This window comes from [Clostridium] saccharolyticum WM1 (genome assembly GCF_000144625.1).
Taxonomy (GTDB): Bacteria; Bacillota; Clostridia; order Lachnospirales; family Lachnospiraceae; genus Lacrimispora; species Lacrimispora saccharolytica.
Genome location: NC_014376.1, coordinates 1,383,806 through 1,441,476, shown reverse-complemented (window position 1 = coordinate 1,441,476; position 57,671 = coordinate 1,383,806). Strand labels below are relative to the sequence as shown.

General features: G+C 46.8%; 55 protein-coding genes and 3 tRNA genes (2 of these 58 running past the window's edge). 7 read left to right on the top strand and 51 right to left on the bottom strand.

All coding sequences use genetic code 11. The annotated features are described in order from the left end of the window. The 16 genes from radA to CLOSA_RS06740 form a co-directional block, all read right to left on the bottom strand. Positions 1-248, bottom strand: partial view of a DNA repair protein RadA gene (radA, locus tag CLOSA_RS06815; protein ID WP_013272034.1) — the 5' portion only. The gene continues 1,147 nt to the left of window position 1, outside the view; 248 of the gene's 1,395 nt are visible here — the first part of the coding sequence; it begins with the start codon at positions 246-248; the stop codon falls past the left edge of the window. 161 nt (positions 249-409) lie between these two features. Beyond that, on the bottom strand, positions 410-823 hold the full coding sequence (locus CLOSA_RS06810) for a hypothetical protein (protein WP_013272033.1): 414 nt from the start codon (positions 821-823) through the stop codon (positions 410-412). Positions 824-921: 98 nt separating this feature from the next. Beyond that, positions 922-3,372 carry an ATP-dependent Clp protease ATP-binding subunit gene (locus tag CLOSA_RS06805; protein WP_013272032.1) on the bottom strand — a complete coding sequence of 817 codons (2,451 nt, stop codon included), beginning with the start codon at positions 3,370-3,372 and terminating at the stop codon, positions 922-924. A 113-nt stretch (positions 3,373-3,485) separates the two neighbouring features. After that, entirely contained in the window at positions 3,486-4,517 is a 1,032-nt protein-coding gene (locus tag CLOSA_RS06800; RefSeq protein WP_013272031.1) for an ATP--guanido phosphotransferase, read from the bottom strand. After that, the gene (locus CLOSA_RS06795) at positions 4,510-5,115 is read right to left on the bottom strand and encodes a UvrB/UvrC motif-containing protein (protein WP_013272030.1); all 606 of its coding nucleotides are present in this window, start codon (positions 5,113-5,115) and stop codon (positions 4,510-4,512) included. Before CLOSA_RS06795 ends, CLOSA_RS06800 begins: the two co-directional genes overlap by 8 nt. 22 nt (positions 5,116-5,137) lie before the next feature. Beyond that, complete coding sequence (locus CLOSA_RS06790; RefSeq protein ID WP_041708964.1) at positions 5,138-5,524, bottom strand: GntR family transcriptional regulator; 387 nt, start codon at positions 5,522-5,524, stop codon at positions 5,138-5,140. Between the two features lie 384 nt (positions 5,525-5,908). Beyond that, positions 5,909-7,771 (bottom strand): cadherin-like beta sandwich domain-containing protein, encoded by a 1,863-nt coding sequence (locus tag CLOSA_RS06785; RefSeq protein ID WP_013272028.1) that lies wholly within the window; start codon positions 7,769-7,771, stop codon positions 5,909-5,911. A gap of 121 nt (positions 7,772-7,892) precedes the next feature. Further along, positions 7,893-10,235 (bottom strand): dockerin type I domain-containing protein, encoded by a 2,343-nt coding sequence (locus CLOSA_RS06780; protein WP_013272027.1) that lies wholly within the window; start codon positions 10,233-10,235, stop codon positions 7,893-7,895. Between the two features lie 360 nt (positions 10,236-10,595). Next, positions 10,596-12,008 carry an oxaloacetate decarboxylase subunit alpha gene (locus tag CLOSA_RS06775; RefSeq protein ID WP_013272026.1) on the bottom strand — a complete coding sequence of 471 codons (1,413 nt, stop codon included), beginning with the start codon at positions 12,006-12,008 and terminating at the stop codon, positions 10,596-10,598. A gap of 142 nt (positions 12,009-12,150) precedes the next feature. Further along, positions 12,151-13,299, bottom strand: coding sequence for a sodium ion-translocating decarboxylase subunit beta (locus CLOSA_RS06770; protein ID WP_013272025.1), 1,149 nt, complete (start codon positions 13,297-13,299; stop codon positions 12,151-12,153). A 55-nt stretch (positions 13,300-13,354) separates the two neighbouring features. After that, positions 13,355-13,750, bottom strand: coding sequence for a biotin/lipoyl-containing protein (locus CLOSA_RS06765; RefSeq protein ID WP_013272024.1), 396 nt, complete (start codon positions 13,748-13,750; stop codon positions 13,355-13,357). A gap of 21 nt (positions 13,751-13,771) precedes the next feature. After that, positions 13,772-14,542, bottom strand: coding sequence for an OadG family transporter subunit (locus CLOSA_RS06760; RefSeq protein ID WP_013272023.1), 771 nt, complete (start codon positions 14,540-14,542; stop codon positions 13,772-13,774). A 17-nt stretch (positions 14,543-14,559) separates the two neighbouring features. Beyond that, on the bottom strand, positions 14,560-16,014 hold the full coding sequence (locus CLOSA_RS06755) for an acyl-CoA carboxylase subunit beta (RefSeq protein WP_013272022.1): 1,455 nt from the start codon (positions 16,012-16,014) through the stop codon (positions 14,560-14,562). A 266-nt stretch (positions 16,015-16,280) separates the two neighbouring features. Further along, positions 16,281-16,859: a hypothetical protein gene (locus CLOSA_RS06750; RefSeq protein ID WP_013272021.1), complete on the bottom strand. Its 579-nt coding sequence runs from the start codon at positions 16,857-16,859 to the stop codon at positions 16,281-16,283. Positions 16,860-16,994: 135 nt separating this feature from the next. Then, positions 16,995-17,840, bottom strand: a complete 846-nt coding sequence (locus tag CLOSA_RS06745; RefSeq protein ID WP_013272020.1) for a YitT family protein — start codon at positions 17,838-17,840, stop codon at positions 16,995-16,997. A 223-nt stretch (positions 17,841-18,063) separates the two neighbouring features. Then, positions 18,064-19,383, bottom strand: a complete 1,320-nt coding sequence (locus tag CLOSA_RS06740; protein ID WP_013272019.1) for a D-alanyl-D-alanine carboxypeptidase family protein — start codon at positions 19,381-19,383, stop codon at positions 18,064-18,066. 127 nt (positions 19,384-19,510) lie between these two features. Between CLOSA_RS06740 and CLOSA_RS06735 the strand changes: the two genes are divergently transcribed. Further along, positions 19,511-20,755, top strand: a complete 1,245-nt coding sequence (locus tag CLOSA_RS06735; RefSeq protein ID WP_013272018.1) for a DNA polymerase Y family protein — start codon at positions 19,511-19,513, stop codon at positions 20,753-20,755. Between the two features lie 45 nt (positions 20,756-20,800). On the opposite strand, the gene CLOSA_RS06730 is transcribed toward CLOSA_RS06735, so the two are convergent. Together CLOSA_RS06730 and CLOSA_RS06725 are read right to left on the bottom strand one after the other, a co-directional pair. Continuing rightward, on the bottom strand, positions 20,801-21,679 hold the full coding sequence (locus CLOSA_RS06730) for a YitT family protein (RefSeq protein ID WP_013272017.1): 879 nt from the start codon (positions 21,677-21,679) through the stop codon (positions 20,801-20,803). 38 nt (positions 21,680-21,717) lie between these two features. Next, on the bottom strand, positions 21,718-21,987 hold the full coding sequence (locus CLOSA_RS06725) for a hypothetical protein (RefSeq protein WP_013272016.1): 270 nt from the start codon (positions 21,985-21,987) through the stop codon (positions 21,718-21,720). 88 nt (positions 21,988-22,075) lie between these two features. On the opposite strand from CLOSA_RS06725, the gene CLOSA_RS06720 reads away from it, so the two are divergent. Next, positions 22,076-22,999, top strand: a complete 924-nt coding sequence (locus CLOSA_RS06720; protein WP_013272015.1) for an RluA family pseudouridine synthase — start codon at positions 22,076-22,078, stop codon at positions 22,997-22,999. Here CLOSA_RS06720 and CLOSA_RS06715 read toward each other — a convergent pair. Beyond that, complete coding sequence (locus CLOSA_RS06715) at positions 22,962-24,362, bottom strand: RsmB/NOP family class I SAM-dependent RNA methyltransferase (protein WP_013272014.1); 1,401 nt, start codon at positions 24,360-24,362, stop codon at positions 22,962-22,964. The genes CLOSA_RS06720 and CLOSA_RS06715 overlap by 38 nt on opposite strands. Before the next feature lie 106 nt (positions 24,363-24,468). Between CLOSA_RS06715 and CLOSA_RS06710 the strand changes: the two genes are divergently transcribed. Continuing rightward, positions 24,469-25,032 carry a hypothetical protein gene (locus CLOSA_RS06710; RefSeq protein ID WP_013272013.1) on the top strand — a complete coding sequence of 188 codons (564 nt, stop codon included), beginning with the start codon at positions 24,469-24,471 and terminating at the stop codon, positions 25,030-25,032. A gap of 217 nt (positions 25,033-25,249) precedes the next feature. On the opposite strand, the gene yedF is transcribed toward CLOSA_RS06710, so the two are convergent. The 30 genes from yedF to CLOSA_RS06560 all read right to left on the bottom strand — a co-directional run bounded on the left by yedF (position 25,250) and on the right by CLOSA_RS06560 (position 53,029). Beyond that, complete coding sequence (gene yedF / locus CLOSA_RS06705; protein WP_013272012.1) at positions 25,250-25,864, bottom strand: sulfurtransferase-like selenium metabolism protein YedF; 615 nt, start codon at positions 25,862-25,864, stop codon at positions 25,250-25,252. Further along, complete coding sequence (locus CLOSA_RS21685) at positions 25,848-26,234, bottom strand: helix-turn-helix domain-containing protein (protein WP_013272011.1); 387 nt, start codon at positions 26,232-26,234, stop codon at positions 25,848-25,850. Before CLOSA_RS21685 ends, yedF begins: the two co-directional genes overlap by 17 nt. Positions 26,235-26,519: 285 nt before the next feature. Continuing rightward, positions 26,520-26,864: a DUF1292 domain-containing protein gene (locus CLOSA_RS06695; RefSeq protein WP_013272010.1), complete on the bottom strand. Its 345-nt coding sequence runs from the start codon at positions 26,862-26,864 to the stop codon at positions 26,520-26,522. A 101-nt stretch (positions 26,865-26,965) separates the two neighbouring features. After that, positions 26,966-27,490: a cob(I)yrinic acid a,c-diamide adenosyltransferase gene (locus CLOSA_RS06690; protein WP_013272009.1), complete on the bottom strand. Its 525-nt coding sequence runs from the start codon at positions 27,488-27,490 to the stop codon at positions 26,966-26,968. Between the two features lie 88 nt (positions 27,491-27,578). Then, entirely contained in the window at positions 27,579-29,423 is a 1,845-nt protein-coding gene (locus CLOSA_RS06685; protein ID WP_013272008.1) for an ATP-dependent helicase, read from the bottom strand. A 488-nt stretch (positions 29,424-29,911) separates the two neighbouring features. Continuing rightward, entirely contained in the window at positions 29,912-31,372 is a 1,461-nt protein-coding gene (gene gltX / locus CLOSA_RS06680; protein ID WP_013272007.1) for a glutamate--tRNA ligase, read from the bottom strand. A gap of 126 nt (positions 31,373-31,498) precedes the next feature. Continuing rightward, a complete protein-coding gene (gene mgtE, locus CLOSA_RS06675) occupies positions 31,499-32,848 on the bottom strand; it encodes a magnesium transporter (RefSeq protein ID WP_013272006.1) in 1,350 nt (449 codons plus the stop codon). A gap of 346 nt (positions 32,849-33,194) precedes the next feature. Then, entirely contained in the window at positions 33,195-35,747 is a 2,553-nt protein-coding gene (locus tag CLOSA_RS06670) for a transglycosylase domain-containing protein (protein WP_013272005.1), read from the bottom strand. A gap of 165 nt (positions 35,748-35,912) precedes the next feature. Beyond that, positions 35,913-35,985: transfer RNA gene (locus CLOSA_RS06665), tRNA-Thr, on the bottom strand. 204 nt (positions 35,986-36,189) lie between these two features. Next, positions 36,190-37,137: an L-lactate dehydrogenase gene (locus tag CLOSA_RS06660; protein ID WP_013272004.1), complete on the bottom strand. Its 948-nt coding sequence runs from the start codon at positions 37,135-37,137 to the stop codon at positions 36,190-36,192. 65 nt (positions 37,138-37,202) lie between these two features. Next, entirely contained in the window at positions 37,203-38,270 is a 1,068-nt protein-coding gene (locus CLOSA_RS06655; protein WP_013272003.1) for a type IV pilus twitching motility protein PilT, read from the bottom strand. Next, on the bottom strand, positions 38,267-38,761 hold the full coding sequence (locus CLOSA_RS06650; RefSeq protein WP_013272002.1) for a hypothetical protein: 495 nt from the start codon (positions 38,759-38,761) through the stop codon (positions 38,267-38,269). The genes CLOSA_RS06655 and CLOSA_RS06650 overlap by 4 nt, the downstream gene beginning before the upstream one ends. A 4-nt stretch (positions 38,762-38,765) precedes the next feature. Further along, complete coding sequence (locus CLOSA_RS06645) at positions 38,766-39,188, bottom strand: hypothetical protein (protein WP_330362189.1); 423 nt, start codon at positions 39,186-39,188, stop codon at positions 38,766-38,768. Then, positions 39,178-39,669: a DUF4860 domain-containing protein gene (locus tag CLOSA_RS06640; RefSeq protein ID WP_013272000.1), complete on the bottom strand. Its 492-nt coding sequence runs from the start codon at positions 39,667-39,669 to the stop codon at positions 39,178-39,180. Before CLOSA_RS06640 ends, CLOSA_RS06645 begins: the two co-directional genes overlap by 11 nt. A 15-nt stretch (positions 39,670-39,684) precedes the next feature. After that, on the bottom strand, positions 39,685-40,008 hold the full coding sequence (locus CLOSA_RS06635; RefSeq protein ID WP_013271999.1) for a hypothetical protein: 324 nt from the start codon (positions 40,006-40,008) through the stop codon (positions 39,685-39,687). Between the two features lie 12 nt (positions 40,009-40,020). After that, positions 40,021-41,073, bottom strand: coding sequence for a type II secretion system F family protein (locus CLOSA_RS06630; RefSeq protein ID WP_013271998.1), 1,053 nt, complete (start codon positions 41,071-41,073; stop codon positions 40,021-40,023). A gap of 28 nt (positions 41,074-41,101) precedes the next feature. Further along, positions 41,102-42,085 carry a transglutaminase-like domain-containing protein gene (locus CLOSA_RS06625; RefSeq protein WP_013271997.1) on the bottom strand — a complete coding sequence of 328 codons (984 nt, stop codon included), beginning with the start codon at positions 42,083-42,085 and terminating at the stop codon, positions 41,102-41,104. A 13-nt stretch (positions 42,086-42,098) separates the two neighbouring features. After that, entirely contained in the window at positions 42,099-42,839 is a 741-nt protein-coding gene (rlmB, locus tag CLOSA_RS06620) for a 23S rRNA (guanosine(2251)-2'-O)-methyltransferase RlmB (RefSeq protein WP_013271996.1), read from the bottom strand. Further along, the gene (locus CLOSA_RS06615) at positions 42,836-43,294 is read right to left on the bottom strand and encodes a Mini-ribonuclease 3 (protein ID WP_013271995.1); all 459 of its coding nucleotides are present in this window, start codon (positions 43,292-43,294) and stop codon (positions 42,836-42,838) included. The genes rlmB and CLOSA_RS06615 overlap by 4 nt, the downstream gene beginning before the upstream one ends. Continuing rightward, a complete protein-coding gene (gene cysS / locus CLOSA_RS06610; protein WP_013271994.1) occupies positions 43,279-44,682 on the bottom strand; it encodes a cysteine--tRNA ligase in 1,404 nt (467 codons plus the stop codon). Before cysS ends, CLOSA_RS06615 begins: the two co-directional genes overlap by 16 nt. A gap of 123 nt (positions 44,683-44,805) precedes the next feature. Then, on the bottom strand, positions 44,806-45,348 hold the full coding sequence (ispF, locus tag CLOSA_RS06605) for a 2-C-methyl-D-erythritol 2,4-cyclodiphosphate synthase (RefSeq protein ID WP_013271993.1): 543 nt from the start codon (positions 45,346-45,348) through the stop codon (positions 44,806-44,808). 186 nt (positions 45,349-45,534) lie between these two features. Beyond that, entirely contained in the window at positions 45,535-46,461 is a 927-nt protein-coding gene (locus tag CLOSA_RS06600; RefSeq protein ID WP_013271992.1) for a diacylglycerol/lipid kinase family protein, read from the bottom strand. A 179-nt stretch (positions 46,462-46,640) separates the two neighbouring features. Continuing rightward, positions 46,641-47,273 carry a GntR family transcriptional regulator gene (locus CLOSA_RS06595; RefSeq protein WP_013271991.1) on the bottom strand — a complete coding sequence of 211 codons (633 nt, stop codon included), beginning with the start codon at positions 47,271-47,273 and terminating at the stop codon, positions 46,641-46,643. Positions 47,274-47,299: 26 nt separating this feature from the next. Beyond that, positions 47,300-48,139 carry a carbohydrate ABC transporter permease gene (locus tag CLOSA_RS06590; protein WP_013271990.1) on the bottom strand — a complete coding sequence of 280 codons (840 nt, stop codon included), beginning with the start codon at positions 48,137-48,139 and terminating at the stop codon, positions 47,300-47,302. A 10-nt stretch (positions 48,140-48,149) separates the two neighbouring features. Beyond that, positions 48,150-49,019, bottom strand: coding sequence for a carbohydrate ABC transporter permease (locus CLOSA_RS06585; RefSeq protein ID WP_013271989.1), 870 nt, complete (start codon positions 49,017-49,019; stop codon positions 48,150-48,152). Between the two features lie 26 nt (positions 49,020-49,045). Next, a complete protein-coding gene (locus tag CLOSA_RS06580; RefSeq protein ID WP_013271988.1) occupies positions 49,046-50,464 on the bottom strand; it encodes an ABC transporter substrate-binding protein in 1,419 nt (472 codons plus the stop codon). Positions 50,465-50,478: 14 nt separating this feature from the next. Further along, positions 50,479-51,438 (bottom strand): uroporphyrinogen decarboxylase family protein, encoded by a 960-nt coding sequence (locus tag CLOSA_RS06575; protein WP_013271987.1) that lies wholly within the window; start codon positions 51,436-51,438, stop codon positions 50,479-50,481. 325 nt (positions 51,439-51,763) lie between these two features. Then, positions 51,764-51,837 (bottom strand) — tRNA-Met (locus CLOSA_RS06570). Between the two features lie 37 nt (positions 51,838-51,874). After that, positions 51,875-51,947: transfer RNA gene (locus CLOSA_RS06565), tRNA-Val, on the bottom strand. A 200-nt stretch (positions 51,948-52,147) separates the two neighbouring features. Further along, positions 52,148-53,029 carry a LysR substrate-binding domain-containing protein gene (locus tag CLOSA_RS06560; protein ID WP_013271986.1) on the bottom strand — a complete coding sequence of 294 codons (882 nt, stop codon included), beginning with the start codon at positions 53,027-53,029 and terminating at the stop codon, positions 52,148-52,150. Positions 53,030-53,148: 119 nt separating this feature from the next. Between CLOSA_RS06560 and CLOSA_RS06555 the strand changes: the two genes are divergently transcribed. Next, the gene (locus tag CLOSA_RS06555; RefSeq protein WP_085952046.1) at positions 53,149-54,156 is read left to right on the top strand and encodes a YeiH family protein; all 1,008 of its coding nucleotides are present in this window, start codon (positions 53,149-53,151) and stop codon (positions 54,154-54,156) included. 79 nt (positions 54,157-54,235) lie between these two features. Here the strand turns inward: CLOSA_RS06555 and CLOSA_RS06550 are convergent, their stop codons facing one another. Beyond that, entirely contained in the window at positions 54,236-55,159 is a 924-nt protein-coding gene (locus CLOSA_RS06550) for an NYN domain-containing protein (RefSeq protein ID WP_041708529.1), read from the bottom strand. A gap of 243 nt (positions 55,160-55,402) precedes the next feature. Here CLOSA_RS06550 and CLOSA_RS06545 point away from each other — a divergent pair, with 243 nt between their 5' ends. From CLOSA_RS06545 to CLOSA_RS06535, 3 genes are read left to right on the top strand one after another with little or no spacing between them, the layout of a single operon-like run. After that, positions 55,403-55,585 carry a spore coat associated protein CotJA gene (locus CLOSA_RS06545; protein ID WP_013271983.1) on the top strand — a complete coding sequence of 61 codons (183 nt, stop codon included), beginning with the start codon at positions 55,403-55,405 and terminating at the stop codon, positions 55,583-55,585. Continuing rightward, a complete protein-coding gene (locus CLOSA_RS06540; protein ID WP_013271982.1) occupies positions 55,585-55,881 on the top strand; it encodes a spore coat protein CotJB in 297 nt (98 codons plus the stop codon). The genes CLOSA_RS06545 and CLOSA_RS06540 overlap by 1 nt, the downstream gene beginning before the upstream one ends. Further along, positions 55,881-56,501 carry a manganese catalase family protein gene (locus CLOSA_RS06535; RefSeq protein WP_013271981.1) on the top strand — a complete coding sequence of 207 codons (621 nt, stop codon included), beginning with the start codon at positions 55,881-55,883 and terminating at the stop codon, positions 56,499-56,501. The genes CLOSA_RS06540 and CLOSA_RS06535 overlap by 1 nt, the downstream gene beginning before the upstream one ends. 53 nt (positions 56,502-56,554) lie before the next feature. On the opposite strand, the gene carB is transcribed toward CLOSA_RS06535, so the two are convergent. Further along, positions 56,555-57,671, bottom strand: the 3' portion of a protein-coding gene (carB, locus tag CLOSA_RS06530) for a carbamoyl-phosphate synthase large subunit (protein ID WP_013271980.1). 2,084 nt of this gene lie beyond the right edge of the window; 1,117 of the gene's 3,201 nt are visible here — the last part of the coding sequence; the start codon falls outside the window, past its right edge; it ends in the stop codon at positions 56,555-56,557.

Genomic DNA, 57,671 nt, shown 5'->3' with positions numbered 1-57,671 from the left:
CCGGTTTTCATCCGGTCCTGCTCGTCTAAATGGATATCGGACAGCCGGGAGGGCTTGGCATTCATGAGAATTCCTGCGGACCTCTCCCCATTTCCTCCGATCCCCCGCTTGGGCCCGGACTCCCTTTTTCCGGAAGGCTCTTCCACAAACGTATTCCATTCCTTGCAGGCAGGGCACTGCCCCAGCCACTTTGCTGATTCATATCCGCATTCCTTACAGAAGAATGCAGTCGTTTTTCCTTTTGCCATGAGAGTTCCTCCTAACTGAAAACAAACACGCTTTGGGAGATTCATTTGGATGCCGAAGCACTCCCCGTATGAATCCCCAGGCATGTGTGTCCGGTTCGTTGCCTGCGAAAAAAACAGGGTCCGGCTCTTCATAAAAGAGCCGGACCCAGCTTCTTATCCTGTTATCTGCGTTTGATCCTGACTGCTACAGGTGTACCTTCATTCAGTTCCACGCTGACGTAGAGCTTTCCGCTCATGTTGGTCCTCATGCCGCCTACGGCAGCATGATCCACGTATACCTCATATTCGGTATCCTCTGCCAGTTGAATCGTCAGTTGGGCATCCTTGTCACCTTCTACGGAAAATTCCACTCCATCATCTGATACGGTGAAATTCATGGCAGTCGTTCCCGGCACGGATTCATATACAAACATACCGTTGCGTTCCAGCTTGGTTATCTCATAAAAGGTTTTTACTTTATATAAATCACCATCGTGCTCAAAATCCTGCAGCTTTGACTTTGTCTTTAATTTGTGATTCCCAAAACTGATGGTCCCGTCTTGCTCTGTGCGGATTAATTCTTCAATTACCGGCATTGGTTTGCCCTCCTAGTATTTTGTTTACTTATCCCTATTGGCGATGAACAGATGACTCGCTTGTAGCTATTATACACGAATTGATTTAAAATGGCTAGCTATTTTACCAGCTCCCTGACAGAAAATTTTAATCCCTCCGCACCTGCGGTCACAGCAACTTCATCTCCTGTTTTTACCGTTCCATTTAAGATCTCTTCCGCCAGTTTATCCTCCAGGCAGTTCTGAATGGTACGCCTTAAGGGCCTTGCGCCGTATTTCTCATCGTAGCCCTTGTTAATCAGGTATTCCTTGGCATCCTCTCCAATTTCCAGGGTGATGCTCATCTGTTCCCGGGTCCGTTTCATGATATCCTTCATCATAATCGTCACAATATCCTTCATGTGGGTCTTATTCAACGGATGGAATACGATGATCTCATCAATTCTGTTAATGAATTCCGGCTTGAACAGGCGTTTTACTTCCTCCATTACCCGGTCCTTCATAATCTTATAATCAGCCTTTTCATCCGCAACTGCGCCAAAACCCAGACGCTTGGGAGATATGATGTTTTCCGCTCCGGCATTGGAGGTCATGATAATGACGGTGTTTTTAAAATCAATTTTCCGTCCCTGGGCATCGGTGATATGACCGTCATCCAGCACCTGAAGCAGGATATTGAACACATCGGGATGGGCTTTTTCAATCTCATCAAACAAAATTACGGAATATGGATTCCTGCGGACCTTCTCGCTGAGCTGCCCGCCTTCGTCATATCCTATATATCCGGGGGGGGACCCTATCATCTTGGAAACGCTGTGCTTTTCCATATATTCCGACATATCTACACGGATCAAAGCATGTTCCGTTCCAAACATTGCCTCGGAAAGCGCCTTTGAAAGCTCAGTTTTCCCCACACCGGTAGGGCCTAAGAACAGGAAGGAACCAATGGGGCGCTTGGGGTCCTTAAGGCCCACTCTTCCCCGCCGTATGGCCTTTGACACAGCGGTGACCGCTTCTTCCTGTCCAATCACCCGCTCATGAAGGATGGTCTCAAGATTGCGGAGACGTTCGCTCTCCCCTTCTTCCAGCTTTCTTACGGGGATCTTGGTCCAGCTTGATACTACATCAGCGATCTCTCCCTCATCTACAATGAGGTTCTTTGAAGTTTTTTCCTTCTGCCACCGCTCCCGGATCTTTTCCACCTTTTCCCGTTTCTTTTCCTGCTTTTTCTTAATAGCTCCCGCTTTTTCATAGGCTTCCGCCTTAATGGCAGCTTCCTTTTGATCCTCCAGCAATTCGATCTCAGCTTCCAGCTCCTTAATCTCAGCCGGCTCTACATATGTGGTCAGACGCACCTTGGATGAAGCCTCGTCAATGACATCAATGGCCTTATCCGGAAGAAAACGGTCATTGATATACCGGGAAGACAGCTTCACCGCCGCTTGTAATGCATCATCCGTAATGGTAACCCTATGATGATCCTCATACCGTCCCTTAAGGCCTCTTAATATTCCGATGGCTGCCTCTTCGGAAGGTTCCTCTACGGTAACCGGCTGGAAACGCCTTTCCAGAGCAGAATCCTTTTCAATGTATTTCCGGTACTCTTCAATGGTGGTTGCACCGATCAGCTGCAGTTCTCCCCTTGCAAGGGAGGGCTTTAAAATGTTGGAGGCGTCAATGGCTCCTTCCGCTCCTCCCGCTCCGATAATCGTATGAATCTCGTCAATGAAAAGAAGCACTTCCCCATCATCGATCACTTCGGCGATCACCTTTTTAATTCTTTCCTCAAATTCTCCCCTGTATTTGGAACCGGCAACCATACCGGATAAATCCAGGGTCAGAAGTCTTTTTCCGGCAATGGTTTCAGGCACATCTCCTCCAGCTATCATCTGTGCCAGGCCCTCCACAACTGCTGTCTTTCCCACTCCAGGCTCTCCGATCAGGCATGGATTATTCTTGGTTCTCCGGCTGAGGATCTGGATCAGGCGTTTGATTTCAGACTCCCTTCCAATAACAGGGTCAAGCTTCCCCTGTGCCGCAAGCTCCGTCAGATCCCTGCTGTAGCTGTCAAGGGTTGGAGTGCTTCCTTTTGCCTTTGGCGATTTCATCAGCTCCTCTTTATTTGCAGGAGCGTCTTCGCCCATGGCTGACAGCACGTCGATATAAAGCTTCTGGATGCTGATCCCTATGGTATTTAAAAGCCTGGAGGCAACACAGTCGTTGTCCCGGATAATGGATATAAGCAAATGCTCTGTCCCGATTAAGTTTGCCTTAAACCGTACGGCTTCCCGGTAACTGTTTTCCAAAACCCTTCTTGCACCGGGAGTGTATCCTCCATCCTCTTTTAAACGAAGCGCCTGGTCCGGGGCAATTAATTGGCTAATAAGGTTTAAAACTTTATCTTCCTTTACTCCATTCTCTTCCAGAACCCTGGCGGCAACTCCGCCGCCCTCTTCTAAAAGCCCGATTAACAGGTGTTCTGTTCCCACGTATCCGTGGCCGAGACGCTCCGCCGCCTGTACGGCCAGATTAATGGCCGTCCTGGCCTTTGTCGTAAATCTGTCTATCATAAATGCAATCCTCCTGTCATTTTCATTTACGCGGGCAATGAACCGGGAAAACATGCAGGCATGCTCTTTCGGCCACTGTCGCGGTCGCTATAAGAAACTCGAAAGGCAATTTCTCATAGTTCCGGCAATTCCCTCCGGATAAATTCCGCCCTGGCTCCATCCAGCTCCTCCTTGCTTAAGGGACGGTCGGAAATCTTCTGCAGATTCGCCGGCTGGATACCAAGCATCAGACGGTAGACGGAAAAGTCCTCCTCTGTATGAATCAGGCCGTCTGCCAGCCCCGCCATGATCTGTGACAAGAAAATCATGGCATCCCTGGAAGTCAGCCTTCTGGCATATTTTAATACCCCGTAGGATTTATAGACTTCATCCTCTCTCTCTTCCCGGTGCCTCTGCATAGAAAGCTTCCTCACCTGAAGCTCCTGATTGGTCAGCTGTATGGCCGCTTTTGAAACCGTATCTATGATTTCCCGCTCTGTCTGTCCCAGTGTTTTCTGGTTTGATATCTCATAAAGGGAACCGAAATTCTCATCCCTTTCCCCATGAACGCCACGGACAGATGCTCCGAAGCGGCCCATATCGCTGATAAGGCCCTGGAATTTCCTTCCCTGGGAAAGCATGGGGAGGTGCACCACCACCGAAGCCCTTAAGCCGGTCCCCACATTAGTGGGGAAGGAGGTAAGATACCCATAACGGTCATCAAAGGCATAGGCAAACCGTTCGTTGATGTAATCATCGATCTTGTTGGCTCTTTCCCAAAGCTCTTCCAGATGAAGCCCCATCTGGAGAAGCTGGATCCTGATGTGGTCATCGCAGTTAAACACGATGCCGGTGTCTTCATTTTCGGAGACCAGGAGGCCAGCAGGTTTTTTATTGGAAACGGCTGCTGAATTCAAAATACGCCGCTCCCTAAGGGCCGCCCGGTCCAGCTCTTCCAGCTCTCCAAGCATGGAAAATTCATAAATCCTGCCTTCATCCTTACCCAAATCCTTTAAGCCAAATTCCAGCTTGCGGACCATTTCCCCGCTTTCCTTATCATCCAGGGCTGCGGGAAACCGGTAATCCTGCCAGTTTCTGACCAGGCGGATCCGGCTGCTTATTACTCCAGGCCGACCAGTATCCTTCTGTTCAAACCATCTAAGCATTTGTCTCATATCCTTTCTTCAGCTCTCTGATCTTGTCTCGGCATACGGCTGCCGTTTCATAATCCTCGAAACGTAAGGCTTCTTTCAGCCGGGCATCCCACTGAAAGATTTCCTCACGTCCGCCTATGTTATTGGGATTTGATGATATTCCGCCGGGGCCATCCTTCTCCTGACTGGAGTTTTCCCCGGTTCCCAGACTTAAAGGCATATAATCCGGCTTCTGATATACCGGCGTTTTTCCTGTATGAACCAGATTTCCATGAAGCTGCTTTAAACTGTCCTCCATGAGAGGGCCAAAAATACCGTAGCAGTCGGCGCAGCCAAATCTGCTGTCCCTGACAAACTCCTCATAGCTGGTCCCGCAGGCAGGACATGTGATCTGATGGAGTTTATCCGGTCCCTGATCCTTATCCTCAATCCCCAAAAGACCGGAAAGCAGCTTACCTAAAGGAAACTCCCCATCAAAAATAGCTGCATACACACCAAAATCCATCTCTTTTGCACACTGGGCGCAAAAATGATGCTCCTTCTTTATTCCATTTACAACTTCTGTATATTGTATATTAGCTTCGCGAATCTTACATTTTTCACATAACATAATGAACCTCCAATCCAGTGAATCACTCTTCCATCTGACTCTTTAAAAATGACTGGAAAATTTCGTCAACCAACTGGTGAACCTCTTCACACGTCACATTTTTACAGACTCCTCTGGCCAGCACAACGCCTAAATCTCTACGCATTTCGTCAAGGACCTGGATTTTATCCACGTCCAGAGATACAACGGCCCCTTTGCGGCGGTCCAGCTTGACAAACCCTTCCTGTTTCAGCACAGAATACGCCTTATTTACCGTATGCATATTAATACCTATGTTGTCGGCCATCTGGCGTACGGAAGGCAGGGGGTCTCCTTCTCTTATATTTGACCTGGCGATTCCTATGATGATCTGGTTCCGAAGCTGAATATAAATCGCTTCATCACTATTAAAATCAATTTGCAAGAACATATTTTCACCATCTTTCGTTATATCTGTTATACACATGATAGCACAAACCGCCGCTTTTTTCAACATAAAATATGGTTTGGTATAATTCCCCTTTTTAATGTTATCTGGGTGCTGTCCTGGTGGACATTATATGGTTAAATTCTGAAAAATATCAATTTATTTTTTCAGTACCCAGACAGCTATTCTGGTATCCCGTATTCCGTTTCAATTAAACCGTAACATCACTTTTGTCATGAAAGCCTCTCTTTCAACTAACAAAAACTTATAACGAAAGCACCTTCATTCAGGTGCTTTCGTTACTTTCTTTTCCGTTATTTGTGAGATAATTATTTAAAATTCCGTTCAAATAATCCAACCATATAGAATCCGGTTATTTACATTTTCTTAATCATCCAGATCCAAGAACTCAAAGTCGTCCTCATCTTCCCCAGATTCCTCCACTTCCTGAAAGCGTCCCCGCTCCTTTCCCAACGGTCTTTGGCCGCTCTTTCCGTTGGTCCTAACAGGATGTCTTTCTTGAGATAGCGCCAGATTCCGTTCCAGGTCTTCCAGACTGGACTCCAGGATAAAATCATCCTCTTCCGGGTTTTCCTGTTCTCCTTCAGCCATATCAACAGGCATGTCCATGGATTCTTCCTGGTATTCCGGGCTGATTGGGGAGGCAGGGCCATCGGCTCTGAAACCTTCTGACTTGGAATTCTCTCTGTCAAACTCTTCCCTGGTGTATCTTTTGATCTTGCTTGCAGGGATTTCTTCCTCAGTTTCCGCCCACATCCTGCCATCAGCTGCTTTCTCTGTCTTCCCTTTTCCCATACTGTCCCTGCCGGACCTGCCGGGATCGGATCTGCCTCCTTTTCTCACAAGAATGATGACAGCTACCAGCAAGCCAAGAGCCATGACACTTACTGCAATGAGAATATAGAACTGGATGCGGTAATCCTTGGTTAGCTGGTTGTATGTGTTGACCATTTTCACATATTCCTCATTGGATACTCCGGAAGCATAGTATCTTTGAATGGTCTTTTCCGTAAGATCGTAGCGGTAGAAATGCTTTTCTCCATTCCAGTTCATTGCATAGAAAAGACAATACTGAGGCTCAGCTTCTGAGTTTTCCACCCAGCCGGTCACACGTACGCCATCTATATCGGCCTGGCGTTCACGGAAGCCATCCGGTAATGCAGCATCTCCATCAAGAGGGAGAATCACAATGGCCTTTGCAATAGTTTCCACCTGTACGAACTGGGACCAGGAATCTGAGCCTTCGTTATAAATATAGAACCCGCCGTTTCCTCCTGAGTCCTTTAAATAAAGCAGTAGAAGGTCTTTTTCCAGTCCTTTTCCGGACATGACTTCTGTTCCCTTATAGGAATAAGTCCCGGCTTCAAAGCCCTCCGGAAGCGATGCTTCATCAAAGGAGGTCGCAATGCTGTATTCGGTTCCGTTCATGGTCACCGTTGCAGCTCCGAATTCGGCTTCAGACGGTTCCGTGCTGCCTCCCGTGGCAGGGACTGTTTCTCCCCCCTCTGCTTTCTTTACCTGAATGGTATAATTCTTTATTGTCTGCCCATCTTCAGCAGTTACCTTTACAACCACCTGGTTTGTTCCGGCCTTTAAGCCCTTCTCGCCCTGAAGGCTTACGTGGGCTCCCGCATTGGCTGCCACTGCATTTACCACCAGATCTGTTGTATTTGCGTCAACCTCAGCCCCATAGCTGTCAACCGTAGGGGAAAAACCTGGAGTCAGGGTTCCCGGAGAAATCTTTAACGATTTCAGCGTTGCATCCTTGGAATATGTGGCTGGCGATGTAACCTTTACCGACGAGCTTCCCTGCTTGCTTAAAGAAAGAGCCTGGGAATCCACATCATAAATTTCCTGGGAAGTTACGCTGATCTGAGTATTACCAGCCTGGAGAGCCTTAAATTTCAGGGTAAAGCTAAAGGCTTTCTGATTGGCTGAATCCATGGTTCCCAAGACCTTAATCGCTCCTGCACCGCCATTTGCATTGGTTCCGCTGACGAACTCCAAAACATTGGGATCGTAAGCCAGCATGATTTCCGCTGTGCCAAGCGGGCTGTCACTGGTCACTTTCATGCTTACCGTCACTTCGTTCCCCACCATAACCGATGGATCGGAAAATGCGATCTTGGCATCCGCAGCCCAGGATACCAGCCGGCCGGCCGGGCCGGCTATGGCAATCACACAGGCCAGCATCAAACCGGCCGTCAGTTTTTTTAGTTTCCTATTCATATTATCTCCTATTTTAGTTGGACAACTAAGAAAAGACACACTTAGCGGGTTTTCCTTAGTTGCCGCGGGATTCGCCCAATGAAAATGCAGGCACAGTCATTGGACTCCTTGCTCGCGCAAATTAAAGTCCTAGGATTTTTTTCTGCAAAAGCAGAAGATCCTGTGAATTCACTTTGCCGTCTCCATTAAAGTCGGCTGAAAGCATGCCTTTCTCCGGAATGGTTTCCAGACCCAGAAGATAACGCTGAAGCTTCAGGGTATCCAGACTGTTTATTTTTCCATCCCCATTGATATCACCTTTTGCATAGGCAGATGACTGGCCTGCGGCAGCAGAAGCCTGTGTCTGCTGCGGACTCCCTAACGCTGCTTCCGTCACCTTGATGTCTGTGCCCGGTCCCTGGGAAATAACTCCCGTAGAGGTCTGTACGGAAATGTTCGCGGAGCCATTAGGCGCTATGGTTACATTGCTTCCTCCCGGTGTGCCTGCATTGTCAGTGCCGGAAGGCTTGGATACTCCCGGTCCGCTGCTGCTGCCTGGCCCGGAAGAGGGGTTGCCTCCCGAACTGCTGCTGCCCTGTCCGGAAGAGGCGTTGCCCCCAGGACTGGCTCCTACTCCTGAGGAATAAGTCGGGCCGTTGCTCTGACGCACGACATGGAGGACATATTCCCTTACGCTGCCGTTTTGGGCGGTAACCGCCACCTTTATATCATTATTGCCGTTTGAAAGTGTGATCGTCCCGGTTCCGTTGACGGAGGCCAGAGAACTGAGGGGTGTTGCATACAGGTTGATGCTTGACACACCGGGATCCACAATCAGGTTGTATTCCAGCGTATCACGGCTAAAGGTAGGAGTCATTGCAAAGCCCTCCACGCTTAAGCCTGACAGTTTATTATTGGGGTTGCCGTCACCTGTTGGCTGGCTGCATGGATTATCAGGCATGTTGTTATAAACAGGGATTTTAAATTCAAGCTCTGTCTGTTTCATGTCACTGTTATAGGCTTTTGAATAAACAGCCCCCTCTGATGCAGCTCCCTGCACATTGGTCATATACTGGTGTTTATATAAATTAGACCCCTGTACGTTAAATTTCTTCAGATAAAAAGTATCCTGCCCAACTTTTACATAGTTATTACCATAATAGAAAGCTCCGCCTAAAATTGATTTTTCAGGTGAATTCCAGGGCCGTTCATAATTGCCGGATTGAGATGCCCACCATAAGCCTCTTTGCACCGCAGTCATGGAACCGGACTGATACGCTTCTATATTAAAAAAATTATAATATCCTTCGTAACCAGGCTCTTTACCTGAAATACTTTTGCCTGCTCCTGAAGATCCCTGCTCCTGAATGATCATAGCCGCAAGGACGTAAGGATTTACTCCTGACTGGGCTGCCGCATTCATGATCATGTTCACATAGGCGCTGCTGCCTGTAACGGTTCCTGACGAATTGGAAGAGGACGGTCCCGAAAGGCTGGCTCCAGGTCCGTATTCCATAAGGACCGGAAGGTTTTTCGGCGTTATGGACGCCTGGGGTCCCTCCAGGCTGGCCTTTCCTGAGCCGGAATCCTGGGCTGCCCCTGTGGATGGGCTGACGGATGCCCCCGGCCCTATGGCTGCCCCTGGCCCTATGACGGTGCCGCCTCCGGATGAGTCTGTATTTCCCGGTGTACTGCCGTTGCCGCCGCTTCCTCCGGAAGATTCGCCGGATAGAAAGGTTCCCTTTACCATGGTCTTTAATCCATCTGCCGTATGTTTGCTGCTGTCATATGTATGGGTCATAAACTGGAACACATTGGTTTCATCAAGAAAGTTTCTGGGATCCATATAATATTTCACAATATCTGCAGAAGCAGTGACCCAGGAGCTTCCGTCATATCCGATCCATGTGCTGGTGTCCCAGTTGTAAGCGCCGTCTATGGTAGACTTCCAGGAAGACAGACTGTTGGTGTGAACCAGAGTCTTTCCAGCCAGGCTTTCTTCCTTAACGGCTGTGTTCCAGTCAAGATTTGTATGCTGGGCGCGGAACACCCACTTGGGGTACTGGGCATGAAGGGCACGCAGCCTCACCTTATAGCTTTCAGGAAAGCCTTCTGCCGTTAGCCGGGACTCAAAATCCGCATCATTCGTATAGGATGCCGGAAACCGGAGAAAGCTTTTGGAAACATATCCGGTAACCTTCTGGCCTCCTGAACCGGACACACGGATCTGATACCAAAGCGCTCCATCCGAAGCATTTTTTTCATCAATCACAGTTACAGATGCCCCATTCGTCAGCTTTGTAACAACAGAATAGGTCGTGCCAGGCCCGCTTCTTACATTCAGCGAGGTAGCATTTACGGTTGCTGCCTTTTCCGTATAGGCATAGGTATTTATGTATGGCGAAATAACTCCCGTATAAGAGTCCATCACCAGGACACTGGCCAGGATAATGGCCATCTTACGAGCTTTTCTATACTTTTTCATGTGTTTCTCCCAATATGTCCTCTTGTATTTTTAAATTTCCAGTTATATGTAAATAATACATTTATTTATTATAATGACAAATGATACCATGTGTCAACCGAATCAGCTAAAGTTCAGACAAATGGAAATATTTGTAAGAAAATCTTTAAAGTTGGAACAAGGCAGATCATAAACCGGCATCATAAGAGAATAAAAACCCAGCAAACAAATCAACCATGGAAAAGGAGCATTTTTGCAGTAGTTGCAAAGGAACACCTCAAACGTCAGAAGGTTTCATAAAAGCTTCCATAGAAAAAAGCTTATTCAGGCATCCATAACGGACACCTGAATAAGCTTAATAAAATCAAACATATTATATAATTATACCGGATAAACCTTATTTTCCTTATCAGCCATAGAAGAATCCACGCCGGTCTGCTGGGCGGCCCGATACTCAAAGAACTCTTTTGCAACGCCTGGGAACAGGGCATAGGATAAAACATCCTCATCCTGCTGCTTCCACTGGGCACATTCCTTCTCAAACTGAGGGAGCTGGGGAGCGATTAAATCTGCCGGACGGCAGGTAATAGGCGTCTCATCACCGATGATCTTTTTCTGTACCTCTGCATCAAAGGGCTTAACCGTCTGTCCAAACTCACCTAAAAATATCTTCTTAGTCTCTTTTGTTACAATCTTATATCGTTCCCCGCTTATGACATTCAATACCGCCTGAGTGCCAACGATCTGGGAAGACGGAGTAACAAGAGGCGGCTCTCCGAATTCTTTTCTTACTCTTGGAATCTCCTGAAGAACATCCATGTAACGGTCTTCCTGACCTGCTTCCTTAAGCTGGCTGACTAGGTTGGACAGCATGCCCCCGGGTACCTGATACTGAAGGGTCTTGATATCCACGCCTAATACCTTGGGATTTAAGCGTCCGCTCTTTAAAGCTTCCTCCCGGATCGGCTGGAAATATGCGCAGATTTCTGCCAGAAGATTCTGGTCAAAGCCTGTATCATATGGGGTTCCCCGGAAGGTCTCCACCATGACCTCCGTTGCCGGCTGGCTGGTTCCCAGAGCAAGGGGTGACATTGCAGTATCAATAATATCACAGCCTGCTTCCACTCCCTTTAAATAGGTCATGGATGCAACACCGGAGGTGTAATGAGTGTGCATGTCAATAGGAAGGGTTGTAGACTCTTTTAAAGCGCGCACCAGCTCGTCAGCCTTATAAGGCGTTAAAAGCCCTGCCATGTCCTTGATTCCGATAGAATCCGCTCCCATATCCTCGATCCTTTTGGCAATGTCCTTCCAGTAGTCCAGGGTATAGGCCTCTCCCAGAGTGTAGCACAAAGCCACCTGTGCATGGCCCTTTTCCCTGTTGCAGGCAGTCACTGCGGTCTGTAAGTTGCGGAGATCGTTAAAGCAGTCAAAGATGCGGATAATATCAACGCCGTTAGCCAGGGATTTCTGCACAAAATACTCTACCACATCATCTGCATAATGGTTATAGCCCAGAATATTCTGTCCTCTGAACAGCATCTGCAGCTTTGTATTTTTAAAGCCATCTCTCAGCTTTCTAAGCCTTATCCAAGGATCTTCCTTCAGAAAGCGAAGGCATGCGTCAAAAGTTGCACCGCCCCAGCATTCCACCGCATGATAACCAACCCGATCCATCTTCTCCACAACGGGAAGCATCTGTTCGGTAGTCATTCTTGTAGCAAGCAAAGACTGGTGAGCGTCACGAAGGACTGTCTCCACAATCTTAACCGGCTTTTTTTCTATTTCTGCCATTGTCTTACCTCCTGGTTATTGTTCATTTATCTGATTGACAGAAAGGCATAAAGCCCTTCCAAGTGCCGCTATAGTTCAGCCATGCCATTGATCATTTGGCCATAGAACATATTCCCGAAAGACCTGTGGGTATGACGCCAAATCATCTTACTCCAAATATTGCCATAAACGTACCGGCAGCTACCGCCGTACCGATAACGCCTGCCACATTTGGTCCCATGGCATGCATCAGCAGGAAATTGCTGGGGTCTGCCTCAGCGCCCACTTTCTGGGATACACGGGCAGACATAGGGACAGCAGATACTCCTGCGGAACCAATGAGAGGATTCACCTTGCCACCGGTTACCTTGCACATCAGTTTGCCAAAAAGAACGCCGGCTGCCGTTCCTATGGAAAATGCCACCAGTCCAAGAACCACGATCTTAATGGTGTTTAAATTCAGGAATGCTTCCGCGCTTGTGGTGGCACCTACGGAAGTTCCCAGCAGGATTACTACGATATACATCATGGCATTGCCTGCAGTCTCCGTTAACTGCTTCACTACACCGGACTCCTTAAATAAGTTGCCCAACATCAGCATGCCCACCAGGGGGGCCGTTGTAGGAAGAATCATACATACTACCGTTGTTACAATAATAGGGAATAAAATTCTCTCAAGCCTTGATACGGGACGAAGCTGTTCCATCTTGATCTTTCTTTCTTTCTCCGTTGTCAGAAGCTTCATGATCGGCGGCTGGATAATTGGCACCAGCGCCATATAAGAATAAGCCGCAACCGCAATGGGTCCCATGAGAGCAGTCATTCCCAGCTTCCCTGCAAGGAATATGGAAGTCGGCCCGTCAGCTCCTCCGATGATGGAGATGGCCGCAGCAGCCTTATCGTTAAAGCCCATAAATATCGCTAGAAAATAAGCGGAATAAATTCCGAACTGGGCAGCAGCACCCAGAAGAAAGCTCTTTGGGTTGGCGATCAGAGGGCCGAAATCCGTCATGGCTCCCACGCCCATGAAAATCAGGGGAGGCAGGATGCCCCATTCATCCAGTTTAAAGAAATACTGCAGCAGTCCGCCTCCGGAACCATCTGCTCCAGTCTCCTTCATAATATCCGGATAGATATTGACTAACAGCATACCAAAGGAAATCGGCACCAGAAGCAGTGGCTCAAACCCTTTCCTGATAGCCAGGTATAAAAACACAAAGGCTACCAGGATCATGATCATATTTCCTGCGGTCAGGTTAAAGAACGCGGTCTGCTGAAGAAGATTGTTAAATGTATTACCAATATAATCCATGTTAATCCCTCCATATGGAATCCGCTCTATTGAGTGTTCAGCGGATCCTTCCGTACTAGTTTAATGTAGCCAAGGTTGCTCCTGCTTCTACTGAATCGCCCACCGCTACATTAACGCCGGCAACTGTTCCATCGGAAGGTGCCACGATTTCATTTTCCATTTTCATAGCCTCAAGCACAACAAGCACATCGCCTTTCTTTACGGCCTGGCCTGCGCTGGTCTTTACGCCAAGGATCTTGCCCGGCATGGGAGCTGCCACCTTGACAGAGCCTTCCGTACCTGCACTGGCTGCTTTCATGGGAGCCGCTGCCGGAGCTGCCGCCGGGGCCGGAGCTGCCGCTGGTACAGGAGCCGATGGTTTCTTACCCGCTGCGGGTGCACTTAATGATGAGCCTTCTTCCACGGTTACTTCATATACATTTCCGTTTACTGTAATTGTATAATTCTTCATGATGATCATCCTCCTGATTGATTAAGCTTTTTTCCATTTACTGACCGGTGCTCGTTTGATGGAACGGACCACCAGACCCTGGGGAGAACCTCCTGTAGATGCTGCGATTGCTGCGGTGATCACTGCCACCAGCTCTAAGTCATCCACAAGTTCTTCTGCCTCTTCTGCAACAGGGACAGGAGCTGCAGGAATTGGCTGTAAAGCAGGCTCCTGCGCCTTGCCCTTCATCTTCGATTCAAATTTACCGATATACTGAAAGCCCCCGATCAGCAGGCTGATAAAAATCAGTACAAGGAATACGGTACCCATGCCCATCAGGGTATTGAACACAGCCTTTTCCATCCGTTCGCCCAACGTATATTCCGGTACAAACGCCACACCGGTGATCTTTGTAAGCTTTAAATCCGTTGTAATAGAAAACTCCAGATTTCTCTTTTCAAATGCCGCATCAACCGTGGCGCTGTATCCATGATCAATGGCCTCTACCTTTACTGTATCGCCAATGGATACCAAAGCCCCAAGATCATCTTTTACATTTTCCCAGGAATCCACTCCCTCTGCCAAAGCAGCATACTGATCCTGGGATAGCATGTTCTTCTTAAATTCAGCCACCTGGCTGTCTTCAAGACCGGCATACAGTTCCAGGAAAGAACCGGGAAGCTTCTCCATCTGCGTCTGGACACCGGCATCGATTTCCTGTGATCCGGTATCGGCTTTGCTGCATGCAGATAATGAAAAGAGGCAGACTGCCATAATTAGTCCCAATGCTACTCGTTTCATATTCAGTTTCATATACCTGTCACCTCATTCTATATCGTGCCATGTTTTTTCGCGGGACGATCCTCTCTCTTTGTGAACAGCATCTCAAATGCCGCAATGACACGGGCTCTTGTTTCACCGGCATCAATGATATCGTCAACATATCCTCTCTTTGCCGCAGAAAGGGCACTGGACTGAAGGCTTCGGTAGCTTTCTGCCTTATCGTTAATAAGGGCCTTTCCATCCTCTGCTTTCGATATCTCATCGGCATACATGATCTTGACCGCTTCGGACGGTTCCATCATGCCAATGGTCGCAGACGGCCAGGCATAAACCACATCGGCTCCAATGGACTTGCTGTTCATAGTCAGATATGCCGTTCCAAGGGCCTGACCGAGAATAACCGTTACTTTGGGCACAGTGGCGTTGGCAAAGGCATAGGTAAGCCCTGCGGCAGCCCTTGCAATCCTTTTCTCGGAACATGGAGTCGCCTCATATCCTTTTACATTTACTAAGGTAAGTACAGGAATGCTGAACGCATCACAGAAATTAATGAATCTTGCAGCTTTTTCACAGCCCTGCCCGCTTAATAAGGCATCGTATTCTGCTGTTTTAAGGCCGCTTTCATTATAAGACTCCGTTCTGTTTGCAACACAGCCCACTGTCATGCCGTTTAAACGGATAAAGCCGGTTACCATGGAAGCCGCATATTCCTTCCTGGTCTCCATAAAGAACTGATTATCGGAAATCTGTGCCAATGCGACCGCCGTATCTCCCACATAATTTTCCAGATCGGAGCAAACACGGTTTAAATCATCACTGCACTCATCATAAGACATGTCATCCTCACTATTGGAAGGAAGTATGGAAATAAGAGTCCTGATTTTATTTAAAATGTCATCCTCATCTCCCGTGAAATCCACCAGGCCGGTTTCCCTGCTTTGATAGTCCGCGGAAGCAGTATTGCATTTTCCTGTATAATTTCCCTCAATGGCATTGGGGGAATTCACAAATAGTTTGCCGCCCCTGGTTTCCATTAAGGTGAAGTCTGCCATTGCTGCGGAAACAGCCATGCCGCCGCCACAGGTTCCAAATATTGCTGTTATCTGAGGAATTACTCCGGATGCCAGGGTCTGGCTCATATAGATTTCACCAAATCCGTTAAGAGAGTCGGTTGCTTCCTGAAGCCTCAGACCTGCACAATCAACCAGGCCGATGACTGGTGCACCAGTCTTCATCGCCATGGCATAGAGTTTCGTGATCTTCCTTGCATGCATTTCTCCTACAGAGCCGCCAAGAACTGATGCATCCTGGCTATACACATAAACAAGGCATCCTTCAACGGTACCATAGCCTGTAACAACGCCGTCAGCAGGAGTTTCCTTTGCCGTCATGTTGAAGTCTGTGCTCCTTGCGGTAACATAGCCGCCAACTTCAACAAAACTGTTCTCATCAAGCAAAGCATGAATCCGATCACTTGCCGATGTTTCTGTTGAATTACTCATTTTGCAATCCTCCATTTTGTAATTTTTTTATATTTCTTTGTTAAGTTATTAACAAAGAAATATAGAATAACACCAATTTATGCCAATTATAATTGTATAACTAATTTAGGCAAATTTCAAGTACTTTCCACATAAAAAAGGGCAGGAAATTATGAATTTCTTACAATCCATCATTTCCTGCCCTTTTTTTATGTTAGCATTTTATCACAATCATTGTTTCTGGGTGGTTCGCCTTGGTTTTTTTTTATCAACAGGCTTTTTTCTGCCTATTCCCTGATTTCTGTTATCCCATAGCTGCCGTCTGATCGTTCCTGAAAGGTGATCCTGGAATCTCCTTCTCCCATGACCACGCCTTGGTCTGTCTTTTTCAATGAAACAGTATCCACATTGGCCACTGCGATCATCAAATCATCTCCAAATACCATATCCGGGTTCTGCTTCAGTAAGTCCTCCCGGCTTTTTAGAGTGATGGTTTCCTCATCCCCTGTTAGAAGAACACAGGGATAAAACAGCAGATCGCCAAATGCCTGCAGATCCCGGTCTCCAACCGCTTCCTGGATCTTTTCAGCAAAGGCTTCCACCTTTTTTCCAGGCCCGGTACTTTCCACTTCCTCCGTGGCCTCTGTTCCCGGCCCTGACTGGTCCATATCCTCTTTTACTGCAGCCTCATCATCAGCCTCTTCTTCTATCCTGGCTTTCTCCATCCTGACGGCCGCAGTCTCTGATTGTGCCGCTTCCGGAAGTGAGCCGCCCAAATCTCCGGCTTCCTTCCTGGCGCATCCGGCTGCCAGTGCTACAACAAATACAGCAGCAAAACAAAACAAACCGATTTTCTTTCTCAGCATTTTCCTGGTTCCTCCCTGCGTCCATTTTCTAGTTCGGCCACAGTATAGCACCAGTCAGGAATATAAGTCAATAGAGTTTCAAAAACCGTAAACCTTAGTCATTTTTCTGTAAGATTCTCGCCGGTCCTTTGTATACTATTTGTATTCTTTATGAAGGGTAAATCCTCTCCCCCGCACCTCATTGACCTGGTTAATGATCATGAATGCATTCGGATCTATTCCCATAACCAGCTCATTGAGCCTGGAAACCTGTCTCCCTGATATTACCGTAAGGACGGTAAAGGAAGCCGTTCTTAAATATCCCCCCTCGCTGGCAAGCAGCGTGGTTCCCCTGTCCATTCTGGTCTGGATGGCCTGGTTGATCTCCTCATATTTTTCGCTTATGATTTTCACCTGCATCTGGTTACGTCCGATCAAAAGCACCTTATCAAGAACCATGGAATAGGTAAGCACCAGCAGGATGCCGTAAAGGATCTGCTCTTTATTGGAAAATATCATCTGTGACAGCAGGATCAGGCAGTCAAAGACCGACATGGTCATGGATACGGAAAGATTCCATTTTTTGTTCAGGATCAGAGGGGGAATATCCATTCCTCCGGTGGAAGCGCCGGCCCTTATCACCATGCCGATTCCCACGCCGATGAAAAGCCCGGAAAAAACGGTGGCAAGCATACGATCCCCGGTCATAGCCGCCTGGCCGAAGAGATTTTCAAATACTCCCAGTATAAACGGATAGTAAAAGGTACTTATCATGGTGGTAAAAGCAAACTGCTTTCCCAAAACCATGGCTCCTGCCGCAAACATTAAAAGATTAAAGCCCCCAACAAAGACGGATACAGGGATGCCGAGCTGGTGATAGGCCACCAGGGCAAGTCCGGTGGTTCCGCCTGTAATCAGCCCCCCCGGCAGAATGAACAGGGATACGGCAAGGGCATAAATGGTATTGCCTGCAAGAACTGTGGCAATTTTTCTCATATTCATACTTTTGTGACTTCCTTTCCTTGGATAACAAACACCTTTACTATATCACAAGAAGGAATCCAAAACCAGTGCATGAAACATCAATTTGAAAAGATGTTTTCCACGGAACGCAATCCCCCATCTCATTGAAACCGTTCATGCCCGGATTTCCTGACAATGAAAAACAGGAATCACGGAAAGACAAGGATTTCCCACCCTTTCCTATAATTCCTGCCTGTTTTTCTTAAAAACCGGAGAGAATTCCCTTAACTCCGGGCATGGAAATGTATTTAGAAACAATGTTTTTTATACACCAGGCCCTTGTCAGACGGTCCGCCCCCTGGTTTAAACATACCGTATAGCTTTTTATGACCTCTCCGTTTAAACGGTAAATGACATTTCCCACTGCCTGACCCTTACGCACCGGAGCAATTAATTCCTTTGGGATTTCTGTCTGTACTGTGACCTCCTCCTCATCTGCCAGAAGAAGGGTTAAGTCTTTCTCTTCCTCTCCTCCTATGATGCAGGATACGGTGACCGGTTCATCCAAACGGCCGGAAGCCGGGATTCCCTCCTTTACCGGTATATCCGGAAGGCTTAAGTCTTTGTATACGTTCCTGTAATGAAAACGCTCCATTCCGTATTGAAACAGCTTTCTTGCATCTGACCATTTATAGGCTTTATGAGGCGGCCAGCCGCATCCTAAAAGCGCAATGGTATAGATTCTACCATTATCCTGGGCAGCTCCAACATAGGAATATCCGGCTCCTCCCGTAAATCCTGTTTTTCCTGAAAAGGCTCCGTTCATCATGGCAAGAAGGGTATTGTGATTGTTGCAGGAATAGGAACGCTTTCCTTCCAGATCGGTAAAAGAATAGCTTTTCGTTCCCGTAATCTCAAGGAATTCCTTTTTTTTCGGAGACTGTCCGATGCAGTAATTCATAATCCTGGCCAGGTCAGCTGCCGTAGTGGAGTGCTCCTTCACCTGTCCATCTTTTTCTTCCCTGGCATCAAGGCCATTGGGTGTAATAAAGTATGTATCCGTGCAGCCTAAATCCCTTGCTTTCTGGTTCATCAGTCCGGCAAACCCCTCCTGACTCCCACCTATGTGCTCCGCGATCATCATTGCAGCATCATTGTGGGATTCCAGCATCAGGCTGTAAAGAAGGTCCTTCAGCAGAAACGTCTCTCCCTTATAAACCCCTAAATGTACCTTGGGCTGGGAAGATGCATTCTGGCTGGCAGTCACTGTGTCAGAAAGATTCCCATACTCCAGGGCAAGGATGCAAGTCATGATCTTCGTGGTACTGGCCATGGGACGGGCGATATCCTCGTTCTTCCCATATAAGATGCGGCCGGTAGAGGCATCCATCAAAACTGCTGACTGGGCATAAAGATTTAATTCATCCTTTGTCTGAACCGACCCACTCTTTTCTCCTTTCTCCTCTGTCACTGTTGTCTTCTCATTGACGGCCTCTTTTCCTGCCAGCCTGATCCCAGCAGTTCCTGTCACTAAAAGAAGGACAAATACCGCTGTCAGTAACATTCCTATGGCATGCCTCATGAAAGAGCCTCCCCCATGAATTTATTTTATCCTATTCCGCATTTTTTTTAATTATTCCCTTTACTTTCCGAACGTATTTTCGGTATAATAAATGAAAAGGAGATTTTACATCAAAGGAGGAGGAACTATGGCAACGGAACCCTTAATTTTTCATATAGACGTTAATTCCGCATATTTAAGCTGGGAATCCGTCCGACGTCTGGAGGAAGATTCAAGTGCCCTGGATCTGCGCACCATTCCGTCGGCAGTGGGCGGCGACGCCTCTCTCAGGCATGGGATCGTATTGGCAAAATCTACCCCTGCCAAAGCATTTGGTATCTCCACCGGGGAATCCATCAGCCAGGCCCTGAGAAAATGCCCGTCACTGACTGTTGTTCCTGCCCGGTTTGATGTGTATCTTAAGAAATCCGAACAGCTTATGGAAATTTTGTCCGATTACACGCCTGACATGGAAAAATTCAGTATTGACGAAGCCTTTCTGGACATGTCCTCCACCATCCACCTCTTCGGCCCCCCTTTAGTGGCGGCAAACCGGATACGGGAAAGAATATGGCGGGAACTTGGCTTTACAGTGAATATCGGCGTGGCTCCAAATAAACTCCTGGCAAAGATGGCATCGGACTTTAAAAAACCCAATCTCTGCCATACCTTATTTACCCATGAAATTTCCTCTAAAATGTGGCCCCTGCCCATAGGGGATCTGTTTTTTGTGGGCCATTCTGCCCGGAAAAAGCTGGAAGGCATCGGCATACACACCATCGGAGAGCTGGCCTCCTGCAGTATAAGCCATTTAAAACCTCTTTTGGGAGAAAAATACGCGCTTTTAATCCATGATTATGCCTGGGGCATTGATTCCTCCCCGGTGGCAGAGCGGGAGTCTTTCAATAAGGGTTACGGAAACAGCACCACCCTTTCCCATGATATCGACGATTTTGATGTGGCCTGCCAGGTCCTGTTATCCTTAAGTGAGACCGTAGGTGCCCGTCTCCGGACGGACCATGTCATGTCCGACTGCATCTGTGTGGAGATCAAGGACTGGAATTTTCAGACCAGGTCTCATCAGATAACTTTAAACAATCCGACAGACTCCACCGCAGTCATTTATGAGAATGCCTGCAAATTGCTTAAGGAGCTTTGGGACCGTACTCCCCTGCGCTTAATCGGTGTACGGACCACCAAGATTTCTGAAGAAGGCTATTTCCAGCTTAATCTTTTTGAATCAGAGCATACCCGAAAGATGAAGGAAATGGAAAAGGCTGTGGATCGCATCCGCAGCAAATTCGGGACCGACAGCGTGAAAAGAGCCAGCTTTTTAAAAAAGGATGCCATTGTGGATCATACGGCGGGGAGAGGAAAATCAGGCATAAAATAAGGGGGCACCGGAAAACTCTATGAGTTTTCCGGCACCCCCCTTCTGCTAAAGCTGTCCTCCGATGGCTTTAAACCCCTCGCCATAAACTTCGTTGGAATCCGTGATAATAATAAAAGCCTCTTTGTCAATCTCATGGATGGCACGCCGGATGGGCACCACCTGGCTGTTGTTGCAGGCACACATGACCACCTTCTTCTCATCTAAGGAATAAGAGCCCTGGCCCTTAAGGAAGGTACAGCCTCTCCCGGTATTTTCTTCAATCCTCTGAGCCACCTCTGACTCGCGGGAAGTAACAACAAAGACCAGCTTTCCGGCTCCCAGTCCATACATAATCTTATCAATTACCATGGTGGTCACTATGGAGGAGACTAAACCCAGAATAACTGCATCCAGGTTGCGGAATACAAATCCACCGGCAATGATTACAATGGCATCTACCACAAGTGATATTTGACCGATGGTCCGGTGAGGAAGCAGCTTACGGATAGCCATGACCAGGAAGTCGGTTCCTCCTGTGGAGCAGTTTCTTAAATATACGATGGTCAGTCCCAGACCGGAGAAAATCCCGGTGCAGGCGGAAGCATACAGTGGATTTCCCTGGTAAACCGGCAGATAAGGCACCACATAATCCAGCACAAGAGCAAAGATGATCATACTTTTCATGGAACGGAGTAAAAAACGCCTGCCCAAAAGCCTGTAGCTCACCAGTACGATAGGAATGTTTAAGACCATGCTGGTGATTCCCATGGGTAAGCCGAACAGATATCGCAGAATCAGTGCAATGCCGGAGACTCCCACTGGTGCAAACTCTGCGTTTACTGCAAAATTATAGATTCCAATATTAAATAAAAATGCTCCCGCCAGATCGCACAGGAGATCCACCCCCAGCTCCTTCGGCGAATATTCCTGTCTGATTGTCATCATAAGTGTGCTGCCTCCATTTCTTCCGCCCTGCTTTCCTCTTAAAGAAAATAATCGTCAATTTCAAATTCCCTTTTACCGATCCGCAGACGTTTGATGAGGACATTTACATCTCCCTCTTCTTCGGAGCAGATCCCTGACACCTGAATTGGTATCTTTCCATAGGATTCCGTTAAAACCAGTTCTTTATCCATCAAACCCTTATCTGCAAGGGCTTCCGCAAAATCCAGCAGAACCTCCTCCACATCCTCCAAGATATGGTTTTTCTCAAATTCCATTTCCAGCGCTTCATAAGTATCCTGATCAAACATGATTAACTCCCTCTTTTATTTTCTACCAGCTAATTATAACCCATAGATTCTCCTTGTCAATCACTCCCCTCCATGGTAGAATCGGTTTATGAAACTGACTATGAATTATACCATAACCCAAACCCATGAAGCAATGACCGTAAAACAGTATCTCTTAGACCTAGGATACTCCCAGAGCCTTATCCGGCAGCTGCGCAGCAGATCCAACGGAATTGTGGTGGGAGGAGAACCTGTATCCTCCACCCGGATTCTGAAACCGGGGGACCATTTATCCGTCTTTATTTGTGAAGATGAAAGCTCTGAAAACATCGTCCCAACTCCAATGCCCCTTCAAATTGAGTACGAGGATGAGCATATCCTGGTAGTCAATAAGGAGGCAGGCGTTCCCATCCATCCGTCTCAGGGCAATTTTGACCATACCCTGGCCAACGGCATGGCATATTATTTTATGAAGAGGGGGGAGTCCTTTGTCTACCGGGCCATCAACCGTCTGGACCGGGACACCACCGGACTTCTGGTGCTGGCAAAAAATCCTCTAAGCGCCTGCATCCTATCGGATATGGTGCAAAAAAGAGAGATCCGCCGCCGATATCTTGCTATTACCTGCGGAAAGCCTCCCCTGGAAGGAACCATTGACGCTCCCATTGCCCGGGTGGATGGTTCCACCATTGAACGGTGTGTGGACTTCATCCGGGGAGAAAAGGCCCGTACCCATTATAAACGGCTTTATTATGATCCTGTAACCGGACAATCCCTTGTTGGTCTTTGCCTGGAAACCGGCCGGACACATCAGATCCGGGTCCATTTAAAATCCATTGGGTACCCCTTGCCGGGAGATTTTCTTTATCATCCGGATTACCGTTACATCAGTCGTCAGGCACTCCACTCCTTCCGGCTGGATTTCCTTCACCCAATCAAAAAGGAGCCTCTGTCCTTTGAGGCGCCTCTGCCGAAGGACATGCAGTACATTGGAGTCACATCCACCGAAGGCCTTTGGGATAATGATTTTTAAGGATTCCCCCGGCCAGCTTGGAAAACCCGATAGAGTATCCTCCGGTGTTTACCAGTATCCAGCCTTTCTTATTGTCCCGGGAAAAAGCAGCATCCTGGGGCAGGGTCTCTCCCTTTAAATATCTGACAATCTCCTCTCCGTCCGGCGGCAGGTCGATCCAGCATTTTACCTCTTCTTTTTTAAGGGAAAGGGCAAACCCATGGGAAGGCTCAAACCGGTTCTTTTTCACGGTTCCAATGTGCAGTCCCGGACGGATGATTTTCATGCCCTTAAAATCAATCATTTCCGGGGGGAGCAGATAAAGCTGATCCCCAAAAAGAATAAATTCCTTCCGTGACATCAGGGGAGCAGGGTCTACCAGAAAATCCTTCAGAAACCCAGCCAATTCCGTTAACACAGTCTTGTCCCTGGTATACTCCGGCATCGTTTTCTTTTTTTCAGACATGTGCTCCCCAGATTTTTTTAATACAGCAAGAAAATGTCCTTCTCCTTCTGACCGGTCAGGCCAGATGCGGAAGGTCTTTTTTAAGTCTCCCAGACCGGTTCTGCTCCATTCCGGCCGTCCGGGGGACAGCCCGGGCCGTTTTCCTTCGTCCTTAATGGAAAAATCAGGATGAGAAAATAGAAAGGCTTCTATGACCTGTTCATTTTCTTCAGGGGAAAAGGTGCAGGTGGAATAAACCATGGTTCCTCCAGGCTTTAACATTACAGCAGCATTGGAAAGAATCTCCTCCTGACGGGCGGCACAAACCGTAACGTGACCTGGCGTCCATTCCTGCCTGGCCGTCTCATCCTTTCGGAACATGCCCTCCCCGGAGCAGGGCGCATCCACCACAATACGGTCAAAAAAACTAGGGAAGCGCCGGGACAGGCTTTGGGAATCCTCATTAGACACCACACAATTTCCGATCCCCAGACGTTCTACGTTCTGGGAAAGGATCCTGGCTCTGGCGGGATGGATCTCATTGCTTAAAAGAAATCCGTTTCCCTTAAGCCGACCTGCAATATGGGTGGTTTTCCCTCCCGGCGCAGCACATAAATCAAGGATCCGCTCTCCGGGCCTGGGATCGAGGAGCTCCACAACAGCCATGGCGCTCGGCTCCTGGATATAATAAAGTCCTGCTTCATGGTATGGATGCTTTCCCGGCCTTTCATCAGCCGGATAATAATACCCTTCTTCTGCCCATGGGATCTTCTTAAGCTGAAAGGGACATATCTCCATAAAATTTTCCCGGGAAATCTTTAAAGGATTTATCCTCAGCCCCTGAACCCGCTCCTTATGATAGCTTTCCATAAAGGAATCATATTCCTCCTCTAAAAGCCCTTTCATTTTTTCCCTGAACCCATCCGGTAATTGAATCATTATTTTTCCTCTGAATTTTAAATTTTATATAAAAATAACGCAGTTTCCTTATTAATTTCCGAATTAAATGCCAAAATAGGAAGAGACAAATCTCCGGAGGTGCTTTATGTCCTTATTAACCATAACCGCTTATTTCATTATTCCCATATATACCATTTTGTTTGCCTGGGGAACTGACTGGTTCAATGTGAATTTTTCCGTTTTAGGGAATCTGGCTGACAGGAAAAATTTATTCCTCCTATGGGGCGTCATTGTGGGAACGTATTTTTATTACGTTCTAAAACAGATCATAGGCGGCCTGCCCAGAAATAAAAAGGAAACCCTGGTCAGCACCTCTGCCCTATTGCTTCTGGCTCTGGCTGTCGTCACGCCTTATCTGCCGGATTCCCAGCCGATTCATGCGGTCCTTCATGTGGTATTATCCTTTTTGGCATCCATTTCTCTTCTGGTCTGCCTGTATATGATCATCTGGAAGCTTTACTGCATGAACCAGGAGGTTTACCGGCCTTACCTGCATTGCCTGCTGATGATAACAGCCGTATCCGCCTTTCTCTTTTTCCTGACCGGAATCGTGAGCACGGTACTGGAAATATTCTTCACCCTCTCCTGTACCATCATGCTTCAAAAGCTTTACCGCCGGAACCGTGTTCCAAAAATCCTTTGGAGATAAAAAGCCCGTGGTCAAAAGGAAAGTACCCGGAAGAAAGAAGATTTCTTACGGGCACTTCCATTGTTCCGGGCCGGCCCCCAGAAAGAGAGCATGCAGGGGGCATGGTTTTTACTGCAGAATCTTCCTGCTTTGATGTTAAAAATAGCTGAGTGAATTATAGAACGAAATCCCCTGGTTTGTCAATAAAAACTACCCCTGTCTGGGAAACCGGACGTTTTTAAGGCCTCATGACCAGACGGGCACCTGCCATTTTTTCTGCAATTTCATACATATTTGTGACAGCACCTACTCTTAACTGATCGGACATTCCATAGTAATTCAGACAGGTGCCGCAGGTAAGGATCTCCACACCCTGGGCTTCCAGACTCTTTAAATCCTCCAGGGACTGGGAGCCTTCCACAGACAATCTGGCTCCCCCGTTATAAAGAAGAACCGTTTCGGGAAGCTCCTCTAACTGGGTCAGCGCATACACAAAGCCCTTCATGAGAATGCGGCCAAGTTCTTCATTGCCTCCCCCCATCTGATCTGAGGATAGTACGGCCACAAGACCTTTCTTTCTGGTGTCGGGAATGCATTCTTCCTCCAGCACCGTTTCTTTCACCTGACCGGATGTTCCGCTTACGTGGAACAGGATCTCAAATTCCTTTTCACCCTTTTTCTCAGAAACAGGGGCAAGTCCTTCAAAATTTCCAAGTTTCATTACGTTCTGAACTGCGATTTCATTATCCACAAGAACCTTTAATGTCCCCTCTCCCATGCCTTTTAATGCCTCTTTTGCCTTAATCACCGGCTGAGGACATGCAAGACCTCTGGCGTCAACAATCTTTTCCATTATTACATTCTCCTTTTCTTCTATTTTCTCTTTCCAGTTCTTCCATCACAAGAATCATGGACCGCAGCAGACGCCGGTTATTCTTGGACAGCGTTGCCGCCATTTGGACCATCTCAATGATTTCGTAATTATTTTGGCAAACTTCCCTGTCACCGGGCTCTTCCTCCAATAAGGAAAAGAAATCTGACATTTTCAGGCCAAAAGCCTGACAAATCCTGCCAAGTTTCGGAAGGCTGATATTGGCCCTTCTGCCAAACAAACTGGACAAAGTAGACTGAGCGATCCCGCTTTCTTTTGATAACCTGTACATAGACCACTCTTTGCTTTTGTTGATTTCCTCGATTTTCTTTAGTACCGCCTCGTTGTCCATACAGATATTCCTCACTTCCCATAGATACGATTATAGTAGTATACAGAACGCAGCTTTAATAGATTGTAATACTTGTTGTACATGCTTCTATTTTACGTACTATTCTATGATCTGTAAGGATCTTCAATCATGAGTTCCGAATAAATTTTAAAACCGGGACCAGTCCCTTAAAAAGGACCTGCCCCGGCTTTTTCTCGGTTTATTTCTGCCAGCAAAGAACCATGCGCAGGGTTGGTAGCATACCTGCATCAGGCCAATGCCCCAAGGGTCATAGCCCCTGTCTTGCTACGGGGTATCTGGTTCCTCGTCTTCGCCTACTAACTCATCGTATTCTGCTTCGTCCAGTAATTCATCAAAAGCATCTGCTACGATTTCATATTCTTCGTCATCTTCAATATTCTCAAGATTCGGCTGTCCGTCTTCCTTCTCAGAATAACGATACAGATAAACTTCTCCCTCTTCCGCCTCAGGGCCATCCGTAGGAAGCAGTGCAATATAATCTCTTTCGCCTGCTGTGAAAATGGTAAGTACTACGCACTCCAGCTCTGATCCGTCATCAAGGGTCAGCGTAACTGTCATTTCCTCCTGGGGTTCCATCTCATCCCGTTCTAAATTAGGATCCTGTGCCATCCTGATACCTCTCTTTTTCTTAATCTAGTTGTAGGTTGCTTTCTTATTGCACCTGTTTCCACTCTATCAAACTATACGGCAAAAATCAAGGGATTTTGTCTTTAATATTCAATTCCCTGCCTTGCCGGAATTCCTCTGTCGTAGGGATGCTTTACCTTTCTGATTTCGGATACGTAATCTGCCATTTCTACAAGCTTTTCCGATGGATCTCTCCCTGTAAGAACAACCTCAAGCCCTTCCGGCCGTGAAGAAAGAAACTCCAGAACCCTGCGTTCCTCTGCAAGTCCGAAATTGCACACGGCCATGATCTCATCTAGTACAAGCAGGTCAAAATTTTCAGTTACCGCTTTGTTTATGGTTGATTCCAACATCTGGGAGTAATAGATTGCGGCTTCTTTTTTCTGATCAGGGGACATTCTGGAGAAAAAGCCAAAGCTTTGCCCGCAGGGCGTGACCGTGATGCCCGAAAGCCGGGTGAATGCATTTACCTCTCCGGAATGATCATTCTTTAAAAAACGGGTGACAAGCACCTTTTTCCCGCATCCGCAGGCACGCACGGCCAGTCCCAGGGCAGCCGTTGTCTTTCCCTTTCCATCCCCGCAGTATATGTGGATACATGACTTCATTCTTCTTCTCCTTTCTTTAATTCCTGTCAATCACTCCAGGCAGACCCCCCCATTCTATGGGGTGTAATGAGCTATCCCAGGTTATTGCTTATTCCCGTCCCAGATATTCCCGGACAAAACGGGAGACCTCCTGTTTTTTGCTGTACCTCTCCCGTACATAATTCACATGAAGCCTTTCCTTCGGCCTTGTCATTGCCACATAAAACATGCGCCTCTCCTCCTCCATATCTGCCGGAAGCACTGCCTTATGGTGAGGAGTTACGCCTTCATTGGCATCTAAAATATAGACGATCCGGTATTCCAGGCCTTTGGCACTGTGCATGGTCATAAGGGCCACCCCCCTGGCTCTTCCTTCTCCTGACTGGGCCTGAGCTTTTAACTCCTCCCCATAGTCCTTCATATGGCGGAACCATTCCTCCGAAGTGAGATAACCGGCTGCACTTTCCTGAAGCTGGTCTAATACCTCCAATAGCTCCTCCGGCTTCATCCTCCGGTATTGGGCGTACTCCCTGATGTAGTCGTCATACCCCACCGCCTTTCTGATATAGTTTACAGCGGCTACCGGAGCCATATTCCTGATCATTTTCAAATCATACTCCAGCTGCTCGATTCTTTCTACCATCCAGCCCTTATCCTGGTAAAAGGATTTTATCCCCTCCCAGCTCACAGGACTGGTTTCGACGGCATCCCGGCTGACGTAACGGTTGGGCCGGTTGAGGATCTGGAGCACATTGGCTCTGGTCAGATCCCCGGAGGCCACATGGATATAAGAAATTATATTTTTTGCGATCCAATGATCGTATAGATTGGGCACAGAATCCTTCATGGAGAAAGGGATGTTAAATTCCATAAGCTTTTCAATCAGCAGTCTGGGGCCTAAATTTGTCCTGAACAGGACTGCCATATCCGGCCAGTCAAATCCCGCCTTGGCATAAGCCATGATTTCCCGGACAATTTCCAGTGTCTCCTCCTGTGGATCCTGCCATACTCTTGTGATCACCGGTTTTCCAGTCCCTTTTTTCGTAATGATCCTTTTGGGAAAGCGCATTTCATTATGGGCAATCAGCTTTCCCGCCGCCTCCACAATTTCTTTTGTACTCCTGAAATTTATATTTAAAAGAACCTTTTTGGCCCCCGGATAATCCTTTTCAAAGCCCAGCATGATTTCCGGCTTTGCCCCCCGGAAACGGTAGATGGACTGGTCGTCATCCCCTACGATGAACAGATTATTTTCCGGAGCTGCCAGCATCCGGACGATTTCGTACTGCACCCGGTTGATATCCTGAAATTCATCCACCAGGATGTACCGGTACTTTTTCTGCCACGCTTCCAGAATGTCTTTTCTCTGGACAAATAATTCATAGCACATCACCATCATATCGTCAAAGTCAATGAGATTGGCCTTCCGAAGCCGGTTTTCATACTCCAGATAAAGCTGCTTAAATATTTCTTCCGAGCAGTTTTTTGAATAATAATGGCTTAAGTCGATCATATCCCCCTTTACAGAGCTGATTTCCGACAGGATGGAGGTTACGAATTCCGCCTCATCCTCCACCTCCACCTGGAACTTATCCATGGCCTCTTTTATGTATCGGATCTTCTGCTCGTCTCTCACAATGCTGCCGGCATCATACCGGTAAGCAAATTTAAGGATACGGAAAAATATGGCATGAAAGGTTCCAAAGCTGACCCCGGACGGCCTGCCGTCCACAAGGCTCTCAAAGCGCTCCTTCATCTCCCTGGCAGCCGCCTTGGTAAATGTAATAACCAAAATATTTGATGGGTCCACGCCGTATTCTTTAATCAAGTGGCATATCCGGTGAGTGATGGTAAAGGTCTTTCCTGAACCCGGCCCGGCAAGGACCAGCATGGGACCCTGATGATGAAGGATCGCTTCCTTCTGCGCCCCCTCATATATAACCCGTTCTTTCATAATTTGTCTCCCAAAGAATCAAGCGGATATGCCTGCATATCCAGTTGATTCATAACTTAAGGTTGAAAGACGCTTTTCTTTCAACCTTGGTCTCCCAAAGAATCAAGCGGATATGCCTGCATATCCAGTTGATTTATAACTTAAGGTTGAAAGACGCTTTTCTTTCAACCTTGGTCTCCTAAGAAATCAAGCGGATATGCCTGCATATCCAGTTGATTCATAACTTAAGGTTGAAAGACGCTTTTCTTTCAACCTTGGTCTCCTAAGAAATCAAGCGGATATGCCTGCATATCCAGTTGATTCACAACTTAAGGTTGAAAGACGCTTACTTTCAACCTTGGCCTCCCAAGGAATCAAGCGGATATGCTCATAACCTGCTTCCTTCAGCCCGAATGCCTCAGTCTGCCATTTCCTGCAAAGTCCGGACCAGGCTATAAGAAAAGCAGGGGTCCGGTCAAAGCCGGAGCCTCTGCTTCTATTATTATAACCTATTGAGCCCCATTGCTTAAAAGCTGGATTCCCTTTCTTATTCTTATGAGGGATTCTTCCTTACCCAGGACTTCCATAATCTCAGTAGCTCCTGCCGGTGTCATCTGCTTACCGGAAACCGCTGTACGAATGGGCCACATAACAAATCCGGTTTTATACCCCTTTTCGGAAACATATTTTGAAAGTGTCTCGTACAAAGCATCATTGCTGTAATCCTCCTGGGCTTCCAGGATGGGAATCACATCCTGCAGTAAGCCAAGGGAACTTTCGATGCCAGTCTTCATTTTCTTATTGGTGTACATGGCAGTATCGTATTCCGGCAGAGTCTCAAAAAAGTCAATGTGATCTGCTATATCCGGAAATACCTCGATCCTTGTCTTTACCATGGCAGCGATCTTCTTTAAATCCAGATCCTTCTTGATCACATCCTTTAAATAAGGCTCAGCCAGTTCATAAAACTGGTCAAAGTCCATGGCTTTCATATATTCGCCGTTCATCCAGCGCAGCTTTGTCATGTCAAAAACAGCCGGGGATTTGCTGATATTGTGATAGTCAAACTCCTTTATCAGTTCATCCAGAGAGAAGATCTCCTGGTTGCCTACAGGGGACCAGCCTAAAAGAGCCACATAATTCACAACAGCCTGGGAAATAAAGCCCTGCAGGATCAGGTCCTCATAGGAGGAATGGCCGCTTCTCTTGCTCAGCTTCTTGTGCTCTTCATTGGTGATCAGCGGACAATGAACATATACCGGAACCTCCCAGCCAAAGGCGTGATAAAGGCGGTTGTACTTGGGTGAGGAAGATAAATATTCGTTCCCCCGTACTACGTGGGTTATCCCCATAAGATGATCATCCACCACGTTTGCAAAATTATAAGTGGGGAATCCGTCGGATTTGATCAGAACCATATCATCAAGCTCCGAGTTGTCCACGGAGATGTCCCCGTATATCTCATCATGAAAGGCAGTGGTTCCTTCGGTAGGATTGTTCTGGCGGATGACATAAGGCATTCCTGCCGCCAGATTGGCTTCTACCTCTTCTCTGGAAAGATGAAGGCAGTGCTTGTCATAAGTCATGATCTCCTGGCCTTCCACAGTTTTTTTAAGGGAATCCAGTCTTTCCTGGGAACAGAAGCAGTAATAAGCCTCTCCTTTTTCCACCAGCTTTTTCGCATATTCCAGATAAATGCCGGAGGCCTGTCGCTCACTCTGTACATAAGGACCTACGCCGCCATCCTTGTCCGGACCTTCGTCATGGTTAAGCCCTGTTTCTTTTAAGGTTCTATAAATAATCTCGACAGCACCTTCCACAAAACGCTCCTGATCCGTATCCTCGATGCGCAGAAGGAAATCGCCGCCTTCGTGTTTTGCAATCAGGTAAGCATATAATGCAGTTCTTAAGTTCCCTACATGCATACGGCCTGTAGGGCTCGGTGCGTATCTTGTTCTTATTTTGCTCATGTGAACACACTCCTATATTTTCTTTCTCGTATGGGCTAGAAAAAGGAAAATCTGCCCAAGCCGTATAGAACATTATATAACGAACCACCGGAAAAAACAATGATTTCCCAGAAATTTCCGGTGCAATTATAATCCCAGGAGCCTGCATGCCAACTGGAAATATATGATCAGGCTGAACGCATCCACAATGGTGGTAATGAGGGGAGCCGCCATAATGGCCGGATCCATATGAAACACCTTGGCTGCAATGGGTAGAACTCCGCCGATGGTCTTTGCCAGAATAACGGTGACCAAAAGGCTCAGTACAACAGTCAGGCAAAGCATTTCCTGCCCTGGATAAAGAAGGATCAGCCGGACATAATTCACAAGCCCCAGGATCACACCTACAAGGAGAGCCACCTTAAGTTCCTTTAAAACCACGCGGAAAATATCTCTTGTTTCGATCTCTCCCACGGCCATTCCCCGGATGATCATGGTGCTGCTCTGGCTGCCGGCATTGCCGCCGGTATCCGTCAGCATGGGGATAAAGGTTACAAGCAGTGGGATCACCGCAAAGGCTGCCTCATATCTTGACAGAATTCCTCCTGTCACCATGCTGCTGATCATCAGGACAAGAAGCCACATAATCCTGTTTTTCGCCAGCTGGAATACGCTGGTCTTTAAATAGGGTTTCTCGCTGGGGAGCATAGCTGCCATTTTCTCAAAGTCCTCTGTGGCCTCCTGTTCCATAACATCCACAACGTCATCAACCGTAACGATTCCTACCAGACGGTCTTCGTGATCCACCACAGGCAGGCTCAAAAGGCCGTATTTCCGGAAGCTGTCGGCTACCTCCTCCTGGTCTTCTGTTGTGACGGCTTTTATTACATGAGTATCCATGATATCGCCGATAGCAACTTCATAGGGGTTCATCAGTAAATCCTTGACCGTGACCACTCCCTCCAGCCTTCTTGTGGCATCCATCACATAGCAGGTATAAATGGTTTCCTTATCGATTCCATTCTTTCTGATATAGTCAAAGGCCTGGGCAACGGTCATGGTTTTCTTCAGCCCCACATATTCTGCCGTCATAATACTTCCGGCGCTGTTTTCCGGATAGTTTAAAAACTGGTTGATCAGCTTTCTGGTATCAGGAGCTGCATTCTGCAGCACCCTTTTTACCACACTGGCAGGCAGCTCCTCCAGCATATCCACCGCATCATCTACAAACAAATCTTCTATGATTGTTCCCAATTCATGATCTGTAATACTGTTAATAATATGCTTCTGCTTCTCCACCTCCAGGCATGCGAACACATCGCTGGCCATTTCCTTGGGAAGCATCCGAAATACCACCACTGTTTTTTCCCAGTCCAAAGCTTCAATGTAAGCCGCAATATCCACTTCATTGAACTCCATCAGCACATCCTTCAGCTTTCGGAACTGACGGCTGTCAGCCAGCTCCATCAGCTCTTCCATATTGTAATTTTCCTGCATTTTACTCTTCCTCCATATGAACCTTTTTTTGTCGCGGTGAATATGGAACCAGAATCCTTACTGCCCTGCCGGAACTTCCGGCAACGCAAAATAGCCATAATTACAGAACTGGTCTGTAATCCATGGCTATCATAAACGCAGAGAACGTTTCTCTTTTAACGGCAGCGATACCAGAGCAGACCCCAAGTACCGGATTCCGCCTTCACTGCCTTACGCCTATGATCATTATCTGCTTCCATCTTTTGACTTCGACCTTCCACTCTGGTTCACTTCCTTTCTTAATGTTTTTCCTAATTAAGGATAACAGTTACTGCCATAAAAAGCAACCCCTAATATGCTTTTCTTTCTATTCCATTCCCGGCCCTACCGCTTCCACTGTGGAATCAGGACCGCCCGGCCCAATGCCGGAGTCAACATCCTCATCCGGATCAAAATCCCCAGGGAAAACAGGGGCAGTGGTCTCTCTGGGCTTTGTAACACCCGGACCGATCTCCTGTGGCTTCCCTGCAGAATCCTCCTGTTTCGGAAGGGATGAGGCATGATCTGCCGCTCCATCAAGCTGACTCTTCAACCCTTCATAAAATTCCGTTCCAGCCAACTGATCTAAGAGACCGTAGGCAGTGCTGATTTTTTCTTCTGTAGAACTGTCCCGATGGCTTAAAGCAGCTAATTCCCCGATCAGGGACTGGAGAGAGGCTGCCGCCTGTTCCACTGACTGTCTGGCCTGCTGAGAAGCCTCCAAGTCTTTCTGCACCTGGGATTCCAGCTTTTTCCGTTCTTCCTCTTCCTTCCATTTACTGCCATCGGATCTGGCCGCAGACTCTGCCACAGAGGAAAACAGGTCCTTATTTCCTGTTGCAGCATCTGTTTTTTCTCCTCTGGAATCTACATTCCAAAGGGAAACCGTTGCAGGCATATCCCAATCCTGGACCGGAAGCCCGTTGTTTATCTCTGCCATAAAATCATGCCAGATTCTTCCCGAATAGGTTTTCCCATAAACTCCGGGCATGGCCTTGGGCGTATCATATCCCACCCAGACAGCCGTGGTATAATGCTTTGTATAACCGCAGAACCAGGTATCCTTATTGCTGTTGGTGGTTCCTGTCTTCCCTGCAGCCGGTATGCCAAGCCCCAGACCATAGCCCGTACCGTAAGGCTTTTCCAGGGTGCCTTTTAACACATCCGTGATCATATAAGCGGTATCTTCCGTAAATATTCTTTCATCTGCCTGGTTTCCATTATATATTTCACCGTCATACTGGCTTTGCAGGCTGACAATACAGGTATTGTTGCTGTACATCCCTTTATTTGCCAGGACAGAGTACCCCTTTGCCATATCCACCACTCTGGCGCCTTCTGTAAAACCTCCGATGCTCATGCTGCTGTTTCCGTTATCTAAATAACTTAAGCCTGCAAAGTGCATCTTTCCCAGATAACCGATGCCCGTATTGACACCAATGTCCCCCAGCACCTGCCAGGCCACCGTATTTAAACTGCGGTTTAATGCTTCTCTTACAGAAACGTTACCATAATAGCTGCCTCCGCTGTTTTTAGGACCTTTGTCAAACAGGTGGTCATTCACCAGTCTGGAAGGATAATAATACCCGGTTTCAAAGGCAGGCGCATAGTCAATCAGCGGCTTTATGGTAGATCCTGGCTGCCGTCTGCTTAAAAATCCCCGGTTGTACTCGTCATCAGTCCCCCGGCCGCCTACAATGGCCACCACATATCCGGTCTGATTGTCGATGCACACCGCCGCCCCCTGTAAGGCAAACTTACCGTTTTCCTGGAGATCCTTAAAGCCTTTCAAACGTTCGTCAATGGTTCCCTGGAGAGTATTCTGGATATTGGTTTCCAGACTGGTATGTATTTCAAATCCTCCGTTGCGGATCATATCGCTCTTTGCCTGATAAAGCTCCTGGTACTGCTCCTTGTAGGAATCATAAGAAGCCTGGTTATGAAACACATACTGGAAAGCAAATCCGTCATTTTTCATTAATTCCATGGCAGCGCAGTGTATGGCATAGCTTGTCAGATAATTTTCCTTTGTTCCCGGCTCATAGATCTTCGCTACCGTCAATGGCTGTGCCTTGGCATTGTCCTTTTCCTCTTCCGTAATAAACTTGCATAGAGCCATATTGTCGATGACCTGGTCCCTTTTCTTTTTTGAGGTTTCCGGATGGGCGACCGGGTCATATTTGGACGGGTTATTGCTGATGCCTGCCAGGGTGGCTGCCTCCCAGACGGTAAGGTCCTTTGCTTCCTTATCAAAATAATAGCGGCTGGCTTCAGATACTCCATAGCACCGGTTGGCAAAGAAATTGGTATTGCAGTAAAATTCCAGAATGTCTGACTTGGAATATTTTTCCTCCATGCGGGGAGCAGCGAAAAATTCCGTCAGCTTTCTCTGGAAGGTCTTCTCCTGGGTCAGATAGGTGTTCTTAATCACCTGCTGGGTGATGGTGCTTCCGCCCTGAGTGATGGCACCCTTGTTCTTTATGTATACTACGCCTGCACGCATCAGGCCTTTGTAATCAATCCCATGATGTTTATAAAAACGTCTGTCCTCCTGTGCGATATAAGCATTCTGAAGGTTTTTGCTAATCCCCGAAATCGGGACGTATTCATAGTGGCCGGAGTTAATGGTTCCTATTAAACCTCCGGCAGAATCATAGATCCTCGTGTCCGTCGGCTGGGAGAAATCAGTCTTCACCGTCTTGCTCATTATGGAATCCGCCTTTTCCTTGCAGGCCATGATTTCATTCTGGTATTTTAAAAATACCACGCCCCCTGCAAGGCATCCCAAAACCATAATCCCCAGAAATACAAAAAGAATAGCTTTAATCGGCCGAAAAAATATGGACCATGGACTTTTGCGCTTCTTCTTATGTTTCCCCATATCAATTTGCCTCCTTTTCATCATTTTTGTGTACGAAGAAATCAAAGGGATATGCTTGCATATCCAGTTGATCCACAACTGAAAGGCCGAAAGACAGATCTGCTTCGCCTTTTCATATGACAAAAACGGGAAGCCTCTTTATTAAGACTTCCCGTTTGTTTTCAGAGCTGATGACGGGACTCGGACCCGTGACCTCCTCACTACCAATGAGGTGCGCTACCACCTGTGCCACATCAGCATCTTTTTGGTTCATCGCCTGAACCTCGTATATCATAGCATGGGAAAATCTGTTTGTCAACGCTTTTTTAAGTTTTTTCTAAAATACAAAAAATAACAAAAACTTCAGGATTTTTCCTTCTAATTACCCGTATATCGCACCCATAAAATGGAGGCAGAATAGGAAAACGGCCTGCCGCTTCCTATTCTGCCTCCTTCACAACTATTACAATATTCCTTCAAAGCTCTCCCGAAGAGTATCACAGGACTTTTGGAACTGCTTTTTTTCTTCTTCTGACAGAGACAGCGAAAGAACTCTCTGTATCCCGTTTTTATTGATGATACAGGGAACTCCAGCGTAAACCTCTGTCTGCCCGTATTCTCCCCGCAGCATGGCTGATACTGTAAAAACACTGTTTTCATCCCCCAGGATGGCCCTGGTGATCCTGGTAAGAGCCATGCCGATCCCATAATAGGTGGCCTGCTTGGCCTCAATGATCCGGTAAGCCGCTCCCCGGACCTCATCTTCAATCCGCATCAGCTCTTCCCTGCATACCATGTCATCATCCTCATTGCAAAGGGACAGGATAGGCTTTGTTGCGATCATGGCCTGGCTCCAAGGGACAAATTCACTGTCTCCGTGCTCCCCCATGACATAGGCATGGACATTTCTTGGATCCACCCGCAGGGATTCACCTAACAGATACCGTAGCCTGGCTGTATCCAGAGCAGTTCCGCTACCAAGCACCCTTTTAGGATTAAAGCCTGACAGGGAGTAGGTAATTCTCGTCATAATATCCACCGGATTGGTAGCCACAAGGAAAATTCCGTTAAAGCCGGATTCTGTTACCGGCTGTACAATGGACTGAAACACGGAAGCATTTCGTTTTAATAAGTCAAGCCTTGTCTCTCCGGACTTCTGGGCTACCCCTGCACAGATCGCAACAATGTCCGCATCCGAGCAGTCCCGGTATTCCCCAGCGTAAATCTTCATATGGGAGGTAGAAAACGCCAGCCCATGGTTTAAATCCATCGCTTCACCTTCCGCCCTTTTCCGGTTAATATCAATCAAAACCAGTTCGTCGCAGACTCCCTGATTCAGAAGACAATAGGCATAGCTCATCCCCACCATACCCGTGCCCACTAAGGCGATCTTTCTTTTATCGGTTCTCATAATCCTGCCACTCTCCTTTCATTATTATGGATAGTGTATCTGCAAGAAATACAAACTATACACCTTTACAGTCCCCGGTCCATCTTTTTTGTCATTAATTCGCTGTTGCTGCTGTATATGATGGCGCTTTCCCTTGTGATCTTTCCCTCTTTATATAAATTCAGAAGACTTGCATCCATGGTGACCATGCCTTCCCCCTGACCGGTGGCAATCACAGAATCGATCTGATGGGTTTTCGACTCTCGGATCATATTCCGGATGGCATTGTTGAAAAACATGATTTCAAATGCAGGATAGACACTGCCATCCACAGCAGGAATAAGCTGCTGGGAAACCACAGCCTGAACCACCATGGAAAGCTGCATCCGGATCTGCTGCTGCTGGTTAGGAGGAAAACTGTCAATGATGCGGTCAATGGTATTGGCCGCCCCCACCGTATGAAGGGTGGATATTACCAGATGTCCTGTTTCCGCAGCCGTCATGGCAATCCGTATGGTCTCATAATCCCTCATTTCTCCTACAAGGATCACATCCGGCGCCTGGCGTAGGGCCGCCCGAAGTCCGGTCACATAACTGTCCGTATCCGTAACGACTTCTCTCTGGGTGACCACACTTTGCTTATGGCGGTGAAGATACTCAAGAGGATCTTCCAGGGTAATCACGTGAGCATTGCGGGAGTTGTTGATCTTATCTATGATACAGGCCAGGGTAGTGGTCTTGCCGCTTCCCGCCGGCCCTGTAACAAGGACAAAACCTTTTGTCATCCTGGCAATCTCCATAACCGCCTCAGGTATATGAAGCGCACTGTAATCAGGCAGCTCAAAGGTCACCACCCGGATCACCGCCGCAAGAGAACCTCTCTGGCGGAACACGCTGGAACGAAACCTGGAAACACCGGGAAGTGCAAAGGAAAAATCATCATCCCCATGCTCTCTCACTTTTTCCATGCTCCGGTTTCCTGCCAGCTCATACAATTCCGTGATCAATGCCTCCAACTGAAGAGGAAACAGCTTTTCCTCATTCTGATACACAATCCTGCTTCCTATTTTATATGAAAACGGCATGCCTGGCACCAGAAAAATATCGGATGCTTTCTGTGCCACAGCAGCACCTAACAAGTCAATTACCTTCATTTTCCAGTCTCCTGCTCTTTCATTTCCCCGCCGGTCCATACCGGCATGGAATCATCAATCTCATAATCCTCTGTCTGAATCACCTTCCATCTGGATATCCGGATCTTTTCCCTTCCCTCAGACTGCAAAACCAGCTCAATAGAAAGGGCCTGGGACCGTTCCATGGGGATCTGCACTGTCACAGTTTCATCCTCCGGATGATAGGCTCCTTTAAGTGACCTGGCCAAAAGCTGCTTTTGCTCTTCAGGATCAAGGCTTATTTCCCGGACCTGTTCCGCCTGTTCTGATACCATCTGGTAAAAAGCCTCTCCTTCTCCATCCGCCCGGTAATACTCCGTAACGGCAGCAGCATTGCGTTCTGCCAGATTCCACTCACTTTTGGCAGCGCTTAAGGACAGCATCCCAAAGGTAATTAAACACATGACAATAAATATGAGAATAAGGGAAGGCGTACCGATATTCGCCTTGTAGGCCCTCTCTTGTTTCGCCATTTTTTCACCTCCGTCCATGTTGGGTTTCGTGTTTTTTCACCGTAAGGGAATAAATCCCTTTCCCGTTTCTGCTTACAACCACATCTGCCTGTCCTGTCCCGGTATTCTCAACCCTTACTTCATAGACTGCCATCTCTTTCTCACAGGGATTGCCGGCCCGGTCCAAACCCATGGCATAGGAGTCAGTGCCAAGCTCCTGCTCTTTTGCCTGAAACCTTTTTTCAAGCCCCGCTGTGCCCTCCCCTTTCCAGACCTCTGCCACGCTTTGGGCTATCAATACGCCCTGATTTAACTCTGCAGCTCCCCGGCTCATAAAATCTGCTTTTACAAATGTTTTTATACAGATAGCAGCACAAACAATAAAGAAAAAAACAACGGCTATCATCTCCATCATAAAAACGCCTGAAGGGTGTTTTCTATTCATCATCCGATCCTCCGCTTCTTAAGGATAGCCAGAGACTGCCTCCGCCTTCCCCTTCCGTTTTTATATGAAGAAACCTGCCATCCATATTCATGGTAACCGGACTGCATTCCAGAATCTCATTTCCGTCGCCTACTCCCAGACCGCTTTCTGCATCTGTAAACAATTCCCACAGCCTGCCATCCCGGTAGTAAATATTGGTCACATAAACAGATTCTTCGATCTTCTGTTCCAGCTTAAGAACAGGGATCCCCTCCATCTCTTCGAGAGTAACCCTGGCGGCTTCATCCCCCTGCCTCACCTTATTGGCAATGTAGCTTAAAGCCACATCCTTTTGATAGGTATCCTCTGCCCTGCCATTAATATTTTCATAGACTTTCCCACCGATCAACACCGAAAAAAGAGCGCAGAGTACAAATACAAGAAACAGCAGTATGGTAAACAATGTATTGGCCATCTGGCCTCTCTGGTTTTCTTTCTCGTTCAAATACCCACCTCCCGGTTATTTTACATGGGGATTAACCGTAATATCCGGCATAAAGTTGGAAGCAAATCCACTGTAAAAAACATCATACCGGTTCCTGTCAATCTGTATTCCGTAATTTTCTTCCAGATATTCCACATTAGGCGGATATCTTCCCTCAATGGCATAACACTGTACCGAGGCTCTGCGTATGGCATCCCGCAGGGTTTCGGCTCCCCTTGCATCGGCTTTTTCAGAAAACAGAAGCGCTCCTGACACAAAAAGGGCCACCGCACATGCAAAGGCTCCTAAGGAGATCAGGTGGCCAAGGGCTTCCCTGGGAGATCGTTTCCATATCTTCATCAAGACATCCTCCTATCCGATGGCCGATAATACACTGACAAGAGGAAGCATGACAGACAAAAGCACCAGTCCCACTGCGACAGCCAGCACCGCCACCACCGTAGGCTCGAACCTGCTGATCATGTGCTCCATAGCAGCATCTGCCTCTTCTTCATAGCTTTTGGATATTTCATCCATGACCCGGTCCAGGCGCCCGCTTCTTGTTCCCACCTTTATCATCTGTGCATAAAAGCCTTTAAACAATCCTGTATTCTTCATGGCGGTATAATAGTCCGCTCCCGCCTCAAGTTCCTTTGCACACCCTTTGATCTTTTCTTCCACTGATGGATTCTCCACCAGTTGTTCTGCCAGCTCCATGCCCTTTTCTAAGTCAAGGCCGCTGTGAAGGGTCAATGCCAGAACCGCTGTAAAGCGCCGGTTTGCTACGGAAAGAGCCATATGGCTCCTTCTTTTCATCCACCGGATCAGCCGTTGCGCGATCAGAAGCTTTTTCCCCTTCCTTCCCAAAAGCCACACCAGAGCGGACGAAAGGGCCAGAAGGATTCCCAGAGCCAGGGCTGCCCCGCAGAATACGCCTCCAAGCCTTGTCGCAGCCAGAGATACCGGCGACATCTCTGCCCCCAGTTGTTGATATACATTTTCAAATACAGGCATAACCTTTGTGAATAAAACCAGAAGGACCACCAGAAGCATGAAGATCATAAGGATCGGATAGGTGAGGGCATTTCTTATATTTTTCAGAAGGACGTGCTCTTTTTCATAATATCCGGCCAGAGATTCCATGATCTGATCCAAAGTCCCTGTCTCCTCCCCCAGCTCTGCCATCCGGATCACATAGGACGGATAAACTCCTGCATGCTCCAGTACTTTTGAGAAAGGAATGCCCAGCTCTGCCTCTTCTGCCATTTGCATAAGTAGCTTTTTCTCTTCCTCCCATACCGCATCCTCCGCCATAACAGACAATCCCTCGTCAAGAGGGATTGCTGAATGGAGAAGAATTGATATTTGGAGGCAGAAAGCGGAAAGTTCCCTGGAAGAATATGGCTTTTTCGCTTTCGTTTTCATCGGTTGTATCTCCTTTTATTCAAGTTCTTTAGTATGTGTATTTTGCTTTATAATTGGAGCTGTTTGTAATGTATTGCTGTATGGCCGGGTCATTGCCTCCTGAAGAGGCAAAGGTGGGATCCATCAGCTTCCAGTCGTATCCGTCAAAATAAATAATATTGTCAACCCAGCCCTGACCATCTATATAAACATTGACCCATGCATGGTAAAGGCTGCCAGTGTATCCTACCACAAGCTTTGTGGGAATATCCTGGGACCGCAGCATAGCAGTCATAACAGCTGCATAGTCAAAGCAGATTCCCTTTTTCTGAGCAAGCACCTGATCCACATTCGGCAGATAGCCGGACTGGACGGAGCTAGCCAGCGCTGTATCGTAGGTAAAATTCTTGGTCACAAAGTTATATACATTGGTCACAATGCCAATGTCATCCACTGCAGAAGCCGCAAGCTCCTCCCCTTTTTTTACCACCGCACTTCCTGCGGAAAAATTCACATACTGGTTGGGATAAAGGAATGGATCAAACTGATCTGCCAGTGTTACATTAATATCACTGCTGGATTTTATGGCATACTGGGTCCCCTGTACCTGTTCCAGCACCCGGACTGTATATTTTCCGTTTCCTTCTGTCAAAGGAAACACCTCGTAAGCAGATCTGGCATTGAGATCGTAGGAATAGGTCTCTCCACCGCTCTTAATTACCTGCACTTTGATCCTGGATGCTTTTCCACTGTACTGGACCATCACATAGCCATGGCCGGTATTGGAAGCATCGATTAGCGCAGTATCATTTCCAAAGGTGACTGCTCCGGTTGCCTGAGGGGTCCTTACTTTGCTCCCTGAAGGCTTTGAATAAAGAGGTACTGCCTCATCCTCAATGCTTACCACGGTCTTCCACTCAATGCTTCCATTGGTACTGTCCGCCGAAGCAATCTTACTGCCAGATACAAACCCGCTGAAAGAAAACAGTATCACCGCGCAAACAGCTGCCATTGCCGTACCATTTTTCTTCATAATCATCACTCCTCTATTGTCCCAATCGCTGTCTTACGATTTCATATGCCAGCACGCCTGCTGCCACAGAAGCATTGAGAGAATCAATGTTCCCCTTCATGGGTATGGAAGCCACCATATCACAGGTTTCCCTCACCAGCTTTCCAACACCGTTTCCTTCGCTGCCGATCACAAGACCGATCGGTCCCTTTAAATCAAGGCGGTACATCACTTCTCCCCCCATATCGGCGCAGACAAACCACATACCCCTTTTCTTTAATTCTTCCATGGTTGCCGTTAAGTTGGTAACCTTTGCAACCGGCGTATAGTTAAGTGCCCCTGCGGAGGTCTTGGCAACCGTAGCCGTAAGGCCTACGGCCCGCCGCTTCGGGATAATGACACCATGGGCTCCTGCTAAATTAGCTGTACGAATGATTGCTCCCAGATTATGAGGGTCCTCGATCCCATCTAACAGAAAGAGAAAGGGAGGCTCTCCCTTTTCCTCTGCCGCCTTTAATAAGTCCTCCACCTCTGCGTATTCGTATGCTGCCGCATGGGCAATGACACCCTGATGATGACCTTCTTCCGACATTTGGTCCAGGCGCTCTCTTTCCACGAAATTAAGGATGGTATCTTTCTTTTTTGCTTCACGGATAATGGATTGGATAGGGCCATCCTGGACTCCCTTTTGCACATAAAGCTTATCAATCGTCTTTCCGGAACGGAATGCTTCCAACACTGCATTCCTTCCCTCTATCGTAAATTCCTCTATCATTCCAATTCTCCTATTCGTTCAAGTCCCTTGCCGATCAGAGTGACCAGCCGGTCTAAACTGCCATTTAAATACAGATAGCCGCATAAGGCTTCAAATCCGGTGGCAGTTCTGTAATCGGCTACGGTAGCATGCTTCGCAGTGGTCACTGATTTCGCATTGCGGCCACGCTTGTATACTGCAACCTCTTCCGGAGTTAAGTCCTCATCTTCAAGAAGCCGTCGGATGATCTCTGCCTGGGCTCCTGCGTTCACCAGTCTTGCACTCTTCTTATGCATATTATGCACCTGGGTGCTTCCATGGTTCATCACCTTAGTCCGCACGATCAATTCATAGACCCCATCCCCGATATAGGCAAGTGCCAGCGGGGAATAGGTTTTCACATCCACTTCTTTTAACTTTAGCGTATTCTTAAAATAATCAGAAAACGCTGACAGTGAAGTTATACTCTCTTCCATTTTACACCTTCCCTGGTGTCCTCCAGAACGATCCCCTTTTCCAGAAGCTTTCCGCGGATCTCATCAGCAAGGGCAAAATTCTTATCTTTTCTGGCCTGCTGCCTGCCGGCGATCATAGCTTCGATCTCGTCATCCAGAATCTCTTCTTCTTTTTCCGTAATGATTCCAAGAACTTCGCACAGTCTTTCAATGGTATCTCTTAAATAGGTCACATACTCCCGGGAGCTGTCTCCGTTTGCGGTGGAATTGCTTAATTTTACCAGCTCAAAAATAACGGATATGGCATCTGCCGTGTTAAAATCGTCATCCATGGCAGCCTCATATTTGGAAACCAGCTCCTGTACCGAGTTATTATCCTCGCCTTCCAGAAGCTTTTCTGTTGTAGCAGTAGCCTCCAGGCTCTTTAATTTATCCACAGCGGTCAGGATTCTTTCCAATCCGTTCTTTGATGCTTCCATTAAATCGGCACTGAAATTAATGGGGCTTCTGTAATGTGCACTCAACATAAAGAAGCGAAGCACCTGTAAATCATACTTTTCGCCAATGTCCCGGACCGTGAAAAAATTCCCAAGAGATTTGGACATCTTTTTATTATCAATATTTAAGAAGCCATTGTGCATCCAATATTTAGCAAATTCCTTGCCATTGGCCGCTTCACTCTGAGCAATCTCGTTCTCATGATGGGGGAAAATCAAATCTTCTCCGCCTGCATGAATGTCAATCTGGTCCCCAAGATATTTCTTGGACATTACAGAGCACTCAATATGCCATCCCGGCCGTCCCTGGCACCATGGGGACTCCCAGTAAGGCTCTCCTTCTTTTTTCGGCTTCCAAAGGACGAAATCCGATGGATCCTCTTTACCGTCTTCTCCGGTCACCTTGATCTCACGGAAGCCGGACTGTAAATCTTCCAGATTCTTATGAGACAGCTTCCCATACTCCCCAAAGGTTTTGGTGCGGAAATAGACCGTTCCATCCGCTGCTTCATAAGCATGGCCGGAGGCAATCAGTTTTTCGATCATATCCAGCATACCGCAGATTTCTTCTGTTGCCAGGGGGTTTTTGGTGGCCGGTTTTATGTTCAGACTTTCCATATCCTTTTTGCATTCCTCAATATAACGCTTGGAAATGGTGTTCGCATCCACCCCTTCTTCAATGGCCTTTTTTATAATCTTATCATCTATATCGGTAAAGTTTGATACAAAGTTTACCTCATAGCCCTTATATTCAAAATATCTCCGTACCGTATCAAATACAATGATGGGTCTTGCGTTTCCAATGTGTATGAGATTGTAAACCGTTGGACCGCAAACGTACATCTTGATCTTTCCAGGTTCTAAAGAGACAAATTCTTCTTTCTGTCTGGATAATGTATTATAAATTTTCATAGTATCTTCCTTTCCTCATTTCTGCCTATATTCTCCCGGCACAAAGGGATACCCCCAGGGTGCTTCCTCATTACTGCCCATACTCCCGGCATGCAGGGATACCCGATGGTCATTCTTTCTGTTTTATTTCCCGCAGCCTTTGCAGCAGCCTTTGCAGCCTTCCTCCATGATCCTGTCGTCATAACAGTAATCCTCCATGGAGGTAAGCAGGACGATGGCCTGGGAGGATATCCCCTCTCCCTTTCCGGTAAAGCCAAGTCCTTCCTCTGTTGTGGCCTTTATGTTGACCTTTCCATCTGGAAGCTTTAACGCCTGCCCAATGTTTCTTGCCATCTCCGGCCGGTAGGTCAGAAGCTTTGGCTTTTGAGCAATGACAGTGGCATCAATATTTTCAATCACATATCCCCGCTCCTCCAAAAGCTCGCCTACTCGCTTTAAAAGTTCTATACTGGATACGCCTTTGTATTGGGGATCCGTATCCGGGAAATGCTCTCCGATGTCACCCAAAGCTGCCGCACCTAAAAGGGCATCCATGACTGCATGGACCAGCACATCTGCGTCAGAATGGCCCAAAAGTCCCGTTTCATAGGGGATCTTTACGCCGCCCAGAATCAAATCCCTTCCTTCCGCCAATTTATGCACATCATATCCCTGTCCAATCCTCATAATTCTTCCTTTCTTCTTTATTGCCCATGCTTTTTGGGCATAGTGGTATACCCGCAGGGTGTTTCTTCTTTATTGCCCATGCTTTTTGGCATAGTGGTATACCCGCAGGGTGTTTCTTCTTTATTGCCCATGCTATTTGGGCATAGTGGTATACCCGCAGGGTGTTTCTTCTATATACATATCATTCTATACAATCATGCGCAGCTTTCTTCCGATACATCGAAGCTGCACGTCGTTTTGGCAAAAACAGCTTTCACCATCTACGTGGACTGCCATTGGACGGTCCATATGGATTGTAACTTCCTCACAGGAGTAATACCTGATTCCCCTATGCAAGGACTTCCTTCCCATGAGGGATCGAAGAAGCACAGGTATCAGCTTTCGTTTCTTCCTGTTGCTCATAACACAGACACACAACTGCCCGTCTTCAAAACTTGCATCCGGGGCGAATTTAAACCCCCCGCCTTCGTAAGGGTGAATGTGGACGGATACAAAATAAGCATTGCTGAACTCAATTTTCTGCACCCCATTAAGGAGAATATATCCCTTTGAAGGCTTGGCAAAAACAAGCTGTCTGACTCCAACCAGGAGGTAGATAAGCTTTCCAAAACAAATCTTATGAAGCAATCCCTTTGACTTAGAATAAAGAATGCTGTGACAAACGGCAGCGTCCATACCGATCCCCGCGCTGACCATAAATCGGCGGTGGGAAATTTCCCCTTCTCCATAGGACAAAACTCCGTAATCCATAAGCTTATAGTATTTTGGATGCAGTATTTTCTTCAGGCAACGGACTGGATTTTTGGGAAGTTTTAAGCTCCTTGCCAGATCATTACCGGATCCGGCAGGAATATACCCTAAGGTAATGGATCCGCAAAAGGAAAGTCCATCAAGGATTTCATTTACAGTCCCGTCTCCGCCTACACCGATGATAACGCTTGAATCCCTGCAGCCTTCCGTCAGCTCTCTGGCAAATCTTCTGGCATCTCCCGGCTTCTCCGTAAAAAAGGCCTGATATTCCGTATAACTGGCTTTTAACATTCTTTCCACTTTTTTCCAAATGTTTCTTCCCCGTCCGCAGCGTGAGTTCGGGTTTACAATAAAATAGTACATGGAATCCCTCCACTTTTTGCTATTTGTTAGTATAACATAAAACAGGAGAAATGAATATAAAAATTATGGAAAAACCATTGTCACTTATCCCTGACAAAAAAAGAGCGCGGCTGGTCTGACTGATCAATCCAGTCAGGCCAAAGCCGCCCTTCTCTACATTTCCTTATTCCGATCGTTTTTTATAATATTTCCTTCTTAAACGATTCCACATCATCAATTAAAATTGACTTTGCCCGCTCCAAATCACCGGACTCAATGGCCTCTACCAGATGAACATGATTGCTCCCATCGGTTACCTTGCTCTCGTTCCATAGCTTTGTGAAATACTGGTTGGATATTCTGGTGCAGATATTCATGGCATCTGCCAGTGATTTTTGTATATAGCCGTTTCCGCAGTAGCTGCACAAAGTTCTGTGAAAAAGATTATTGGCTTCCCAGTGGATCTTTGAATCCCTGGTATCGGTAATACGTATTGCCTCTTCGTTCTGACGCTTTAATTCATGAATCTGTTCTTTGGTAAGACGGAAAAAACACAACTCCAAAGCGCCCAGTTCAATCACCTTCCTGTATTCTATAATCTCTACGATCTGTCCAGGAAGTATGGCAGTAAGCTGGTAACCGAATCTTGGAATATTATTAAGCACCTCTTCGCTGCACAGCTGTACCAGGGCCTCTCTCACCGGAGTTTTGCTGACTCCGTATTTTTCCATGATGGTTCTTTCATTAATAATATCATTTGCCTGGTAGACGCCATTGAGAATATCTTTCATGATCCCCTCGTATACCTGGTTTTTAATCGATTGGCCCTGCATCACGTTTCCCCTTTTTCTTTTCGTTATTAGCCTTTTACAGCCCCCGCCATCATTCCGGCTTTCTGAAATGTTTGCAATATTAAATATAACACAATTATTGGAATAATTACAAGTGTTGTCCCTGAAAGAATTACAGGCCAGGGCGTTGAAAGACCTTCACTGACCGGAAGCAGGGAAATGGTTACCATCAACGTATATTTCGCCTGTTTTCTTAGGTAAAGCAACGGCCAGAAAAAGTCATTCCATCTGGCGATCAGGGTCACGGAGGCCCAGGAAGCCAGGGCCGGTTTAATGACCGGCAGGATAATCTGCCGAAAGATCCCAAAATCCCTGCATCCGTCAATTTTAGCCGCTTCAATCAGCTCATCGGGCACATCGTTTATATACTGGTGCATATAGAAAATACCTACTGCGGTGGCAATACGGGGAATCACCAGGGACCACAGGCTGTTGATGAGGTTCAGCTTTTTCATGATAACAAACAGAGGAACTGCCCCTACCTCCGGCGGAACAAGCATGGTTGCAATAACAAAATAAAACAGGAAATTTCTTCCGGGAAACTTATATTTTGCAAAGGCAAAGCCTGCCAATGCGCAGAAGAACAGGGAGGTCACAGTTCCCAAAACAGTGGTAAATACGCTGTTAAAAAAATTGGCGGCCACTGGTATCATGGAAAACAGCTTGTGAAAGTTACTCAATGTTGGATCGGCAACCCAAATGGACCGGAACCCGCTGATGCTTTCTGAGGCTGGCTTTAAGGAAATCAGGCACATCCATAAAATCGGAAGAATGCAGATGAAGGAAATTACAGTCAAGGCTCCATGCACAGCAATGGATGCCAGATTCTTCTTATTCTTATAACCCATAACGCTCCTCCTACCATTCACCCTGTCTTTTTTTCACGATCATCTGTACCATAGACAAAACAGCCAGTATCACAATCAGTATCACACCGATGGCAGATGCATAGCCCATATTAAAAATATTAAATCCTGATTCATACATATACTGGAACAAGGAGGTATTGGACGTTCCCGGCCCAGGCAAAATATAGGATTCATTAAAAAGCTTCCAGCTGTCCACCGTAAGGGTAATGGAGCAGAAAAACAGAATATTGCCCAGGGAGGGAAGGGTAATATAACAAAACTGTTTCCACCTGTTGGCCCCATCTACCGTAGCTGCTTCATAGTAATCCCTGGATATGTTTAACAGACCGGAAAATACAATCATGGTAAACCAGGGAGTATTCCTCCACACATTCAGCATAATAACCGGAATTCTGGAATACCTGGTACTGGTGAGCCAGGGGACTTTTTCAAATCCAACGAAAACCATTAGTTCATTGATCAAGCCTGCATTTTCATCAAAAAGCATTCGAAAAATCAACCCCATGGCAATGGCTGCACAAATGTTCGGCAGGAATGTAACTGTCCTGAAAAACGCCCTTCCTCTCAGCATGTCGGAATTTAACAGGCTTGCAATGAGTACTGAAAGCGCCAGTATGAATACAAGGCCTGTAATCCAGTATACAACGGTATTCCTTAAAGCCTCCCAGAACATATTATCAATCACCAGCTTTTTATAGTTGTCCATCCCGCAAAACTCCGGGGTCCCGATTCCTTTCCAGTTTGTAAGGCTGATGGCAATGGTCCAGAGGGAAGGAATCAGCTGGAATACAAGAAACAGCAGAAAAAACGGCAATATGAACAAATAGGGAGCTTTGTATTTATTCCATGTTTTAAGCATATGATTTCTCCTCATAGAGCCACTTACTACTTGGCAATTTCTGCCTTGCCGATTTTTGCCTTTAAATTCTTATCCATATTGGCAATGGCCTGATCCATAGTCTGATTACCTGCCACGTAATTTTCAAGCTCTGCCGAAATTATTCCGTCTGCCTCTGCATCCTGGGGAGTGACAACCAGATTGACTGCACCGTTTTCCAGACACTTGCCCTCCGTTTCACGGAAAGACATGCCGCCATAGAAACTGGAAGGTTCTTTCCAGAAATCATCCTGAAGCATTTCCAGGGAAATAGGGTTGGCATAGGGAGCATTCTGGGACTCCATGGATTTTACCCAGGTATTCCTGGACTGAGTGTCAAAGGTGAAATCCTTCCACATCTGTTCCAGAAGTCCGGCATATACATTATCCCCCTTGTTAACGATACAGAAATAGGAGGATACCGGAGCTCCCGCCTTGCCTATGTTTTCAAACACGGGAGATGACATAACCCTCCACTGTCCTGCGGTCGTCTGGCAGTTCTTTCTCATAAACTCATCCCAGAAAGCACCGATATAGAAGGTAGCCACTTTCTGTCCGTTGATTGCATCATATAATGCAGGCTCCATGATTTCAGATTTTAACAGCAGGCCTTCCGAATATAAGGTATCCAGCGTACCCAAAGCCAGCTTCGTCCCTTCATCCTCTCCTATGACAATACCGCCGTTTTCATCCCAGATTCTTGCATTGGCCTGGGGCATAAGACCTCTTCTCCCCCAGTACCTCCAGGTCTTGCTGCCGGGGCTGATGTAAGACAAATACACCTCGCCGCTGCTCTTTTCCTTTAACAGGCGGCCTGCTTCCACATAACCGTCAAAGGTCTCCATCATAGCCGGATCTACACCATACTTTTCAAAAATGTCCTTGTTATAGAATAACACATTGGGACGCACCGATTCCGGAAGTCCGTAAATCTTGCCGTTTAAGGTGGCATCATTGGCTGCGCCTTCCACCATCTTGTCCATATAGGGCTTTAAAAACTCTGTTTCATCCTTTAATATCCCTGCCTGAGAAAGATCCATGATATTCACCGGGTCTAAATATGTAGCATCCGGAAGGTCATCCTCTGCGCCCGACAGTGCAGTCATGGTGATTTTCTCGCGGCTCTGTGCATGCCCCTCTGTCTGCACGATCTCAATCTTTACATCCGGTGCAATCTCTTTGTGGTCGGCCAGCCAGGCATCATAGTACTCCTGAAGATACTGAGGCTGTCCTGTGCCGTAGATGGTGATGGTGCCTGCCGGATATACGGTTTTATCCGCAGCCGCCCCCTTTTCTTTGTCTGCCGGCTGGGTACTGCTGCCTGCAGTTGCTGCTGTACTTTCTGAGCTGCCGTTGTTCCCTCCGCAGCCTGCGATCATGCCTGCTGTCATCGCTGCTGCCATTAGAATTGCTACTGTTCTTTTCATCTTTTATCCTCCTCTTACCTCTCTCTTGCCGCTTCTGCAATCGCCCGGATCCTGTCATAAGGAATCTCTGTGGGAAGTGTGCAGTCAGCACCAAGGATGAATGATGTTTTCCCATAATCACGAATTACCTTCTTTGCTTCGGCTTTCAGCTCATCCATAGTCCCCTCTACCATAACACCGCTTCTGTTGGCAAGTCCGCCCATAACCGCCGTACCCGGGAACAGCCGTCTCCCCTCTTCAAGGCTGAAATCCGTTTCATAAATTCCCCAGTTCACCACATCAGCCAGGCTGTTGTAGGATTCATATCTCTTCATATTCAAGTTATTTTTGCACATATGCAGGAAATTGATACATCCGGCTTCTTTGGAAGCCTTTAATATCTCCTTGTCAAAAGGCTCTATCATTTCTGAAAATTCTTCATCCGTAAAGTAATGCTTTTCTCCGCCTAATGCTGCGTAATAAATTCCATCCAGGCCCAGCTCCTTATATTTTGCTGCCAGCTGGCACATTCCATCTGCAATCCTCTTAAATGCCTCCAGAACCGGCTGCTTATTCTCCCTGATATGGGTACAGAATAATTCTCTAACGCCCTCATAGCCATAACGTACTTCAATGGGATGAATGGCGGAAGCGCAAATTCCGTGAAGTGTGCCCAGGGAGAATGCATCAGGATCTGCCTTTTCCATGATGCTCCTTACCATTTCAATCTGGCTTTTCATGAAGGGATCATTCAAGGAATAATGAGGTATTTTATTCCAGTCCTCCGGAGTCCTGATTTCCCCTGCATCCGGAACCAGATTTTCATTCATAATCTTGATAATATCCGTATCTGTCTGACGAAAAAATTCAAGATGAGACTCTACCCCTTTCTCACCCTTCGCCTGGTTTTCCGGAAAGTGTAACGAAAATCCGGTGGGTACATAATCCACCTCCTTCCCATGAATCGCTGCCAATACCCGCTCTCTTTTTGTCATACTAATATCTCCTTTAAGCTTCTGTTTATATCACTGATAATACCACTGTTATTATTACTTGTCAATACATCTTCCGTCATTTTATATATTTTTCTTTCTATATAATTTTTATTTTGTTCACTTTGCCTTATTGTTCCATTTCTGTCTATGGTAAGATGCAAGTTTATACCGAGCAAAGTGTTTCCGGCATTTTCAGCTTCCCTGCGTCACTCATAAGGAACCTGGGAGGATTCCCATGACCTGACTTCCCTATATGGTGTTGGTCCGGCTTTGCGGATTTATGGTAAAAAAAAGACATCTGCTAGAAAACAGATGTCTCAAAAAGTAGCGGAAGGGAGATTCGAACTCTCGACACCACGGGTATGAACCGTGTGCTCTGGCCAACTGAGCTATTCCGCCATATTCAATTAAATGGATAAACAAAATTGCTTATCAATGGGACCTACAGGGCTCGAACCTGTGACCCTCTGCTTGTAAGGCAGATGCTCTCCCAGCTGAGCTAAGATCCCGGTGTTTGTCTCGGTCAGGAGCACTTTTTTTCTTTCGTTCCCGACTGCTCCATTAGTATAATATGAATTGTATTAATTGTCAACACTTTTTTGTCAATTATTTTCATTTTTTCCTGTACCTACTTTCTCTCTGATTCCATCAGGGTTTCCGCCATTTTTCACGGATATGAGACCGGTTGCCAGGGCATTTCCTATAGAACTTAATCTCCATGAAGAATATGAAACAGCTCCTGGAAATAAGGTTCAAAAATACTTCCCTTCCTCCAGATAAACGTAAAATCATGGATCAGATGAAAGTCTTCTAATTGGATTTTTTTTAACGTTCCCTTGTTAAGTTCCTCTTTTACCGCTGCTTCATAAAGAAAGGTGATCCCCTGACCTCTTGCCACCAAATGCTTCATGGCGCCGATGTTGCTGATTTCCATTAAATCAGGAAAATCTTGAAGCAACAAATTCTTCCCCTCTAAATAGCGTTCAAAAACATACCTGGTACCTGAGCCAGGCTCCCGGATAAAGATCCGTTCCGGCAGAAGATCCTCCAGCTTTCTCACAGCCTGATGAAATTCATAGCCAGGTGCGCAGACGGCTACAAATGGTTCCGAAGCAAAGACCAGGAAATCATACTCCTTTTTCTGAAAAAAACCCTCCACCAATGCAAACTCAATCTCTCCGTTGTTAAGCTTAGCAAGCAGCTCCCTGGTATCTCCAACTGCCATTTGAACCGCTGTCCCAGGATAAACACCAAGGAACCGCACCAGTGCTTCAGGCATCACATACTCTCCGATGGTCATGGTAGCACCAAATACCAGCCTTCTGCCTTTCCCTGACTGCTGCTCCATCATTTTCTTTAAGTGCAGCTCATCCGCCTTCATGGTGACTGCGGCAGATAGAAAAACGTTTCCCGCCTCCGTCAGGCTTACCTTTTTCCCGTTATATTCAAACAGCCTGACCCCATACTTCTCCTCCAGGAAATGAATGTGGTGGGATACGGCAGGCTGGGTGATGTGAAGCTCGCCGGCTGCCTTTGTGAAGTTCATATAACGGCAAACTGCAAGAAATGTATCGACTCTGAAATCCAGCATAAATTATGATCTCCTTTATGTTCCTCCAATAACCATAACAAAATCTTATGATTTGATAAATATAAATAATTTTATTTTATTATTGTTCTCCAATATAATAAAGCATATCAAAAAGGAGGATTTTACTTATGAAAAAATACGCCCCAGGTGTTCTTCTCAGCCTATTAATTTCCGTACCCTCATGGTTTTTAGGAAAAGCCTTCCCGGTCATCGGCGGCCCTGTTTTTGCAATTCTCATTGGCATGACAATGGCGCCCTTTGTAAAAGGGAAAGATTTTTTCCGCCCGGGGGTGGCCTTTGCTTCTAAAAAAGTCCTGCAGTATGCCGTGATTCTCCTGGGTTTTTCCATGAATCTGGCCACAGTACTTCAAAAGGGCAGGGAAGCCCTTCCCATAATCCTGGCAACCATCACCACTTCCCTGGTAATTGCTTACCTGCTTTCCAGAAAATTAAGGCTTCCCGGCAAAACCTCTATATTAATCGGCGTTGGCTCATCCATTTGCGGCGGTTCTGCCATTGCTGCAACAGCACCTGTTATTGATGCCGATGACAGCGAAATTGCCCAGTCCATTTCGGTGATCTTTTTATTCAACATTATTGCAGCTTTGCTTTTCCCTGCTTTGGGCGCGGCTTTGGGACTTTCCAATGAAGGCTTTGGCCTTTTTGCCGGAACTGCCATTAACGATACCTCTTCTGTAACGGCAGCTGCTTCTGCCTGGGATGGCATATACGGCAGCAATACCCTGGAAACAGCCACCATAGTTAAACTGACCAGAACCCTGGCCATCATTCCCATCACCCTGTTTTTAGCATGTTACCGGACCGGAAAAGAAAAGAAAACTTCCGGACGCTCCGTAACCATTCAAAAAGTTTTTCCGTCCTTTGTACTCTTTTTCCTGCTGGCTTCTATCATCACTACGGCCTTTCCTATACCGGCAGGCGTTACCGGCTCCTTAAAAGAATTAAGCAAGCTTTTTATTATCCTGGCTATGGGAGCCATTGGTACCAATACAGATCTGATCCGGCTGATACGAACCGGGAAAAAGCCCCTTTTTTTAGGCTTCTGCTGCTGGCTTGGTATCTCAGCGGTAAGTCTGATTCTCCAAATACTACTGGGAATCTGGTAACGTCAAATCACCCTCAGTTTACTTCGGGGGTTGAAAAGCGGCCAGGAAACATGGATCGTGTTTTCCTGGCCGCCGGTCTTTATTCCTCTTTTTTCAGATACACGGTCTTATTATTGTTTTTATTTTCCCTGACCTCTAATTGTCCGATGCTGTGGACAAATTTAGAAAAGGTGGAATATCCATAATCCTTTACCTTGAAATCCGTAAACTTCCGGTGCATGCCGTTGCCCAGAGCCGCCAGCTCCATGCCGTTCTTTCCGCTGCCCTTTACCAGCCATACTGCATAATCATCCAGTTCCTGTTTCCTGGTGCGGTTATCCTTCATCCGCACAGTCACCACATTGTTGGACTTTTTAAGCTCAAAGCTGCCCATTTCCTCTAAAAATTTGGAAAGGGAGCTGTATCCGTAGTTTCTCACGTCAAAATCAGAGTATTTTTTCACAAGGCGGTTGCCGATCTCTCCCAGGCCCGTTGCCTTATTCTTATCTTCATTTTCTAAAATAATCGAAGTGATATCCTGTTCGATCACTTCTTTTCCAATGGCTCCTCCTCCTGTTCCTTCTTCATCCTGATCAAGAAGTACTTCCAGATTGGTGAAAACCGTACAGGCAGCCCGGAAGGACTTGGGCGTTTTATCCTCTCCCATTCCGATAACTTCCTTGCCGGATTCTCGAAGCCTGCTGGCCAGCCGGGTGAAATCGCTGTCGCTGGATACGATACAGAATCCATCCACATGGTCCGTATAAAGCAAATCCATAGCATCAATGATCAGGGCGGAATCGGTCGCATTCTTTCCCACGGTATTGGAAAATTGCTGGATCGGAGTGATTGAATTTTCAAGAAGTTCCATTTTCCATTTTCCCATCTGGGAGCTTGTCCAATCTCCGTATATTCTTTTGTAAGTAATGACGCCGTAGCGTGTCATCTCATCCAGAATGCATGTAATATACTTTGCGGAGATATTATCCGAATCAATCAATACTGCAAATTTCTTGTCGCTCAACACTCTGTTCTCCTGTCTTCATTTATTTTCAATATTCTGCCAATTCAATCCTGCTTTTCCATTATATTTCATTTTTTCATTTATTACAATAACATCTCAATGGATAAACTGGGAGAATTTTTGCAACGTATTTTACTTTAATCCAACCATACTAAGGAAGAAAGCAATGAATCACGGAAGCATCTTAAAGGTGCACCTTTATGCTCTGAAAATATGGGCAGGAAATAAGAAAGGAGTGTTATTATGAATTCAAGTGACACATCAAACGGAAGTTCTGCTACGCCTTCAAAAACGGTTCAGCTGGCTATCGCCACTGTTCCCATGCAGCCATGGGAACAGCCCTATGATCCTCAGACAGCTTTAAAACACGGAACCATATTCCCAAGCCTTAATCTTCCATTCTACGTAACAGGAGGTGGTCAATAATGGCAGATCAAAAAACACTTTTAAAGCAGATCACGGAAATAAGCTTTACTGTTAATGATTTGACTCTGTATCTGGATACTCACCCATTGGATGATAATGCATTGACAGCCTTTAAGCAGGCCATGGATCAAAGAAAGCAGCTTTTAAAAACCTATGCGGAAAACTTTGAACCTCTCACCATAAATTGTGTCTGCCCTGATACCAACAATAAAACAGAAACCCAGACGAAATATGCGGGGCAAAAGCATTTTACCTGGACAGACGGCCCGCTGCCTTGGGAAGGAGGTACTGTATAATGTGGAATTATGAAAAGAGATTGCAGTTCCCTGTAAATATCAAGGAAACCTGTCCGAAAACAGCTTCCCTGATCATCAGCCAGTTTGGCGGGCCGGATGGAGAGCTGGCAGCTTCCATGCGTTATCTTTCCCAAAGGTATTCCATGCCATGCAAGGAAGTTGGAGGTCTTTTGACAGATATTGGAACAGAAGAGCTTGGACATCTGGAAATGGTCTGCGCCATTATTTACCAGCTGACAAAAAACTTGTCTGTGGAACAGGCAAAAACAGCTGGATTTGATGCCTATTATATTGATCATACTACGGCTCTCTGGCCTACTGCAGCAGCCGGAGTACCCTTTAATGCCTGTGAATTCCAATCCAAAGGCGATGCAATTACCGATTTAGTGGAGGACCTGGCAGCAGAACAGAAGGCAAGAACCACCTATGACAACTTAATCCGCATCATACCGAATCCTGATGTGAGAGAACCACTGAAATTCCTTAGGGCAAGGGAAGTGGTGCACTTCCAGCGGTTTGGGGAAGCACTTGAAAAAATCAAATCCAACTTAAATTCGAAAAACTTCTATTATTATAACCCGGAGTTTGACAAACAATTTGTAAAAAATAATATGCAATAATAAAAAAAGCTGGAACAGGTTTCATATGTTCCAGCCTTTTTTTATTTCTTATTTTATATTGATATACTTGCAATATCGATCAGCGTTAATTCTTTTGCCCTGTTTTCCATACTTGTGACTAAAGCGGCTGCCGTATCTAAGGAAGTCAATACCGTTACTCCGGTTTCTACGGCATTTCTGCGGATTACAAAACCGTCCCTGCTTCTGTCAGCTCCCTGGGTCGGCGTATCAATGACCAGGTCAATTTCATGTCCAAGGATTAAATCCAGAAGGTTTGGGGATTCCTGTTCCAGCTTACGCACCATGAAGGCCTTTATCCCATGCTCGTTCAGTACTTTGGCCGTACCAGATGTGGAAAATATCTTATAACCCTGGGCCTGAAACCTTCCGGCAATGTCAATCATCTCCTCTTTATCGGAATCCTTTACAGTTATGATCATGTTCTTATGTCTTGGAAGTTTGATCCCGGCTCCTGCAAATGCTTTATACAAAGCCTCATTAAAGGTCTTTGCTATGCCCAGGCACTCTCCGGTGGATTTCATCTCCGGCCCAAGGCTTACATCCGCCCCCCGGATCTTTTCAAAAGAAAACACCGGCATTTTTACAGCAATATAATCTGCATCCGGCAAAAGTCCCGGCTCATGTCCCAGCTCCCTGATGGAGTGTCCGCAGATCACCCTGGTGGCTAAGGGAACAATGGGGACTCCGGTCACCTTGCTGATATAAGGCACCGTACGGGAAGACCTGGGATTCACCTCAATGACATAGACCTCTTCCCCGCTTACAATGAACTGAATGTTGATCATTCCCTTTACGTGAAGGGCTCTGGAAAGCCTTTTTGTATACTCCACCAGCTTTTCCTTTACCGCTTCGCTGATGCTCTGAGCCGGGTATATGGAGATGCTGTCACCGGAGTGCACGCCGGCCCTTTCCATGTGCTCCATAATGCCGGGAATCAGAATATCCTCCCCATCACAAACCGCATCCACCTCGATTTCCTTACCCGGGATATATTTATCCACCAGGATCGGATGCTCCTGAGCGATCTGGTTGATAATTCCCATAAATTCATCAATATCCTGGTCAGAAATGGCAATCTGCATGCCCTGTCCTCCCAGAACATACGAGGGTCTTACCAGTACCGGGTATCCCAGCTCTCCTGCTGCCTTC

Excerpts from the sequence above, each read along its gene's own strand:
- CLOSA_RS06810 (WP_013272033.1), bottom strand. The coding sequence starts at position 823 with ATGCCGGTAATTGAAGAATTAATCCGCACAGAGCAAGACGGGACCATC.
- CLOSA_RS06805 (WP_013272032.1), bottom strand. The coding sequence starts at position 3,372 with ATGATAGACAGATTTACGACAAAGGCCAGGACGGCCATTAATCTGGCC.
- CLOSA_RS06800 (WP_013272031.1), bottom strand. The coding sequence starts at position 4,517 with ATGCTTAGATGGTTTGAACAGAAGGATACTGGTCGGCCTGGAGTAATA.
- CLOSA_RS06795 (WP_013272030.1), bottom strand. The coding sequence starts at position 5,115 with ATGTTATGTGAAAAATGTAAGATTCGCGAAGCTAATATACAATATACA.
- CLOSA_RS06790 (WP_041708964.1), bottom strand. The coding sequence starts at position 5,524 with ATGTTCTTGCAAATTGATTTTAATAGTGATGAAGCGATTTATATTCAG.
- CLOSA_RS06785 (WP_013272028.1), bottom strand. The coding sequence starts at position 7,771 with ATGAATAGGAAACTAAAAAAACTGACGGCCGGTTTGATGCTGGCCTGT.
- CLOSA_RS06780 (WP_013272027.1), bottom strand. The coding sequence starts at position 10,235 with ATGAAAAAGTATAGAAAAGCTCGTAAGATGGCCATTATCCTGGCCAGT.
- CLOSA_RS06775 (WP_013272026.1), bottom strand. The coding sequence starts at position 12,008 with ATGGCAGAAATAGAAAAAAAGCCGGTTAAGATTGTGGAGACAGTCCTT.
- CLOSA_RS06770 (WP_013272025.1), bottom strand. The coding sequence starts at position 13,299 with ATGGATTATATTGGTAATACATTTAACAATCTTCTTCAGCAGACCGCG.
- CLOSA_RS06765 (WP_013272024.1), bottom strand. The coding sequence starts at position 13,750 with ATGAAGAATTATACAATTACAGTAAACGGAAATGTATATGAAGTAACC.
- CLOSA_RS06760 (WP_013272023.1), bottom strand. The coding sequence starts at position 14,542 with ATGAAACTGAATATGAAACGAGTAGCATTGGGACTAATTATGGCAGTC.
- CLOSA_RS06755 (WP_013272022.1), bottom strand. The coding sequence starts at position 16,014 with ATGAGTAATTCAACAGAAACATCGGCAAGTGATCGGATTCATGCTTTG.
- CLOSA_RS06750 (WP_013272021.1), bottom strand. The coding sequence starts at position 16,859 with ATGCTGAGAAAGAAAATCGGTTTGTTTTGTTTTGCTGCTGTATTTGTT.
- CLOSA_RS06745 (WP_013272020.1), bottom strand. The coding sequence starts at position 17,840 with ATGAATATGAGAAAAATTGCCACAGTTCTTGCAGGCAATACCATTTAT.
- CLOSA_RS06740 (WP_013272019.1), bottom strand. The coding sequence starts at position 19,383 with ATGAGGCATGCCATAGGAATGTTACTGACAGCGGTATTTGTCCTTCTT.
- CLOSA_RS06735 (WP_013272018.1), top strand. The coding sequence starts at position 19,511 with ATGGCAACGGAACCCTTAATTTTTCATATAGACGTTAATTCCGCATAT.
- CLOSA_RS06730 (WP_013272017.1), bottom strand. The coding sequence starts at position 21,679 with ATGATGACAATCAGACAGGAATATTCGCCGAAGGAGCTGGGGGTGGAT.
- CLOSA_RS06725 (WP_013272016.1), bottom strand. The coding sequence starts at position 21,987 with ATGTTTGATCAGGATACTTATGAAGCGCTGGAAATGGAATTTGAGAAA.
- CLOSA_RS06720 (WP_013272015.1), top strand. The coding sequence starts at position 22,076 with ATGAAACTGACTATGAATTATACCATAACCCAAACCCATGAAGCAATG.
- CLOSA_RS06715 (WP_013272014.1), bottom strand. The coding sequence starts at position 24,362 with ATGATTCAATTACCGGATGGGTTCAGGGAAAAAATGAAAGGGCTTTTA.
- CLOSA_RS06710 (WP_013272013.1), top strand. The coding sequence starts at position 24,469 with ATGTCCTTATTAACCATAACCGCTTATTTCATTATTCCCATATATACC.
- yedF (WP_013272012.1), bottom strand. The coding sequence starts at position 25,864 with ATGGAAAAGATTGTTGACGCCAGAGGTCTTGCATGTCCTCAGCCGGTG.
- CLOSA_RS21685 (WP_013272011.1), bottom strand. The coding sequence starts at position 26,234 with ATGGACAACGAGGCGGTACTAAAGAAAATCGAGGAAATCAACAAAAGC.
- CLOSA_RS06695 (WP_013272010.1), bottom strand. The coding sequence starts at position 26,864 with ATGGCACAGGATCCTAATTTAGAACGGGATGAGATGGAACCCCAGGAG.
- CLOSA_RS06690 (WP_013272009.1), bottom strand. The coding sequence starts at position 27,490 with ATGAAGTCATGTATCCACATATACTGCGGGGATGGAAAGGGAAAGACA.
- CLOSA_RS06685 (WP_013272008.1), bottom strand. The coding sequence starts at position 29,423 with ATGAAAGAACGGGTTATATATGAGGGGGCGCAGAAGGAAGCGATCCTT.
- gltX (WP_013272007.1), bottom strand. The coding sequence starts at position 31,372 with ATGAGCAAAATAAGAACAAGATACGCACCGAGCCCTACAGGCCGTATG.
- mgtE (WP_013272006.1), bottom strand. The coding sequence starts at position 32,848 with ATGCAGGAAAATTACAATATGGAAGAGCTGATGGAGCTGGCTGACAGC.
- CLOSA_RS06670 (WP_013272005.1), bottom strand. The coding sequence starts at position 35,747 with ATGGGGAAACATAAGAAGAAGCGCAAAAGTCCATGGTCCATATTTTTT.
- CLOSA_RS06660 (WP_013272004.1), bottom strand. The coding sequence starts at position 37,137 with ATGAGAACCGATAAAAGAAAGATCGCCTTAGTGGGCACGGGTATGGTG.
- CLOSA_RS06655 (WP_013272003.1), bottom strand. The coding sequence starts at position 38,270 with ATGAAGGTAATTGACTTGTTAGGTGCTGCTGTGGCACAGAAAGCATCC.
- CLOSA_RS06650 (WP_013272002.1), bottom strand. The coding sequence starts at position 38,761 with ATGGCGAAACAAGAGAGGGCCTACAAGGCGAATATCGGTACGCCTTCC.
- CLOSA_RS06645 (WP_330362189.1), bottom strand. The coding sequence starts at position 39,188 with ATGATGAATAGAAAACACCCTTCAGGCGTTTTTATGATGGAGATGATA.
- CLOSA_RS06635 (WP_013271999.1), bottom strand. The coding sequence starts at position 40,008 with ATGAAGATATGGAAACGATCTCCCAGGGAAGCCCTTGGCCACCTGATC.
- CLOSA_RS06630 (WP_013271998.1), bottom strand. The coding sequence starts at position 41,073 with ATGAAAACGAAAGCGAAAAAGCCATATTCTTCCAGGGAACTTTCCGCT.
- CLOSA_RS06625 (WP_013271997.1), bottom strand. The coding sequence starts at position 42,085 with ATGAAGAAAAATGGTACGGCAATGGCAGCTGTTTGCGCGGTGATACTG.
- rlmB (WP_013271996.1), bottom strand. The coding sequence starts at position 42,839 with ATGATAGAGGAATTTACGATAGAGGGAAGGAATGCAGTGTTGGAAGCA.
- CLOSA_RS06615 (WP_013271995.1), bottom strand. The coding sequence starts at position 43,294 with ATGGAAGAGAGTATAACTTCACTGTCAGCGTTTTCTGATTATTTTAAG.
- cysS (WP_013271994.1), bottom strand. The coding sequence starts at position 44,682 with ATGAAAATTTATAATACATTATCCAGACAGAAAGAAGAATTTGTCTCT.
- ispF (WP_013271993.1), bottom strand. The coding sequence starts at position 45,348 with ATGAGGATTGGACAGGGATATGATGTGCATAAATTGGCGGAAGGAAGG.
- CLOSA_RS06600 (WP_013271992.1), bottom strand. The coding sequence starts at position 46,461 with ATGTACTATTTTATTGTAAACCCGAACTCACGCTGCGGACGGGGAAGA.
- CLOSA_RS06595 (WP_013271991.1), bottom strand. The coding sequence starts at position 47,273 with ATGCAGGGCCAATCGATTAAAAACCAGGTATACGAGGGGATCATGAAA.
- CLOSA_RS06590 (WP_013271990.1), bottom strand. The coding sequence starts at position 48,139 with ATGGGTTATAAGAATAAGAAGAATCTGGCATCCATTGCTGTGCATGGA.
- CLOSA_RS06585 (WP_013271989.1), bottom strand. The coding sequence starts at position 49,019 with ATGCTTAAAACATGGAATAAATACAAAGCTCCCTATTTGTTCATATTG.
- CLOSA_RS06580 (WP_013271988.1), bottom strand. The coding sequence starts at position 50,464 with ATGAAAAGAACAGTAGCAATTCTAATGGCAGCAGCGATGACAGCAGGC.
- CLOSA_RS06575 (WP_013271987.1), bottom strand. The coding sequence starts at position 51,438 with ATGACAAAAAGAGAGCGGGTATTGGCAGCGATTCATGGGAAGGAGGTG.
- CLOSA_RS06560 (WP_013271986.1), bottom strand. The coding sequence starts at position 53,029 with ATGCTGGATTTCAGAGTCGATACATTTCTTGCAGTTTGCCGTTATATG.
- CLOSA_RS06545 (WP_013271983.1), top strand. The coding sequence starts at position 55,403 with ATGAATTCAAGTGACACATCAAACGGAAGTTCTGCTACGCCTTCAAAA.
- CLOSA_RS06540 (WP_013271982.1), top strand. The coding sequence starts at position 55,585 with ATGGCAGATCAAAAAACACTTTTAAAGCAGATCACGGAAATAAGCTTT.
- CLOSA_RS06535 (WP_013271981.1), top strand. The coding sequence starts at position 55,881 with ATGTGGAATTATGAAAAGAGATTGCAGTTCCCTGTAAATATCAAGGAA.